Source organism: Stutzerimonas stutzeri (assembly GCF_009789555.1).
GTDB lineage: Bacteria > Pseudomonadota > Gammaproteobacteria > Pseudomonadales > Pseudomonadaceae > Stutzerimonas > Stutzerimonas stutzeri_R.
In genome coordinates, this window is record NZ_CP046902.1 from 909,996 (window position 1) to 964,674 (window position 54,679).

The window sequence follows — 54,679 nt, forward strand, 5'->3', positions numbered from 1 at the left end:
CGACAAGCAGGCTGGCCGCCTGACATTGCGACATCTCGGCATGAGCGATCACGATCGCCAGGTGATGGAACAGGCGGTGCAGAAGCCTCACGGCATCATCCTGGTCACCGGCCCGACCGGCTCGGGCAAGACCACCACGCTGTATGCCAGCCTGGTCACGCTCAACGACCGCTCGCGCAACATCCTCACCGTCGAGGACCCGATCGAATATAACCTCGAAGGCATCGGCCAGACCCAGGTCAACACCAAGGTCGACATGACCTTCGCCCGGGGGCTGCGCGCGATCCTGCGCCAGGATCCGGACGTGGTGATGGTCGGCGAAATCCGCGACCAGGAAACCGCCGACATGGCGGTGCAGGCCTCGCTCACCGGCCACCTGGTGCTGTCCACGCTGCACACCAACAGCGCCATCGGTGCGGTCACGCGTCTGGTGGACATGGGTGTCGAACCCTTCCTGATTTCATCCTCGCTGCTCGGCGTGCTGGCCCAGCGCCTCGTCCGGGTGCTGTGTAATGACTGCAAACGCGCCTATGTCGCCGACGAGGCCGAGTGCGCGTTGTTCGGGCTCGCCCCGAGCGAGGCGCCGACGCTGTATCACGCCGAGGGGTGCGATCTGTGCCGCCAGTTGGGCTATCGAGGGCGAACCGGTATCTACGAGCTGGTGATGTTCGACGACACCCTGCGCAGCATGATCCATACCCGCGCGCCGGAGCAGGAGATGCTCCGCCACGCGCGCCGGCTGGGCCCGAGCATCCGCGACGATGGCCTGCGCAAGGTGCGTGAAGGCGTGACCACCATCGAAGAAGTATTGCGCGTGACCCGCGAGGAATAGTTGATGAGTTGTACCGCTACATGGGCCCCGCAGGCACTGCGCAGGATCGAGCGCGGCGTCCGTCATCGGGCTGCGGAGCGGGGGAGGCCCGCACGCCCGGTTGAACGCCGTGGCGGTGGAGAATCGCGCTGATGGCGGCATTCGAATATATCGCCCTCGACCCGCGTGGGCGTGAGCAGAAAGGGTTGATCGAGGCCGATAGCGCGCGGCAGGCGCGTCAGTTGCTGCGCGAAAAGCAATGGTCGCCGCTGGAGGTGAAACAGGCCAAGGCCCGGGAAGACACCACTGGCGGCGGCTTCGCCTTTGGTCGCGGGTTGTCGGCGCGCGACCTGGCGCTGGTGACCCGTCAGCTCGCCACGCTGGTCCAGGCCGCGCTGCCCATCGAGGAAGCCTTGCGCGCCGCGGCGGCGCAATCGACCTCGCAAAAGATCAAGTCGATGCTGCTGGCCGTCCGCGCCCGGGTGATGGAGGGCCACAGCCTGGCGGGGTCGCTGCGCGAATACCCCTCCGCCTTTCCGGAGCTTTATCGAGCGACGGTGGCGGCAGGCGAGCATGCCGGGCACCTTGGACTGGTCCTCGACCAGTTGGCTGACTACACCGATCAGCGCCAGCAGTCACGGCAGAAGATCCAGTTGGCATTGCTGTACCCGGTGATCCTGTTGGTCGCTTCGCTGGCGATTGTGGTGTTGTTGCTGGGCTACGTGGTGCCGGATGTGGTGAAGGTCTTCGTCAACACCGGCCAGTCGCTGCCGGCGTTGACCACCGGGCTGATTGCCGTGAGCGAGGCGGTGCAGCGCTGGGGCTGGCTGATGTTCGTGGGCATCGTCGTGGCTGGCTTCGGCATGCGCCAGGCGCTGCGCGACGAAAACATCAAGCGTCGCTGGCACGCGCTGATCCTGCGTATCCCGCTGGTAGGGCGTCTGGCGCGCGCGACCAATACGGCGCGTTTCGCCTCGACCCTGGCGATCCTCACCCGCAGCGGTGTGCCGCTGGTGGATGCGCTCGGCATTGCCGCGGCGGTGATCGCCAACCTGCGCATTCGCGACAAAGTCATCGAGGCGGCGCAGCGGGTACGCGAGGGCGGCAGCCTGACCCGTGCCCTGGACGCCACCGGCGAGTTCCCGCCGATGATGCTGCACATGATCGCCAGCGGCGAGAAATCCGGCGAGCTGGACCAGATGCTCGCCCGGACCGCGCGTAACCAGGAAAACGACCTGGCCGCGCAGGTCTCGTTGCTGGTCGGTCTTTTCGAGCCCTTCATGCTGGTGTTCATGGGGGCCGTGGTATTGGTGATCGTCCTGGCGATCCTGCTGCCGATTCTTTCTCTCAATCAACTGGTGGGCTAGTGAGCATGACGTTGAACGAACGCACACAGAGGGGCTTCACCCTCATCGAAATCATGGTCGTGGTGGTCATCCTCGGCATCCTCGCCGCGCTGGTGGTGCCGCAGGTGATGAACCGTCCGGATCAGGCCAAGGTGACCGTGGCCAAGGGTGACATCAAGGCCATCAGCGCCGCCCTGGACATGTACAAACTGGATAACTACGCCTACCCCAGCACCCAACAGGGCCTGGACGCGCTGGTGGAAAAGCCCGGTGGCAACCCGCAGCCGAAGAACTGGAACCGCGACGGTTACCTCAAGCGCGTGCCCAAGGACCCATGGGGCAATGAATACCAATACCTGTCGCCAGGAACCCAGGGCCCGTTCGATCTGTACTCCTACGGTGCCGATGGCAAGCAGGGCGGCTCCGAGCTGAACGCGGATATCGGCAACTGGGACCTCTGATCGATGCATCGGGCGCGTCGGGACGGCGGCTTCACGCTGATCGAGCTGTTGGTCGTGATCGTTATTCTCGGCAGCCTGGTGGGGCTGGCGATGCTGTCGATGGGCAGTTCCAGTTCGTCCCGTGAAGTGCGAGACGAGGCGCAGCGACTGGCGACGCTGATTGGCCTGATGGCCGACGAAGCGGTGCTCGACAGCCGAGAGTACGGCCTGCTGATCAGCCGTGACGGTTATCGCGTGATGCACTACGACGAGACTGACGCGCGCTGGCGCGATGCCGGAGACGGCGAGGCGCACCAGGCGCCGGAGTGGATACGGCTGGAGCTGGAGCTCGATGGCGCGCCGCTGAAGCTGATCGCGCCGGTCAAGCGCGAGGATGATCCTATCGGACTGTCCGATGAGCGTGACCGCGAGCGTCGTCGTGCGCCCCGCGTGCAGCCACAGCTGCTGATCCTTTCGAGCGGCGAGCTTTCGCCGTTCACGCTGACCTTTTCCGATCAACGCCCAGGCGGCACCCGCTGGGTCGTGTCCAGCGATGGCTTTCGCATGCCGCGCGCCGAACCGCAGGATGCGCGCCGATGAGCGGCGAGCCGTCCCGTTCGCCTGGTTTCACCCTGCTGGAAGTGCTGGTGGCATTGGCGATCTTCGCCATCGTGGCCGCGGTGGTGCTGACCGCCGCCGGGCGCAGCGTGAACAACGCCGGGCGGCTGGAGGCGCTGACGCTGGCCGGCTGGATCGCCGACAACCGACTCACCGAGTTGCAACTCCAACAGCCCGCGCCCAGCGTCGGTCGAGAAGATCAGGACGTGGAGTTCGGCGGTCGCCGGTGGCAAACGCTCAGTGAGGTTCAGACCAGTGGCACGCCCGGCCTGCTGCGTATCCGCGTCTGGGTCGCGGCTGCCGAAGGGCGTGGCGGCAACCGCGGCTCGATCGACCAGCGCGCGGTGACCAGCCTGACCGGCTTCGTCGGGGTCGATCCATGAGCAGCCGGGCCGTGATACCTCGCGCCATGACGGGCTTCACCTTGCTGGAACTGCTGATCGCCATCGCCCTGTTCGCCCTGTTGGGGCTGGCGACCTACCGCATGCTCGAAGCTGTGTTGCGCAGCGATGAAGTGGTGCGCGCGCAGGAAGTCCAGTTGCGCGAGTTGGGACGAGCCGTATGGCGTCTCGAACAGGATCTGCTACAGGCCGTGCCGCGACCGGTGCGCGACGGCTACGGTGATGAGCAGAACGCCTTCATCGGCCAGCTGTCGAGCATGGAAGGCGGCGCCGCTCTGGAACTGACCCGCAGCGGCTGGCGCAATCCCACCGGGCTGCGTCGGGCGAACCTGCAGCGGGTCCGTTGGCACCTGGCCGGTGACAGCCTGGAGCGGCACTACTGGGTGGTGCTCGATCGGGACGTCGACAGTGAGCCGAGGGTACAACGGGTGCTCGACGAGGTCTCGGAATGGCGCTTGCGCTACCTCGATGCGCAGAACAGCTGGCATGAGGAGTGGCCGCCGTTCGACTTCGGCCGGGGTGACCCGGAAGACCAGGCGCGGCGTCTGCCGGTTGCGGTCGAGGTGTCGTTCGACCATCGGCGCTACGGCACCATCACCCGGCTGCTGCGCCTGCCCGACGGGCCGACGCCGGCGCCGCAGTTCGTCCAGCCGGATTCCCAGGGCGTGCCCGAGCCGGTGACCGAGGACGAATTGCAATGAAGGCCGAGCGTGGCGTCGCCCTGATCACCGTGCTGCTGGTGGTCGCCATCGTCACCGTGGTCTGCGCCGGCATGATCGCCCGCCAGCAACTGTCGATCCGCGGCACGGCCAACCAGGCACAGGCCCGCCAGGCCTGGCACTACGCCCTGGGCGGCGAAGCCCTGGCCCAGTCGATACTGCGCCGCGATCTGCGGGCGTCGGGCAACGGCACCGGACAACCCCCGGTCGATCATCTGCTCGAGCCCTGGGCGTTACCGCAGCCCGCGTACGATCTGGATGAAGGGCAGGGGCAGGTTCAGGTCCGTATCGAGGATCTGTCCGGGCGGTTCAACCTTAACAGCCTGGTGCAGCAGCAACAGCCCAACGCGGCGGCGCTGGCACAATTTCGTCGGCTGCTGCTGCGCCTGCAGATCAGCGAACCCTATGCCGAGCGGCTGGTCGACTGGCTGGACAGCGACCAGCAGCCCACTGGCGAGTACGGTGCCGAGGACAATGCCTACCTGCTGCTCGACCCGCCTTATCGCACCGCCGGACGGCGCCTCGAGGACCTTTCGGAGCTACGCTTGCTGCTCGACATGCGCGACGAAGATTTCCAGCGCCTGGCGCCGCATGTCGCCACGTTGCCGGCCGACACGCCGCTCAACGTCAATACGGCCGGTGCCATGGTGCTGTCGAGTCTGGCCGACAACCTCAGCCTGAGCGCCGCTGAAGCGCTGGTGCAGGCGCGGCGAGCCAGCGGGTTTCGCGATGTGGCGACCTTCATGGCGCAACCGGCGCTCGGCGGTGTCCAACTGGAGGGCACCCGCGTGGCGGTGACGAGTCAATTCTTTCAGGCCACCAGTGAAGTGCGCCTGGGCGATCGCCGACTGGCGTTGGTGAGTCGGCTGCGACGCGAGGACGACGGTGACGTTCGTGTCCTTCAGCGAAACCTGGGGCAGCCGCCACGGCTGCCCCGCCAAACCAACGATGGAGAGCGATAGCGGATGGACTGCCTGTTTCTGCCTGCCGAAAGCGGCGCCCGGCTCGACACCGACACCCCGGTCTATTGGCTGCCGGGTGAGGGCGACGGTCGCTGGGTCCCGCTGGGCCGGTGTGCCGAGCACGCGCCCGCAGCGGTGACGCTGGTGCTGCCGGCCGAGGCCTGCAGCGCGTTTGCAGTCAATCTACCGACGCGCAAGGCGCGCTGGGTCAATCAGGCGCTGGCCTATGCGGTCGAAGAATTGCTCGCCGAGAATGTCGACGATTTGCACCTGACCCATGGCGATGCGCTGGAAGATGGCCGTCGGCGGGTCATCGCCATTCGCAGGCAACTGCTGGCTGACTGGCTCGAGGATCTGCAGGCGCTCGGGCTGACCATCGTCGCCATTCACGTCGACGCCGACCTCCTGCCACGCGAAGGCACGCAGGTGCTGTTCATCGACGGACGCGCACTGTTGGGTGGCGCGCCAGAAGCGCGAGTGGCGTTCGACAGCAGCCAGTGGCCGCATCTGGCCGCGCAATGCCCGGCGCCTCGTCATGGTCATGGCATCCTGAGCGAGGCGCCCGAACCGCTCGATGATTACCAGCATCTGGACGACCCCTATCGCTTCCTCGCATCAGGACGCGCCGCGGCGCTGAATCTGGCGCAGGGCGATTTCGCCGTGCAGGTCGCCGGCAGCGGGTTGGGACGGTGGAAACCGGTAATGCTGGTGCTCGCGCTGGCGCTCGCGGTGCAGTTGATCTTCAACTTCGCCCAGGCCTGGTCGCTGGAACGTCAGGCCGAGCGCTACGCCGAAGCCAGCCGGGCGCTGTACGGCGAGCTGTTCCCGGATGACCGGCGCATCGTCAATCTGCGTGCGCAGTTCGACGAGCACATCGGCCAGCGTGCAGGCAGTTCGGCCGGATTCATGCGCCTGCTCGATGAGGTTGCACTGGCGATGGCCGAGGGCATTCCGGTGTCGATCAGTCAGCTGGACTACAACCAGGCCCGCGGCGACCTCGCCCTTCAGGTTCGCGCCAGCGATTTCGCGGCCCTGGAGCAGCTGCGCCAGCGCCTGGGCGAGACCGGCGCAAGCGTTCAGCTGGGCTCGGCCAGCCGTGACGGCGACGCGGTCAGTGCGCGCGTAGTGATTGGAGGCCAAGGATGAACCTGAGACAACAGATGCACGTGCGCCTGGCCGAATCCCCGCTGTGGTTGCGCTGGCAGCGCTTGCAGCCCCGCGAGCGGTTGTCGCTGAGCCTGCTCGGTGCGTTCCTGCTGGTGGTGCTGTTCTATCTGCTGCTCTGGCAACCGGCACAGCAGCGGGTGCGTGACGCGCAGGCGTACTTCCAGGAGCAGCGCGTGCTTCATGCCTACATGGAGCAGAACACCGACCTGGCACGGCAGATGTCGCGCAGCAATCCAGTCTCGTTGGCTCCCGAGCAGTTGCAGGGGCTGGTCACCCAGAGCGCGCAGCAGAGCGGTCTGACCATCGAGAGTTTCGACATTGGCAACGACGGCAGCGTGCAGGTGACCCTGCCCGGAGCGTCCTATGCCACGCTGTTACGTTGGTTCGACGAACTGCAGGCGGCCGGCGCGACGCTTGCGGAAGTCAGCATCAGCCAGGTCGGGGACGGGTTGGTGGACGCTCGGGTGAGCTTCCGCGCCGGCGGCTAGCGGCGCGTCGGGCAGCGCCACGCCGGCGCAGCCCTGGCCCCATTCAGTGCGGCGACTGGATCTGCGTCGCCAGCGCGCGCAGTGCGGCCTCGGCATCGAGGACCTTGTTCACCACATCGTTGGCTTTTTCGCGGCTGAGCCCGAGACGGTCGAACAGCCCTTGCGGGATTTCGCTGTAGGGCCCGGAGCCGATGCCGCGGTTACGCAGCAGGCGTACCGCCAGACAGACCAGATTGGCATGGCCGGCGTGCTCGCCCTGGTAGTCCGGGTCATGCTGAAAGCGCAACGCTGTCGACAGCTCGTCCGGCATCCCCCAGTAGCGCATCAGCCAGGCCCCGATCTGCTCGCGCGTGATGCCCAGCAAATGCTGCTCGATAGCGCTGTGGCTCAGGTGTGGATTGACTTCCAGGTGCCGACAGATCAACGAGAAGTGCGGCGGAAAGACGTGCGCGAGCACCAGATAGCCGAAGTTGTGTAACAGCCCGGCCAGGTAGCTGATCCCGGCCTCCGGGCGCTGGGCGCGTGGAATGGCCCGATTCAATCCTTCGATCACTGCCGCGGTATAGATCGACTGCTGCCAGTAGGGCGTCGCCTGTTGCGGGTGGTCGCTGGGCAGGCTGAGGGTCTTGCCCAGCGCCAGGCCCAGAGCCAGGTTGATCACCAGGTCGAAGCCGAGCACCCGAACGATGGCATCTTCCACCGAGCGAATCCTGCCCGGCGCGGCGTAGTACGGCGAGGCAGCCCAACTGACCACTTGCGCGGCGAGTGCCGGATCGGTCTCGACTACGCCGGTGATGTCATCCACCGTGGCGTCCGGGTCGACCCGCAACTTGATGATCTTCTGCGCCGTCTGGGCCAACGGCGGAATCTCGATGGTTTCTTCCAGACGCTTCTGGATGCGCCGCGCGGTAAAGCTCTGCACCGCCTGGCTGATCTCCGCGCTGTCGGCTTCGGGGCGGTCGAGGTTAGGCTTGATCTGGCTCAGGGGCGCGGCGAACTGGCCAGCGCTGGCCTTGCTGAGCAGGACCTTGAAGTCATTGCTCGACAGCGCCAGCAGCAGCCCCGGCTGGCCGGATTCGACCAGCAGTTCCGGCTGCTGCAACAGCCGTTCTTCATACAGGCACGGCGAACTGGTCAGAGGGGGCAGGCCGGGCAACACCTTGAGGTCGTGCTTGGCCAGCATGCGCATCAGTCGTTCCGGCTTGACCGCGACCAACTGGCGTCCGGTCAATTCCACCAGCCGCGGCAGATCGAGCAAATGATCACGGGGATAGAGCACCAACAGCGCGCCGATGGCGTCATCAACCAGAACGGCTTGTACACGCCGTGACGGGGTCAGATCCGTGCCGTCCTCGCAGGTGCGATAGGCCAGCCCCAGCTTGTCCAGAAGCTGAACGATCATGGGCGGGAGCGAGGGGTGTTGCGTGGTGTCGACAGCCGAATTCATGAGCAAGTGATCCGTCTTATTCCCATGCGGCGCAGTATAGCCTCAGCTTTAGTGCGGTTTGGATTTACCGACGAGCGTCAAACCTGGCCGTACTGCTGGCCGTGCCGCAGCCAGCGTTCGAGCAACGGGCTGACGTGCTGCGGCCAGCATGCCAGTAATGCCTGCGCGGCGTCACGCACCGATGGCAATAGGTCGGCATCACGCATCAGGTCAGCCACTTTGAATTGCAGCAGGCCGGTCTGGCGGGTGCCGAGCATTTCGCCGGGGCCGCGCAGTTCCAGGTCCTTTTCGGCAATGATGAAGCCATCGCAGGTTTCACGCATGATCCCCAGGCGTTCGCGTCCGATCTGCGACAGAGGCGGGTGATAGAGCAACACGCAGTGACTGGCGGCGCTGCCGCGTCCGACCCGCCCGCGCAGCTGATGCAACTGGGCCAGCCCGAGGCGTTCGGGATTTTCGATGATCATCAGGCTGGCGTTGGGCACGTCGACGCCCACTTCGATCACCGTCGTGGCCACCAGCAGTTGCAGTCGCCCTTGCTTGAAATCGGCCATCACCGCGGCCTTCTCGGCGGGTTTCATGCGGCCATGGATCAGCCCGACGTTGAGGCCCCCCAGCGCGGCGCAGAGGTCTTCGAAGGTGGTTTCGGCGGCCTGGCAGGTGAGTTCTTCGGATTCTTCGATCAGCGTGCAGACCCAATAGGCCTGGCGCCCCTCGTTACAGGCCGACCGCACACGCTCGATGACTTCCAGGCGACGGCTGTCGGCCACCAGCACGGTGTTGACCGGCGTGCGGCCGGGTGGTAACTCGTCGAGGATCGAGGTGTCCAGGTCGGCGTAGGCGCTCATCGCCAAGGTCCGAGGGATCGGCGTGGCGGTCATGATCAACTGGTGCGGGCAGAGACGCCCTTCGACGCCCTTGCGCCTCAAGGCCAGGCGCTGCTGGACGCCGAAGCGGTGCTGCTCATCGATGATCACCAGTGCCAGGCGTTTGAAACGCACCTCATCCTGGAACAGCGCATGGGTGCCGACCACCATCGGGCAGCCATCGGCGATGCGCTCCAGCGCGGCGCTACGCGCCTTGCCCTTGAGTTTGCCGGCGAGCCAGGCGACGTCGATACCGAGCGGCTCCAGCCATTTGCAGAAGGTGATGAAATGCTGCTCGGCGAGAATCTCGGTCGGCGCCATCAGCGCCACCTGATAGCCCGCTTCCAGGGCCTGCAACGCGGCGAGCGCGGCGACGACTGTCTTGCCGGCACCAACATCGCCTTGTATCAGGCGCAGCATCGGCTCGTCCTGCGACAGGTCGTAGGCAATCTCGGCGCCCACCCGCTGCTGCGCGCCAGTGGGCCGGAAGCCGAGATTGTGCAGATAACGTTGCGGCAGGTTGCGGGCCATCGGCAGCGGCGGGGCGTGTTGCGCGCGAACGCTCTCGCGCAGCCGTTGCAGCGACAGTTGATGGGTCAGCAGTTCCTCGAATGCCAGCCGGTGCTGGGCCCAGTGGCGGCCCTCGGCGAGTTCTTCGAGATCGGCGTCCGGTGGCGGCCGGTGCAGGTAGCGGATGGCCTCGTCCAGCGGCGCGAGCCGGTAATCGCGCGCCAGTTCGGCAGGCAACCAGTCGGGCAGGCTGTGGGGGCCGAGGCGGGCCAGCGCCTGTTGGGTGAGTTGTCGCAGGCGCTGCTGGGTCAGGCCCTCGGTGGTGGGGTAGATCGGTGTCAGCGTCTGCTCGACGGCGACCGCTTCGCTGTCGCTGAGGGCGCGGTACTCGGGGTGATAGATTTCCAGCCCCGAGGCACCGGGTCGGGCTTCGCCGTAGCAGCGCAACTGGGTGCCGCGCTTGAGGCCTTCCTTCTGCGCCTGGCTGAAATGATAGAAGCGCAGGCTGAGACTGCCGCTGCCGTCATGCAGGCGCACCAGCAGGCTGCGCCGTCGCCCCATGACCACATCGGCGCCGGTGACCGTGCCTTCGACCACCGCATCCTGACCCGGCCGCAGCGCGCCGATCGGGACGATGCGGGTGCGGTCCTGGTAGCGCAGCGGCAGGTGGAACAGCAGGTCCTGCAGGGTCTCCAGCCCGACCTTGGCGAGCTTTTCGGCCAGCGCCGCGCCGACGCCCTTGAGTGCGGTGACCGGGACGGCCGCAAGCTCGCTCATGGGCTCAGGCGTTCGCAGCCGGCGGTTTGGCGACCGAGCACAGACGGATCGAGTCGGCCAGCACCTCGATGGCCTTCGGCCGTGGGAAGCTGGCGCGCCAGGCGATCGCCACGGTACGGAACGGCACTGGCGGGGTCAGCGGGCGAATGTCCAGCACACCTGCGGAGTAGTGGTGGCTGTCCACCGCCGACAGCGGCAGGATCGATACACCCAGACCGGAGGCCACCATATGGCGGATGGTCTCCAGCGATGACGACTCGACCGTGGTATGGGTCGGGGCTTCGCCCTTGCGGGTGGTCGGGCAGGCTTCGAGCACCTGATCGCGGAAACAATGCCCTTCGCCGAGCAGCAGCAGGCTCTTGTCGTTGAGCATCTCAGCGTCGATGGTTTCTTTTTTCGCCCACGGATGATTGGCCGGCATCAGCACGTAGAACGGTTCGTCGTACAGCGGCAGCGTCAGTACGTCTGCCTCCTGGAAAGGCAGCGCGATGATGATCGCGTCCAGTTCGCCCGTGCGCAGCTTGTCACGCAGCACATGGGTGAAGTTCTCCTCGATGTACAGCGGCATATCCGGTGCCACGCGGTGCAGTTGCGGAATCAGGTGCGGGAACATGTAAGGGCCGACGGTATAGATGGCGCCGACCTTGAGGGGCGCGGCCAACTGATTCTTGCCGGCCTGGGCGAGCTCGCGAATGCTTTGCGCCTGCTCGAGCACCTTTTGCGCCTGGGTGACGATCCCCTCGCCGACCGGCGTCAGCCGAACCGCGCTCTTGGTCCGCTCGAAGATCAGTACGCCGAGCTCGTCCTCGAGTTTCTTCACCCCCACCGAGAGGGTCGGCTGGCTGACATGGCAACGCTCGGCGGCGCGGCCGAAATGCTGTTCCTGGGCGAGCGTGACGATGTAGCGCAGTTCGGTCAGTGTCATAGTGAGTTTCCATCAGGGTGCCGGGTAGCATAGCCTTTGCTCGACTTCGAACCAACCATGCTCGCCCCGTTCATCCTTGGCTGATCAGCGGCAAATTTCATTTGGCAGCGGTACACTCCTGCGAGGCGGGCCGATCGAGTGGCCCGCAACGGTTACGGAGCAACCGCCATGGCTATTCGTCCTTCTGTAATGATCGCCGGTTGCGGCGATGTCGGCATCCGTCTCGGGTTGCAATTGAGCCGGGCGGGGTGGACGGTTTATGGCCTGCGGCGCCAGGCGGCGGGCCTGCCAGTGCCCATCCTGCCGGTCAAGGGCGATCTGTTGTCGAGCGAGGTGCCGCGCAGCTGGCCCAACGGTTCGCTGGACTATCTGGTGTACGCCGCTTCGGCCAGCCAGCATGACGAAGCCGGCTACCGGGAGGCTTATGTCGACGGGTTGCGCAATGCGCTTGGCTGGTTGCAGCAGCGCGGCCAACGACCCAAACGGCTGTTCTTTCTTTCCAGCACGGGGGTCTATGCGCAGAACGATGGCCAATGGATCGACGAGACGTCACCCACCGAGCCTACCGGTTACACCGGCCAGCTGATGCTGGAGGCCGAGCGGCTGGCACTCGACAGCGGCATCCCAGCCACGCGGGTGCGCATGGCCGGGCTCTACGATCCCGCGCGTCCCTGGATGCAGAATCAGGTGCGTGCCGGTCTGCGGGTCGAGCGAGACCCGCCGCAATACAGCAACCGCGTGCATCGTGACGACGCCGCCGCGCTGCTGGCCTGCCTGCTGCAGACCGATCTGAACGGGGGCAACCTGGACGATTGCTACCTCGGCGTGGACGATGACCCGGCCCCCCTGCACGAAGTGATCGATTGGCTGCGTGAGCGACTCGGGGTGACACACTGGGCCGACCAGCCGATGACGCGTCGCGCTGGCAGCAAGCGTTGCAGCAACGCCCGCGCTCGCGCGCTGGGCTGGACGCCGCAGTATCCGAGCTATCGCAACGGCTACGCCTCCATCCGTCCCGGCAAGAACTGATCTGCGCAACGGTGCAGCCGCTCGACACAGCGGCGGCCTGCGCCCATGCCGACGGCCCCTCGAAACAGTCCATCGACCCCGCCTTCGGGGCGTTGCCGAACCCGCGGCACGACAGCCCGTCGGTGATTCGGCTGTCACGGCGACCTTTCAGGCAACTCTGCCGCAGCCGCGCTTACTAAAAATCTGATAGCACGCACGCCGTACCCTGCCGGATGGCAGCAGTCGGATCAGGAGCAACTGCCGCCCAGCGGCGATCAATCAGGAAGAACCACCACGGCGGCGTTTCCGAACACCGAACCAGGAGATTTTTCCATGAGAGCCCTTCGCTGGCACGGCAAGCACGATATTCGCTGCGACAATCACGTACCCGACCCCTCCATCGAGGACCCGCGCGACGCCATCATCAAGGTCAGTTCCTGTGCCATCTGCGGCTCCGACCTGCACTTGTATGACGGTTTCATGCCCGGCATGCAGCACGGCGACATCATGGGCCATGAATTCATGGGCGAGGTGATGGAGGTCGGCTCGGCCAACAAGAAGCTGAAAGTCGGCGACCGCGTGGTGGTGCCGTTCACCATTGTCTGCGGCGAGTGCGACCAGTGCCGGCGCGGCAATTTCTCCGTGTGCGAGCGCAGCAACCGCAACAAGGACATCGCCGACAAGGTGTTCGGCCACACCACCGCCGGGCTCTACGGCTACACCCACCTCACGGGCGGTTACCCGGGTGGTCAGGCCGAATACGTCCGCGTGCCCTACGCCGACGTAGGCCCGGTGGTGATTCCCGACGGCCTGACCGACGAGCAGGTGCTGTTTCTCGGCGACATCCTGCCGACGGGCTGGCAGGCCGCGGCGCAGTGCGACATCCAGCCCACCGACACTGTCGCGGTCTGGGGGGCGGGCCCCGTCGGCCAGTTCGCCGTCCGCAGCGCGATCATGATGGGCGCCGCGCAGGTGATCTGTATCGACAACGTGCCCGAGCGCTTGTCCATGGCGCGCGCTGGCGGTGCGATCACCATTAATTTCGACGAGGAAAGCGTGCTTGAGCGGCTCAAGGAGCTGACGCGCGGCAAGGGGCCGGAGAAGTGCATCGACTCGGTCGGGATGGAGGCCCACGCGGCGCGCTCCATCGACTCCATGTACGACCGCGCCAAGCAGGCACTGATGCTGGAAACCGATCGCCCGCACGTGCTGCGCGAGATGATCTACGTCTGCCGGCCGGCGGGCATCATCTCGATTCCGGGGGTCTATGGCGGGCTGATCGACAAGATCCCGTTCGGCGCGGCCATGAACAAGGGCCTGACCTTCCGCATGGGCCAGACCCACGTCAACCGCTGGACCGACGACCTGCTCAAGCGCATCCAGGAAGGCCAGATCGATCCGTCCTTCGTCATCACCCACAGCGTCAGCCTCGAGCAGGGCCCGGAGATGTACAAGACCTTCCGCGACAAGCACGACGGCTGCATCAAAGTCGTTCTCAAACCCTGAGGCAGACCCTGTGAAAATGACCGCGTCGGTAAGGCCGCTTTGCCGTCGGCGTTCTCACAGGGGCCTGCCAGTGCCGTTCCGCACGTTTGGAAGTGGCTAACGAGGAGGTTTCCATGAGTGTTCCACATCGAGTTACCCGTCCCAATCATTCGGCCCGCACGCTTGCCCGCAGCCTGGGCTGGTTCAGCATCGGGCTGGGCGTCGTGCAACTGGCGATGCCGGGCAAGCTGGCGCGTTTTCTCGGCGTGCCCGGAAACGAGGGCCTGATTCGCGCCTGCGGTGTGCGTGAGGTGGCGACCGGCATCGGCCTGCTGCTGAGCGACGACCCAAAACCCTGGATCTACGGCCGCATCGGCGGCGATGCGCTGGACCTGGCCGGGCTCGGCATGAGCATCGAAACCGGTACCGAGCAGGTCAATGCAGCAATTGCCGCCAGCGCCGTGGCGGGTATCACAGCGGTTGACCTGGCCTGCGCCAAGGGCCTTTCCAGCGAAAGCAGGCTGGTGACCGAATGGGATTACAGCGATCGCAGCGGCTTCCCCGAGCCTCCTGACGCCATGCGTGGGCGGGTCGAGGCCGAATTCGCCGCGGCGCGCGCCGAGCCCAACGGTTACAGTCCCTCGCCATTGCTGCACTGAGACACACCGCGAGCGCCCGAGCGCCTGCCCTCGGTTTTTTGCCGGGCGCCTCGCGTCCTGTTCGCCACGCCCAATACCCGGCCCGATGCCCGGCCTGCGTTCATGCCAGGCCGCGAACCTCATATCGGCACCCGTTCCCGCCTGGTTTTTTGCTAAGGTTTGCCGCCGGTCATCCGGCCGCTTCACCTTCCCGCGCCGCCAGTTCGCTGTCGGCGAGCCTGCCGATGAGAACTCATGTCCGCCGTCGTCAATGTCGTCCTGCCGGTTTTTGCGCTGATCTTTCTCGGTTATCTATGCCGTCGGACCGGCCGCATGGGGCCGAATGGCGCCTCCGAACTGAACCGTTTCGTGGTCTGGCTGGGGTTGCCCGCGCTGCTGTTCAGCGTGGTGGCCACCTCGACCTGGACGCAACTCTGGCAGCCGGGCTTCATCGCCGCGTTCGCCGCGGGCTGTCTCGGCGTGTTCGGCTTCACGCTGATCTATCGGCTGGCGCAGCAGCAACCTTTGGCCGATGCCAGTCTCGATGCGCTGGGAGCGTCCTACGCCAACACCGGCTATATCGGTATTCCGCTGTGCATGCTGGTGCTCGGTGACGAGGCGCTGCAGCCGGCCATGGTCGCCTCGATCATCGTCGTGTGCGTGCTGTTCGCCATCGCCCTGGCCTGCGTTGAAACCGGATTGCACGCCGGCCAGGGATTCGCCCGTACGCTGGGCAAGGTGAGCGGCGCGTTGCTGCGCAATCCGCTGGTGGTGGCCCCGCTGTTGGGGGGTGTCTGGGCCGCGAGCGGGATGGCGTTGCCGGTGCCGCTGGCAACCCTGTTGAAGTTGCTCGGCGCGGCTGCGGCGCCTTGCGCGCTGGTATCGCTGGGACTGTTTCTGGCCCAGCCTCAACCCGGCGGTAACGTCTCGGGCGTCTGGCCGCTGGTGGCGCTGAAACTGGTGGTACAGCCGCTGATCACCGGGTATCTGGCGTTCCAGGTCTTCGAGCTGCCGACCCTCTGGGCCTATTCGGCGTTGCTGCTGAGCGCGCTGCCTACCGGCACCGGGCCCTACATGCTCGCCGAATTCTACGGGCGCGAGGCCTCACGAGTCTCGCGCGTGGTGCTGTACTCCACGCTGGGCTCGCTGCTCACGTTGTCGGCCTGCCTGGTGCTGCTGCCGCTGTAACCGCCGATCCGGGGAGGCGGCGGTTGGGCCCTCCCTCGGTATCAGCCGGACCCATCGAAAGCGGTCACGCTTGCGGACGGGTCACTTCCAGCACAACCGCCGCGATCCGATCGCATTCGGTATAGGCACCGTCAAGCAGTTCCTCGCCGAACACATCCGGATCGACTTCCCGGTAGCGCCACTGCAACCCGCGCCCCTCCAGGCGTCGGCTGACTTCAGCGAGAAACGGGTCCCGATTGCCGATCATCGCCACGCCGGTATAGAGCAGCAGCGTGCCGCACGGGGCCAGGCGTTGCAGCGCACTGTCGAAGATCGCCAGCGACAGACCCGCGCCCAGCGGACCACCGCCATGGCGGTAGGCGCGTTCGCCAGGGTCGACCAGATAGGGCGGGTTGGCCAGGATCAGATCGAATTCCCCCTCGACATTGGTCAGCAGATCGCTATGGCGAACGGTCAGGTTGTCCGCGCCGGCCAGCGTCGCGTTGATGCGCGCGAGGCGCAACGCTTCGGGGTTGATATCCACCGCCAGCACGTCGGCGTGGGGCCGCGCCAGCGCGGTCAGGATGGCGCCAGCGCCGGAGCCGCAACCGATGTCCACTGCGCGCCCGATGCTGCCCTTGTGGTTGTTGAGGTGCGCCAGGATCGCATTGGCGAATCGGTAGGTGTCCGGGCCGAAAAACACGGCATCCGGCGCATCGGTGGGGTACGCCGAATGCACGAACAGCTGGCCGTCGAGACTCGACAGCCGCACCCGGCTGCGCCAACGCGTGCCGCAGGGTGCCAGGACGCCGGCCTGATCCATCAGGCTGAACAACGCCGGGGGCAGCAGCTCATGCTGGAACGGACGGCTCCAGCCAAACACGCCGGTCAGGTCCTGGGCGAGCTGGTTTTCGATGCGTTGATTGACCCGTTCGTGGGTCAGCGGTGTGGGTGTGATGAAGTGATAGCCGCGATCACGCAGCGCTTGAGCCAAGTGCAGCAATGCGCGGTCCTGGGCGTTTTCCAGCGTCATGAAGGTTCCCTGGCGAGTTCGCCTCAGTTGAACGGAATCAGTTGAACAGTCCGGTGAAAATACGGGTGGCCAGCAGCCCAGCGGCACTGTGGTGGCGCGCCGGCGACAGCAAGGGCAACAGGTGGCGCATGCGAGCGTCGCGGTTTGGCAGTTGAGCCAACTGCTGTTCGAGCAACTGCGCTTCCTGGTCGAAGTCGCTGGCTGCCTGGTCCTGCACAAGGGCGGGCCTGGTGGGCCGCTCGCTCGTTACGCGCCGGCGCCCGCTGAACTGGCCGTGACGCTGGGCCAGCGACGGGTGTGGCTTGCCACGGGTCGGTGCCTGCCCTGCCAGCCAGTCGCCGGCAATCCAGTCGTGGATCAGCTGCTGCTCATGGGCGCTGAAAACCCCGAACATTGGCGCCTGTTCGCCGACGATCATCTGCCAGAAGCGACTGTGCTGCGGGTCCTCGTGGCGTTTGATCCAGCCGCGTCGCTGCAAGGTTTCCAGAAATTCAGGAATCCGCTCCGGCTCGGCCAGCCACTGGTTAACCGTGTAACCATCGAAGCGGCAGTAGTCCGAGTGCACGAACTGCCCGACCCCGGCCTTCTTTTCCAGCACGCGCAGCACCTGCTGTTCGGGATCGAACCCGGCGATCACCGAGAGGGTGCTCGCACCCAGGTCGTTCAGCCGGTAGCCATTGATGACCCGGCGATAGAATTCCTCACTGTCACCGACCTGCGGCCAGGCGGACAACAGCCCCTGGATGGCCTTCTTCGCGTGGCCGTTGTCGGCGTTGTCGACCGTGACGTGCAAGGTGAAATAGTACGGGTCGATGCCCAGCTCGGTCAGTTCGTACGAGCTGATCAGCAAGTGCAGCGGCAACTGCTCATAGCCCAGATTGAAGCCGATCACTTCGGGCAGAAACTGTTCGGCATGCTCGGCCAGTGCGAGCTGGATCGCGCCCTGAACGAAGTGGTCGTCCTCCAGGTTCTGCCAGTCGTCGCAGCCCTGGCTGGCGAGCAGCTTGCGGTAAAGCACGACATGGTTTTTCGCCGGCTGGCCTTCGCCCAACTCTTCCAGGTAGGTCTGGATCAGCGCCGTGAAACGAGCATCGTCCCAACGCTGCAGCAGGCCGTACAGCCAGGCGCCGTCGACCAGCTTGGTAGGCGCGACACCTTGCAGGAAATGCAGTGCATGGGCCTTGCTGCTGAAATAACGGCGCGGCGCACCGGCTCGGCGCTCGTCGAGGTAAGCCTGATAGTGGCCACCGACCTTGGCGGTATGGGCGGTGAGCCATTCACCGAGGCCTGCCGGCTCTGGCGGTAGATCGCAGGGCAACTGCGCCGCGGCTTCCAGCTGAGCATTGAGATACTGCTCCGCGTTGGCGCGAACGCTGTCGCTGGCGGGCGTATCGAGCAGCGCGAAATACAGCGCCTTGGATGGTGCCGCTGCCTCGGTTGCGATGAGGGTGGCGTCTACGGGCAGGCTTCGAGTCAATTGCATAAGTTCACACGGCGGCAGTTGGGAAAGCCCCAGATGGCTTTTTTGGCCGTCGTGGTCGGCGATAAGTTCAGCATTTCTGCCGAATGGCCGGTCGTCCTGCTGGGATGATTGACATGCAACTTCCGCAGGGGACCGTCTTCCTAACTACAGGGCACCGACGAGTGCCCGGCAAATCCACAACCAGCAGACGGAGGTCCCATGAACCCATCCGAGCGTGGCAAGGACAATCAGGAAACGCGCGAGGAGCGCGAGGCTACTCGCAGTGATCCGGCGGGCGGCACCCAGGGCGAAGCCGCCGGCGGTGGTCGCGACGATGTGCCCGGCGGCGCCTATAACGTGCCGCCGGGCATGGCGGACGAGGTCAGCGAGCAAGAAGCCCTCAAGCGGCCCCGACCGCAGAACCCCGAGCGCTAGCGTCATGGCGCGGCCGTCCCGTCAATCGAGGGTCGCGCTCGCTTAAGTTTCGGCGCGCTCCGGTCGCCTGCTGCCTTTAAGCACTCCGCCCGCCGCTGTGGCCGGCAGGGGTTTTCTTCCGCACGTCGCGGTGGAACAAAGGACACCAGAGCCGCCATGCGCCAACACAGCCGTCTTGCCTTTCGCCATATCAGCCGTATCCAGGTGACCAATCGCCTCAGTGGCGATCCCATGGGTTACGTCGGTGACCTGTCCATTGGCGGCCTGCGGCTGGTGGCTAAGCAGCCGCTGGGCATCGGCGGTTGCTACGAGATGCGCCTGCACGTGCCGGATCACGGCGAGCGGCTGCGGGAAATCGATGTGGTGGTGATCTGCCAATGGGTGCGCAAGGACTCGCGTCGCGACTCGTTCGAGATGGGCTTCGCCCTCGACCGGCCCTGCCCGGCGTTCGTCGAGATGGTGGCTCAACTGCTGCCCAGGCGACGCTGAGCTAGCGGTTGACCACCTTCGCCGGCAGGGCGACCACCAGCAGCGAGCCGAGCACCAGGCAGGCGGCGAAGAACAACAAGGCGACGCTGCTCTTGCCGGTGACATCCAGTGCCAAGCCGATCAGCGTATTGCTCACCAGGCCGGCAATATTGGCCAGCGAGCAGGCCAGGGCAAAGCCGGTCGCTGCCGCGGTGCCGGTGAGGAACGTCGCGGGCAGGCTGAAGAACACCGGCACCGCGCCGATGATCGCGGCCTGGGCGATGGAGAACAGCAGCACCGTTGCCAGCACGCTGTCGGTGAACGCGGTACTGGCCGCCATGGCGGCGGCGCCGATCCAGAACGGCAGGATGATGTGCCAGCGGCGTTCCCGATAACGGTCCGAACTGGCGCCGAGCGCGAGCATGCCGAATACCGCCGCAACGCTCGGCAACGCCGTCAGCAGCCCGATATCGGACGCATCGAGGACCCCGGCGTTGCGAATGAAGGTCGGCATCCAGAAGCCCATGGCGTAGGCGCTGAGCAGGATGGCGAAGTCGATGCCGCCGAGCATCCATACCTTGAGATTGAAGAATCCCTCGCGAAAGCGCTCGCCACTGGCCGGGCTCTGCGCTTCGTCCACTGTCAGGTCGCGCAGCACCCGACCCTGCTCGCCGAGGTCCAGCCAATCGGCACGCTGCGGGCCCTCAGGCAGCAGGCGCAGGGCCAGCAGCCCGAGCAGCACACTTGGAATGCCCTCCAGCAGAAACAACCATTGCCAGCCACGCAGCCCCTGAACCTGATCGAAATGATCGAGAATCCAACCCGACAGCGGCGCGCCGATCACGCTGGACAGCGGCAGTCCGATCATGAACAGGGCGATCATCCGCCCGCGGCGGTAGGTCGGGAACCACAGCGTCAGGTAATACAGCACGCCCGGCAGAAAGCCAGCCTCGGCGATGCCCAGCAGCAGGCGCAGCAGATAGAACTGCGACGGCGTGGTGACCAGCAGGGTGCAGGCCGAGAGCACGCCCCAGGTGATCATGATCCGGGCGATCCAGACCCGTGCGCCGATGCGTTTGAGCACCAGATTGCTCGGCACCTCGAACAGGATGTAGCCCACGAAGAACAGGCCCGCGCCAAGACCGAAAGCCGCATCGCTGAGTTGCAACTGGTCAGCCATCTGCAACTTGGCGAAGCCGACGTTGATGCGGTCCAGATAGGCGGCCAGGTAGCACAGGCAGAGGAATGGAATCAGACGCCAGGCGATCTTGCGGTACAGGCGTCGACCCTCGGCGTCCTGGCTCGGCTGGAAGTCGGCGGGCCTGTTGAGCATCGGCTGATCTCCTCGGCAGCGGCTGGGCAGTCAGGGTTTCGACACGGCTGAGGAGGGTATTCGTTCCACCGGACCTGCGCGCACCGACGAGCCGGATGCCGGTACGCAGCGAACTCTGCCTGCCGGGCCCTGTCGCAACTCCTTGCGGCGGCCCTTCGGTTGCCGACCGCCCGTGACCTCAACCCATGCCAGAGGAGACGAACATGACTTCACAGTGGATCGATATTCCCGCGCAGGATGGCAAGACCTTCAAGGGGTACCTGTCCCTTCCGCCCACCGGCGCTGGCCCCGGATTGGTGTTGATCCAGGAGATATTCGGTGTCAACGATCACATCCAGGCCGTGGCCGACCAATACGCGCGCGACGGCTATGTGGTGCTGGCGCCGGACCTGTTCTGGCGCAGCCAGCCGGGCATCCGGCTGGGCTACGGCGAGCAGGACTGGAACCGTGCGTTCGAACTGATGAAGCAGCTCGATTTCGGCCTGGCCATCGATGACCTGCGGCGCACCGTCGAAACGCTGCGCCAGCGTGACGATTGCAGCGGCGAGGTGGCGTCGATCGGCTACTGCATGGGTGGCCTGCTGTCGTATCTGTGTGCCGCCAATGCCGGCGTGGACGCGGCAATCTGCTATTACCCCGGCGGCATCGAAAACCGGCTGGATCAGGCTGCCAGGATCGGTTGCCCGACGCTGTTTCACTTCGCTGAACAGGACCACTACATCACCACCGACGCGGTGGAAGCGTTGCGTCAGGCGATGGCTGGCAAACCGGCGCAGATCGAAACCTATGCCGGTGTCGATCACGGCTTCAATTGCTGGGAACGGCCGATGTACAACCAGACCGCCGCTGCGCTCGCGCACGGTCGTTCGCTGGTCTTCCTGGCGGAGAACCTATAAGGCCGCAGTGGCGGCCGGGTTCGATACGAGCGCGTTATGGCTGGAGCGCCCGTCTCGGGCCCAGGCGGCGCGCGGCCTAGCCAAGCGTGCCGAGAATGTTCACGCCGACGCGATCAGGAATCTCGTTCTGCGACAGCACATGCAGGCCCGGGCTGAATACCCGCGCGTAGCGCGACAGCAGCGGGCGTAACTGTGGCATCACGGTGAGGATCGGCGGATGGCCATCCTTGCGCAGCTTTTCCTTCACTACCGGCATGCTGTTCTGCAACTGGTTGAGCAGGCTCGGCTCCACCGGAATGTTATCCAGACTCACCTGGCCGGCCTGCTGGGCGATGGCCAGCGCGTTGAGCAGGGTGTTTTCCAGGGCATTCTCCAGCACGAACACCGCCAGTTCGCGGCGATCGCCGGCGATCATCGATACGATGCTGCGGCGCAACGCGTAGCGCACGTCGGCAGCCAGCAGCACCGGGTCCTTGGTGGTTTCGCTGCATTCGAGCAGGGTGCTGGCGATGGTTTCGATGTCGCGCAGCGGTACCTCTTCGAGCAGCAACTGTCGGTAGACGCGCATTTGCTGGGTATAGGTCAGCGCGGCCTTGAGGCTTTCGGCCAGCTTGGGTGCCTGCACGGTCAGGCGCTGCATCAGGTGCTCGACGTCGTCGTGCTTGAACAGGTCCGGCAGGTGCTCGCGCACCACCTTGTTCAGATGCGTGGCGACGACGCTGGCGCAATCGATGACCTGATAACCGAGGTTCAGCGCGCGCGATTTATCCGATGGCAGGATCCACACCACTTGCATGCGATACGCCGGGTCGGTGCCAAGGATGCCGTCGATCTCGCCATACAGCTCTGGCGAGGGAATCGCCATCAGGCGGTCGGCGTGCAGCTCGGCCCCGTCGATCTTTTCGCCGTTGATATAGATATCGTACTGCGAGGCCTTCAGTCGCAGACTGTCGCGAATCTGGACTTCCGGCAGCAGGAATCCCAGGTGTTCGGAAAGCGTCTGGCGCACCCCGCGCACCCGTGCCGGCAGTGGCGCGCCGGAGGCCTCGTTGACCAGTCCGACCAGCTTGTAGCCGAGCGAGATCGACAGCCGCTCGACCAACGGAATGTCTTCCCAGGCCAGCGATTGCGCCTTTTCCTTGTCCATCGCCTGGCCGATCGCCTGGATTTCCTTGAGGTCGGCGCCAGCAGCAGGCGGCTCGTGCAGCGACACGCGCCAGCCAATGAAGCCGATCAGTGCGGCGAAGCCGATGAAGGCCATGTGGGGCATGCCCGGGACCATGCCGAGCACGAAGAGAATGCCGGCAACCGTGTACAGCGAGGCCGGGTTGGCCAGCAATTGGCGCTGGACCTGGCTGGTGATGTCGCTCGACTCATTGATGCGGGTGACGATGATCGCCGCCGCGGTGGACAGCAGCAGGGCGGGAATCTGCGCCACCAGGCCGTCGCCGATGGTCAGCAGGGCGTATTGCCTGAACGCCTCGCCCGCGGCCAGATCGTGGACGAACACACCGATGGCGAAGCCACCGAACAGGTTGATCAGCAGGATCAGAATGCCGGCGATGGCATCGCCGCGAACGAACTTCGAGGCACCGTCCATCGCGCCGTAGAAATCCGCCTCCTTGGCCACGTCCTGGCGTCGCGCCTTGGCTTCCTCCTGGGTGACCAGGCCGGCGTTGAGGTCGGCGTCGATGGCCATCTGCTTGCCGGGCAGGGCATCCAGGGTGAATCGCGCGGTGACCTCGGAGATCCGCTCGCCGCCCTTGGTGATGACGATGAAGTTGATGATCATCAGAATCACGAACACCACCAGGCCGACAATGAAGTTGCCCCCGATCACCACTTCGCCGAACGCCTCGATCACCTTGCCCGCCGCGCCCGTGCCGCTGTGACCTTCGAGCAGCACCACGCGCGTCGACGCGACGTTGAGCGTCAGGCGCATCAACGTGGTGATCAGGATCACGGTGGGGAACAGCGAGAAGTCCAGCGGGCTTTTCGACGACACGCTGACCAGCAGCACCAGGATCGACATGGCGATGTTGAAGGTGAACAGCACGTCCAGCAGCTGGGGAGGCAGCGGCAGGATGATCATCGCCAGGATCGACAGGATGATCAGCGGAATCCCTATCCGCCCGCTGCTGAAAGTCGGCGTCAGTTTCTGGATCAGGCTCATGCTCGGGCTCGGTTGAACAGTTCTTCGGGAATGTGGATGTCGCTCGCCAGCGTCGGCTTGGCCCGCCGACCCTGCTTCCAGGCTTTGAGCTGGAGGATGTAGGTCAGCACGTGGGCGACCGCGGTATAGAGCGGTGCGGGAATCTGCTGGTTGACCTGCGTGCTGAAGTAGATCGCCCGTGCCAGCGGCGGCAGTTCGACCACCTCCAGGTGGTTGGCCTGGGCCAGCTTGCGGATATACAGCGCGGTTTCATCGACGCCGCGGGCGATGACGAACGGCGTTTCGGCCTTCTTCGGGTCGTACTTCAATGCCACGGCGTAGTGCGTCGGGTTGACGATCACCACGTCGGCGTCCTTGATCACCCGGCTGATCTGGCGCTGCGCCAGTTGGCGCTGGAGCTGCTTGATGCGCGCCTTCACTTCGGGGCGGCCTTCCTGGTTCTTGTGCTCTTCCTTGCGCTCCTGCTTGGTCATGCGCATTTTCTTCAGGAAGAAGAAGCGCTGCAGCGGGACGTCGATGAACGAGAACAGCACGAACACCAGCAGCAAGGAAATCGCCAGGTCGAAAGTCAGCGAAAAGGCGCTGCCGATGGCGTTGCTGATGTCGCCGCGTTGCAAGGCAATCAGTTTGGGTGCCGCGTAGTACAGCTGGACGACGGCGATGCCGAGCAGCGCGCCGATCTTGAGCAGCGACTTGAGCAGCTCGGTCCAGTTCTGCGCGCCGACCATGCGCCCGAGCCCGGTAATGGGGTTGAGCTTGCTGAACTTGGGGGCGAAGTTCTTCGAGGCGAACACCCAGCCGCCCGGCACCAGTGCAAAGGCGACCACCAGGATCGGCGTGATCAGCAAGGGCAACAGCACGCTGATGAACACCAGCAGGTTATGGGTGAGGATCAGCTGAAGGTCGTCGAGGCTCATCTCGCTCTGATGGAAATTGATATACGAATAGCTGAACGCCTGCTGCATGCCATCGAAGAAAAAACCGATGCTGAATTTCAATACCAGCAGAGTGGCCAGCAGCGAGACGGTAGTGGCGACGTCTTTCGAGCGAGTGACCTGACCATCCGTGCGACTCTTCTTGAGCTTCTGTTCGGAGGCCTCTTCGGTTTTTTCCTGGCTGCTGTTCTGCTCAGACATCGCGTCCGCTCCGTAACAGCTCGCCGATATTGCCCAGCAGTTCGCGGGTCAGATGCAGATAGGCTTCCGAGAGGTTCGGCAGCGTCAGGTAGATCAGCGTCAGGCCGGCGATGATGGCCATGGGGAAGCCCAGCGAAAACAGGTTCATCGCCGGCGAAATGCGGTTGAGCAGGCCGAAGCAGAACTGCACCAGGGTCATGCAGAACACGATCGGAAGGGCGATCAGCAGGGCGGCGGAGATGACCCAGCTCAACGACCAGGCGATGGTTTGCAGCCCGTCGAAATGGATCCCGCTGCCAATCGGCCAGTAGACGAAGCTCTGGTAGATGATGGTGACGGTGACCAGGTGCCCGTCGATGGCGAAGAACAACAACGCCAGCAGGATGAAGTACACCTGGTAGATGATCGACGCCGAGGACACGCCGTTCATGGGATCGTTGAACACCGCCATGGACAGGCCGAGCTGGGTCGAGACGATATCGCCGATCAGGGTGAACACGGTGAAGACCAGTAGCAGCGCCAGGCCCAGCAGCAAACCCATGGCGATCTGCTCGACAGCGGTGAGGATGCCTTTGAGCGACAGCGGGTCCATGGCCGGCGTGGCGGGCAGCGCAGCCGTGAGCACCACCGTCAGCGCCATCGCCAGCAGCACGCGCACCCGCACGCTGACCGCCTTGTGGTTGAACAGGGGGGCCAGGCTGAACACGGCCATGATCCGGCAGAACGGCCACCAATAGCCCAGTAGCGATTGCAGGTACTGCCCGGCCTGCATGATGGGTTCGTTGCCCATGGCTCAGCCGACCAGCCGCCCGGCCTGGCGAAACGTCTCGATGAACAGGTCGCTCAGGGTGTTCAGAATCCAGTGACCGGCGAACATCAGCATGCCGAGCGTGATCAGCAAGCGTGGCAGGAAACTCAGCATCTGCTCGTTGATCTGCGTGGCTGCCTGGAAAATGCTGATCAGCAGCCCGCCGAGCAGGCTCGGCACCACCAGCACACAGACCACCAGCACGATGATGTGGATGGCGTTGGAGACGAAGTGGACGGCGGTGTCGGGGGTCAGCATGGGAGCGCCTGGGAGGTGGGACTAAAACGGCTGGATACTGGTAGTCAGCGTGCCCATCAACAGCGCCCAGCCGTCGACCAGCACAAAGATCATCAGCTTGAACGGCAGCGAGATCATCATCGGCGAGAGCATCATCATGCCCATCGCCATCAGTACGCTGGCCACCACCAGATCGATCACCAGGAAGGGTACGAAGATCATGAACCCCAGCTGGAACGCGGTCTTGAGTTCGCTCAGCACGAACGCCGGCAACAGCAGCGAGAAATCCAGGTCTTCGAGGTTTTCGGGTATTTCCTCACCGGCCAGCGAAACCATGGTTTCCAGCGACGTCTTGTTGGTCTGCGCGAGCATGAAGCCGGACAGGCTGCCCTTGGACAGGTCCAGGGCCTGTTCCAGTGTGATTTCGTCGTTCTGGAACGGCTCGAACGCCTGGCTGTGGATTTCCTGCCAGACCGGGCGCATCACCAGCAGCGTGACGATCAGCGCAATGCCGATCAGCACCTGGTTCGGCGGGCTTTGCTGCAGGCCGATGGCCTGGCGCAGGATCGCCAGCACGATGATGAAGCGAGTGAAGCAGGTCATCATCATCAGCATGGCCGGCAGGAAGCCAAGCAGCGTCATGATGATCAGGATCTGCAGCTTGACGCTGAATTCCTGACCATTTTCGGTATCGTTCAGGTTGAACAGTGTGATCTCGCCGCCAGCCGCCTGGGCCGCGAACGGGAACAGGCTGACCAGCAGCAGGCACAGCAGCAACAGGCCGCGGTGCAGTTTCATTGGGTCAGTGCGTCCAGGCTGGTGCCGGACAGTTCGACGATGCGCAGGCCGTAGCTGCCGTTCATCACCACCACTTCCGCCTTGGCGAACAGGGTACCGTTGACTTTGACGTCCAGCGGCTCGCCGGCCACCTTGTCGAGCACGATGACGCTGCTGGTGTCGCACTCCATCAGTTCTTTCAACGAGATTTCCGCCGAAGCCACCTCAAGGGTGACATTCACCGGAATCTTGCCGAAGAAACTCAGGTCCTGGCGCGGCGCCTGCGGCGGCGTAGCGGGGGCGGCGGTCGGTTCCTCGACCGCGTCGAGGTTGAGGTCGCCCTCGTTGATGAGGTTCTCGAATTCGTTGTCGGACAGTTGGCCGGTCATTGGGATTTCACGCTTTCAAGTGAAGTGAGGAACAGGGCGCCGTCTTCTTCGAAGACGGTCCCCCGGAAAAGCTTCTGCTGATTGATACGCACCTCATAGCGGTCCAGCGGGCGCACCATGAGGATGTCGTTGAGCTGCAGGCCGAGCACTTGCGACAGCGGCATCTGCACCGAGGCGACCACGCAGTCCAGCCGTACCGGCAGATGCTTGATGTGGTCGACCGGGCTGCCGGCCAGCCGAGCGGGCAACGGGCCGGCCAGGCGACTGGTCAGTTCATCGACCAGATCGGCGTCCAGATGAATGAAAATGGATGAGCGGCTGTGGGTCAGATGGCTGACGTATTCGAACTCGGCCACGTACTCCCAACGGGTTTCTTCATAATCGTTTTCATACCGCTCGAGTTCGCCAAAGGTGGCGCCGGACAATATCGAGCGCGCGAATATATAAGTCAGGTCGAGGCCCAGGCGATTGCGCATCCGTTGTTCGGACGTGCTGATTGGCGGTGTCTCCTGGCTGGGCACCATGGTCCCGCCGTAATAACACTCCAGGGCTTCGGTGAGCAGGGCGCGGTCAATGGAAAAACCGACTTTGCCGATAGGCGAGCGATAAATGCAGTCGGGGACCTTCTCATTCGGCTCTTGTACGTCAACCTTGCTCAGTTCGAGGCTGATCCGATAATTGCGAAGGAAATAATCACCCATCAAGCGCGGGTTCTTGTTGGTGGTTTCCTTGATGTATTGCGGGATCTTGTGGTGATGCCGGCCAAGCTTCTGCGGTTTCAATACAGTCAGGCTTTGGGCGGGCACGCCATGATGGACTTTTGAATTGCCAGACATGTTGTGAACGGTGTGTCCTGGTTCTTGCACGGTCGGGCGAAGCCGGTTGCGCGGTATAAGCAGAAGGTCGTTTGGCCAGGGCGGGATGTTGCATTGCCTGAAATCGCAGGCACGGCTCTAGCGTGCCGCCAGTCTAGGCATAGGCGCGAGGAGGGATTAAATCAATAGGTATCAAATGACCCCTTTTGAGATCGTTTGATAACAGCTGATTTAATTTTAGCGGAACTGATTGGAGGGTTCCGGGCGGGCGTTGTTAACGTGCGCGCAATTGTTTCGGAGCGGTCGGTTGTCGGTGTTCATCTTGTTCGTTGAGTTGGACAGCCAAGGCGACGGAAGTTCCGCAAAGGTTAAATATTTTTTCAGCGAAACCCTGCGTTGTGCTTGAGCGATAGGCGTACCCGCGCCAAGGTGGTCACATTGAAAAGTGTCAGTCATGCAATGAACTACTCGTGCGAAGAGCTCTATGCTCGCGTGTCGGTACGCAAGAAAGTCGTTGTCGTCGGTAATACCACCGAGGCGGGCGGAGAGTTCCTCGATTCAAGCCTGCGCAAAGAAGGATGTGCGGTCGAATGTCATGCGGACCTGAATGATCTCGATCATGTCGCGTTGAAGGATGCGTCGCTGATATTCGTCATTATCAATGGTGTCGCCGAGCATGCTTTATATGCGCAAGTCGATTCACTGATCCGGCGGAGTCGCGCGGCCAGTGTCATTCCGGTCGTGCAGTACGCCGATCAGGAGAAGGCCGCGGCCCTGCTCGAACTGGGTTGTGTCGATTATCTGCTGTCACCCTTCAGCGAAAGCCAGCTCAGCGCGTTGTTGCGTCGCCAGGAATACGCCGATGCCGCGCAGGAAAGCTTCGTATCCCGTTCCCAGGCCGGTCGCCGCCTGCTGGCCATGGCTCAGCGTGTATCGCTGACCCGCGCGCCGATTCTGATCACCGGTGAAACCGGTACCGGCAAGGAGCTGATGGCACGCTATATCCATCGCTTCTCCGCCGGCGCCGACACGCCGTTCGTCGCGGTGAACTGCGCCGCCATCCCCGAGCAGATGCTCGAATCGATCCTGTTCGGCCACGAGAAGGGCGCCTTTACCGGTGCGGTGACGGCCCAGCCCGGCAAGTTCGAGCTGGCCAACGGCGGCACCCTGCTGCTCGACGAAATCGGCGAGCTGCCCCTGGGCCTGCAAGCCAAGCTGCTGCGCGTGCTGCAGGAGCAGCGCGTGGAGCGTCTGGGCGGTCGGCGCGAAATCGAACTCGACGTGCGCATCATCGCGGCGACGAACCGCGACCTGCAGGTGGAAGTGGCCGAAGGGCGTTTTCGCTCCGACCTGATGTTCCGTCTCGACGTGTTGCCGTTGCACATCAGCCCGCTGCGCGAGCGCAAGGAAGACGTGCTCCCGCTGGCCCGTCGCTTCGTTGCCAAGTATGCACCGCAAGAGGCCGATGAAGACCTGTTCACCGCCGAGGCCTGCCGCGCCCTGCTGCAGCACGACTGGCCCGGTAACGCCCGCGAACTGGAGAACACCGTGCAACGCGCCCTGGTGCTGCGCAACGGCTTGTTTATCCAGCCGCAGGACCTCGGGCTGGTCGCACCGGCACCGGTCGAGGTCCGTGCCGAACGGGCGCCGCTGTCCTCCACCGAGACTGGCAAGGCCGCGCTGCGCGCCAGCGGCAAATGGGCCGAGTACCAGCATGTGATCGACACCATCCGCCGATTCGACGGGCACAAGTCCAAGGCTGCCGCCAGCCTCGGCATGACCTCGCGCGCCTTGCGCTATCGCCTCAATGCCATGCGCGAGCAGGGCATCGAGATGAATTTCTGATTCCAACGTATCAAGGGAGAGCCAGCGATGAGTTCAATCATGCAGGTGCAGCAGGATCTGCTGGGCCGGATGCAGCAGCTCGCGGAGGTGGCCGGCGAACCGGCGATCAAGCCTGCGAGCCAGACGGCTCCGGATGCGGGTGGTCTGTTCATGGCGGCGATGCGTTCGGTCGATGCCCAGCAGCACCACGCCAGCGCGGCGGTGGCGGCAGTCGATAGCGGCAAGAGTGACGATCTGGTTGGCGCCATGATCGACAGCCAGAAGGCCAGCGTGTCGTTTTCCGCGTTGCTGCAAGTGCGCAACAAACTGACCACGGCGTTCGATGACGTCATGAGAATGCCGCTTTGACCGGGCGTGAGAGCTAAGACGTGCTGCAGAAAATCAAAAGCAAGCTGCCCGCCGGCGGGCTCCAGCTCGATCCGCGGGTAACCCTCGCCGGCATGGCGGTGATCGCCGCGGCGCTGGCCGTGGCCGTGGCCTTCTATCTCTGGCGCGACAATGGCTCGTTCCGACCGTTGCACGGTGCGGGTGAGTCCTTTCCGGCCGCGGAAGTGATGCAGGTACTCGACGGTGAAGCGGTGCAGTATCGCATCCATCCGCAGAGTGGCCAGATCCTGGTGCGCGAGGACCAGCTGTCCCGCGCGCGCATGCTGCTTGCCGCCAAGGGCGTGAAGGTGGCGCTGCCGGCCGGCTACGAGCTGTTCGACAAGGAAGAGCCGCTGGGGACCAGCCAGTTCGTGCAGGATGTGCGCCTCAAGCGCAGCCTTGAGGGCGAGCTGGCGCGCACGGTGATGTCGCTCAAGGGCGTGCAGCATGCGCGCGTGCACCTGGCGCAGGAAGAAAACAGCTCCTTCGTGATCAGCAAACGGGCGCCGACCAAGGCCTCGGTGATGCTACAGCTCGAACCCGGCTACAAGCTGGGCGCCGATCAGGTCGGCGCAATCGTCAATCTGGTGGCCGGCAGCGTGCCTAACCTCAAGCCCGAGGACGTCGGCGTGGTCGACCAGTATGGCGCGCTTCTGTCGCGCGGGTTGAACGTCGGCGGTGGCCCGGCGCAGAACTGGCAGGCCGTCGAGGACTATCAGCAAAAGGCGGTCGCCAACATCGAGCAGGTGCTGGCGCCTGTGCTCGGCAACGGCAATTATCGGATCAGCGTTGCGGCCGATATCGACTTCAGCCAGAAGGAGGAGACTTTCCAGTCCTTCGGTGACACCCCCCGCCTGCGTCGAGAGGTGCTGAGCAACGAGAGTGCGCTGGACCAGCTCGCGCTGGGCATTCCCGGCTCGCTCGCCAACCGCCCCGTCGCGCCGCCCAAGGAAGGCGAGGAACCGGCAGCGGACACCACCGAGACCAAGGGGGCGACTTCCCTGCGCGAAGAGTCCACCCGTCAGTTGGACTATGACCAGAGCGTCGTGCATGTGAAGCACGCCGGCTTTTCCCTGCGCCAGCAGAGCGTAGCGGTGGTGCTCAACGCCGATGCGGCCCCGGAAGGTGGCTGGAGTGAGGAAGCCCGCGCGGAACTGGAAGCGATGGTGCGCAGCGCGGTCGGCTTCAAGCACGCGCGTGGTGACCTGCTGACACTCAGCGTCCTGCCTTTCGCCAGCGTCGAAGCCGTCGCCCAGGACGTGCCCTGGTGGGAAAACACCCAAGTGCATGCGCTGGCCAAGCTCGGCCTCGCCGGTCTGATCGCGCTGCTGCTGTTGCTGATCGTGGTCCGCCCGGCTGTGCGCAGCCTGACGCAGCGCAACGCACCGGCCGAGCCCGACGGCGCCACGCTGGACGACGCCGTCGCGGCGATGCCAGGGCCGACGGCGCTGGAAATGGAGACGCGAGCGGCGCTGGCCAGTCCGCGCACCGGCGGCGATGGCGTTCACGTATTCGGCGAACTCAACCCGCTTTCGGAGATTCGCCTGCCAGCGCCCGGTTCGGGGCTGGAGCTGCAGATCGAGCACTTGCAGATGCTCGCCAAGAACGACCCGGAGCGCGTTTCGGAAGTCATCAAGCATTGGATAGGCCGCAATGAAAGAGAACTCAACCCAGCCAGCTGAGTCGCCCACCGGCTCGAGCAAGGAGATCAAGGCGCGCCCGGTACAGTTGCGCTCGGTGAGCTCGCTGGACCAGGCGGCGATCCTCATGCTGAGCATGGGCGATGACATTTCCGCCGGCATCCTGCGTAACTTTTCCCGTGAAGAGATCATCAGCATCAGCCAGGCCATGGCGCGACTGTCGAACGTCAAGCAGCCGATGGTTTCGGACGTGATCAGCCGCTTCTTCGATGACTACAAGGAGCAGAGCAGCATCAAGGGTGCATCGCGTACCTACCTTTCGGGGATGCTGGGCAAGGCACTCGGCGGCGACATCACCCGGTCGCTGCTCGATTCGATCTATGGCGAGGAAATTCGCGCCAAGATGGCCAAGATGGAATGGCTCGATCCGAAGCAGTTCGCGGCGCTGATCGCCAAGGAGCACGCGCAGATGCAAGCGGTCTTCCTTGCCTTCCTGCCGCCGGGGATGGCCACCGATGTGCTCGAGTGCATGCCGGCCGAGCGCCAGGATGAGCTGCTCTACCGCATCGCCAACCTCAATGAGGTCAACAGCGACGTGATCGCCGAGCTTGAGCAACTGATCGACCGCAGCCTCCAGGTGCTCTCGAACCAGGGCTCGCAGGTGCGCGGTGTGAAGCAGGCGGCGGACATCATGAACCGCTTCAAGGGTAATCGTGACCAGATGTTCGAGCTGCTGCGCGCCCATAACGAGGAGCTGGTGAGCAAGATCGAGGACGAGATGTATGACTTCTTCATCCTCTCGCGTCAGAACCAGGACGTGTTGCAGACCCTGCTGGAAGTGATCCCGCTGGAAGAGTGGGTGGTTGCGCTGAAGGGCGCCGAGCCCGCGCTGGTGAAGGCCATCCAGGGGGCGATGCCCAAACGTCAGGCGCAGCAGATGGAGTCCATCAACCGCCGTCAGGGCCCGGTACCGCTGTCGCGCGTCGAACAGGTGCGCAAGGACATCATGGCGGTGGTCCGCGAAATGTCCGCCGAGGGCGAGTTGCAGGTTCAGCTGTTCCGCGAACAGACGGTCGAGTAAGCGCCGATGAGCATCAAGGTAATCAAGGGTGAAGGCCGCGCCTGGCGCCCGTTTCGCTTTCCGCCGCGGGTCAGGACAGCCGCAGAGCTGGCCGACAGCGCAGCCGGTGATCCGGCGGCGCTGCAGCGTGCAGTGGCCGACGGATTTCAGGAAGGCATCGACAAGGGCTACGAGCAGGGGCTGGAGCAGGGCCGCGAAGCGGGCCACCGGGAAGGCTTCGAGCGCGGGCTCGAGGACGGCAAGGCCATCGGCCGTGAAGAGGGCCGTGCCCAGGGCCGCCAGGGTTTCGAAGCCGCGGCCCGGCCCATGGACGCGCTGATCGAGCGCTTCGACCACTTCCGCCAGGAATTCGAACAAGCCCGCCGTGAGCAACTGCTCGAGCTGGTGCAGAAAGTGTCCAGGCAGGTGATCCGCTGCGAGCTGACCCTGCACCCCACCCAGCTGTTGACGCTGGCCGAGGAAGCGCTGGCCGCCATGCCGGGCGATCAGGAAGAGGTGCGCATCCTGCTCAGCCCCGAGGAGTGCACCCGGATCAAGGAACTCGCGCCCGAACGTGCCGCGGCCTGGCGCCTCGTCGCCGACGAGAAGCTGGCGCTCGGTGAGTGCCGCGTGGTGACCGCCCAGGCCGAAGCCGACATCGGCTGCCAGCAGCGTCTGGATTCGTGCATGGACACCCTGGCCGAACATATCAAGGCAGAGGCCTGAGATGTCACTGCGCGAGAGCTTTCGGCTCGATGAGGCCCTGCGCTCGCTGGACACCGTGCAACTGGCCCGGGTCAGTGGACGCCTCGTACGGGTATCCGGCATGTTGCTGGAGAGCCTCGGCTGCCAGCGCATGACCGGCCAGCGCTGTTTCGTCGAGCAGGGCGACGGCAGCATGCTCGAAGCGCAGGTGGTGGGCTTCAACCGCGACATCACCTACCTGATGCCATTCAAGAAACCCGTGGGCCTGACATCCGGCTCCCGTGTGTTTCCGGCACCGGACGATGCCAAGCTGTACATCGACGCGTCCTGGCTCGGCCGGGTGGTCAACGGCCTCGGTGAACCACTGGACGAACTCGGCAAGCTCAGTGGGCGCGATCCGCTGCCCACCGAGCTGCCATCGGTCAACCCGCTCAAGCGCAAGCCGGTCAGCGAACCGCTGGACGTCGGGGTGCGTGCCATCAATGCGACCCTGACGCTGGGCAAAGGCCAGCGGGTCGGCCTGTTCGCCGGTTCCGGTGTCGGCAAGAGCGTGCTGCTGGGCATGATCACGCGTCAGACCAAGGCCGATGTGGTGGTGGTCGGGCTGATCGGCGAGCGCGGCCGCGAGGTGCAGGAGTTCCTGCTGCATTCGCTGGGTGAAGAAGGCCTGAAGAAAGCCGTGGTGGTCGTCGCGCCGGCCAACGAATCGCCGCTGATGCGGCTCAAGGCCACCGAGTTGTGCCACAGCATCGCTGCCTACTTTCGCGATCAGGGCAACGATGTGTTGCTGCTGGTGGATTCGCTTACCCGCTACGCCATGGCCCAGCGCGAAATCGCCCTGGCGCTGGGCGAGCCGCCTGCGACCAAGGGTTATCCGCCGTCGGTGTTCGGCATGTTGCCGGAACTCGTGGAAAGCGCCGGGAACGGCGCCAACGACAGTGGCAGCCTCAGCGCGCTCTATACGGTACTGGCCGAGGGCGACGACCAGCAGGACCCGATCGTCGACTGCGCGCGGGCGATTCTCGACGGCCATATCGTGCTGTCGCGCCGCCTGGCCGATGCCGGTCACTACCCGGCCATCGACATCTGCGCCTCGGTCAGTCGCTGCATGAGCCAGGTCGGCCAGCCGGCGCACCTGGGCGCGGCGCGGCAACTCAAGGAGTTCTACAGCACCTACGAGAAAATCAAGGAACTGATACCCCTCGGCGGCTACAGCCCTGGTGCGGACACCAAGACCGACCGCGCCGTGCAGCTGGCGCCCACCATCGAGCGCTTTCTACGCCAGGACGTGGGCGAGGCGGCGGAGCTGGAAGCCAGCCTCGGCATCCTGCAAAGCATCATCAGGAAACCATGAAACAGCAGATCGAAACGCTCACGCGCCTGGCCAGCTTGCGCGGCAACCGGGTCAAGCAGATGCTCGGGCAGGTCCAGTACCAACAGAACCTCTGCCAGCGCTATCGCAACAACATCACCGGCCTGAGCCGCCTGTGTGGCTTCTCCGTACCGATGAGCACCCCGTTGCAGCGCGACAACCAGCAGCGCTACAAGGCCACGCTGTACAAGATGATCGAACTGCAGCGCCGTGAACTGGTGGTGGCCGAGCAGGCACTGGCGCGCGTGCAACAGGAAATGCTGCAGGCCATGCGCAGCGAAAAGGTCGTCGCGCATGTGATCGATGCCAAGATGCAGCAATGGCAACAACTGCTGGTCGCGCAGGAGCAGAAAATTCAGGACGGCCTTGCCGCGCAGAGCTGGTGGCGCAACCAGATCGCCTAGGAGCGGTTGCCGGTCAGCCGTCGGCCTTTCCCCGCCCCTCGCGTGCGGGGAAAAGGCTAGCCCGTCATCGCTGATGGACATTGACCGCTCGGCATCGCCGGCAAGCCCACCGGTCAGCCTTGGCGAAAAAATATTTAAGGTTTCCGGCCAAGCGGTCGCTTGTTTGGCAGTAACCACATAGTTGGAACGAGATCATGGAAATCAGCCGGCATTTCAAGCCCGCCGTTATGACACCCACCGAGACCGCTGCGGCTCGTCCGGTCAGTGCTCGCCCCGCCCCGCAGTCCTCCGCCCGCCAGGCCGAAAGCCTGCCGCTGGAGCAGATGCACGACGCCTTGCGCGCCATGCCCGAGGTTGACCTGGATCGCGTAGCGGCGATCAAGCAGGCCCTGCAGCGTGGCGAGATATCCACTGATGTGGGCGAGCTGGCGTCCAGCATGCTCAGTTACCACCGCGGGAACGATGCGTGAGCCAGCGCGACAAGTTGCTGGAGATCGTCGATGACGATTTGCAGCAGGATTGCGGCGACTACCTCGCCCTGCGTGAGCTGATGCAGGAGTTGTATGCGCGGCTGCTGGAACGCGACGTGCCCGAGATCGACCGCATCAACCAGCAGGTTACCGTCCGCGTGGAAGCCATTGCCGCGCGCGCTCAACGGCGCAGCAAGGTGCTGACCGCCTTCCGTCTGGAAACGACCGGCGTCGGCATGCGGCGCCTGTTGTCCAGTTGCTCGGGCGCGCGGGGCGAGTCGTTGCAGCAGCACTGGCAGCAGGTCGGCGATCTCGCCGTGCAGTGCCAGCAACTCAACGAACACAACGGCCGACTGCTCGCGATGCACCATGACATTCTTCAGCAACTGCTCGCGGGCGGGCAGGATGCTCGACTCTACTCGCCCCAGGCTTACTAGGCGCGCGGGCCAGAGCCAGAAGCGGCGGTCCTGACGGGTTGCGCAGCAGCGACGCCCTGCGCAGGGGCCAGCGCCCGCGCGCCGCTTCTTTCAGTGGAAGGCGCGCCCCGCGGCGAAGGGGGCTTGAGGGCTGCCCAAGAGCAAAAGCTTCGCCCCGGGGCGGGCCTCCCACAAGGGCAAAATCCAGAAAAAGCCAAAAGCCAAAAGCCAAAAGCCAAGCCAGAGCCAGAGCCAGAGCCAGAGCCAGAAGCCCATCCCAGCCCATCCGGATTAATCCTTTAACAAACCCCGCCGTGCCGTCGCCTTTATACAGGGATGTTCCGCCATCGCCGCAGGCGGAAACGGTGTTTCCCCGTTTCCTCGTCACGTCGCGTTGCGGAAGCCTTTTTTCTGCATGGCTGCCCCGGCGAAGCCCGTAATACGGGCTTTTGAGACCTGGCACCCAATTTGCTCTACAAGCATCAAGAGGGGATGGTGATGGCTATAGATTCCGATTACGTGCAGCAGATGTCGACGCAGTTGGCGACCTACGAAGTTCAGTCTTCGCTGGATCGGCTTAACCGCAACGAAACGCGCTACAAGTCCCAGCGCGATGCGCTGAGTTCGTTGCGTACATCGCTGACGACCTTCAAGTCGGCGATGACCAAGCTCAACAGCCGCACGTCGAGCATGCTGACCAACAGCGCGACCTTCAGTCAGGAGGGTTACGCCTCGGCGACCGTCGGCACCACGGCGGCGGCAGGCACCTATGACTTTTACGTCGAGCGTCTGGCCAGCAAGCAGCAGGTGGCGGTGCAGGGCCTCGTCGATGGCAGCCTCAGCGGCACCTTGACGCTCAATGACCAGGCATTCGACCTCGGCAGTTACGGCACGCTCGACGAGGCGGCCAAGGCGATCAATGGCGCCGGACTCGGTGCGCAGGCCACGCTGGTACGCAGCAATGGCGCGGTCAGCCTGGTCGTGACCAGCGAGCAGACCGGTGCCGCCAACGGTTTCAGCCTTGCCGTTTCGGGTAACGCGGCAGCCACCACCACGCAGCTGTCGACCGCCCAGGATGCGCGGGTGCGCATGGGCGGCAGTTATGGCGCCGGTGGCATCGAGCTCACCAGTTCCAGCAATACCTTCGCCGACGTCATCGACGGCGTCAGCATGACGGTCAGCAAGACTCATGCGGCAGGCGACACGCCGCTGACGGTCACCGTTGGCCAGGACAAGGCGGGCACCAAGGCCAAGGCGCAGAGCTTCATCGATGCCTTCAACAGCCTGATGACCAGCTTCGATTCGCTGACCGCAAGCGGCAGCGACAGCACGGCGCGCGGTGCCCTGGCCGGCGATTCCAGCGTGCGCTCCATCGAGAGCCGCCTGAACGGCCTGCTGCGTACCGATTTCGGTGGCAAGAGCCTGATCGAATTCGGCATCAGTGCCGACCGCAGCGGCAAGTTGACCCTCGACGCTACGCGTTTCGAAGCCGCTGTCGCCAACGATCCGGAAGGCTTCGAGGCGCTGTTCACCGGCAAGGACAACCTGCTCGACAGCATCGACAAGACGGTCGGCAGCTACACCAGCAGCACCAACGGCATGTTGAAAAACCGCATGGACACGCTGGACATGAGCCTGCGGCGCATCGACGACCAGTTCGAAAACCTTCAACAGCAGTACGACACCCATTACAGCCGCTACCTCAGGCAATTCACCACCATGATGCAGACCATGCAGAGCATGGAGCAGACCTTCGGATTGTTCGGATGAGTACTTATCTCCAAAACGACAGCTACGACAGCTACCGATCGGTAGACCTCGAGGCCCGCGCGGCCTCCGCCTCGCCTTACGAACTGGTGCTGGTGCTGATGGATGGCCTGCTCGATGAACTGGCGCGCGCCCGCGGCCATATCGAGCACAAGCGCTACCAACAGAAGGGCGCTTCCCTGGAGAAGTGCATGAATATCCTCAACGGCCTCAACGGCGCGCTCGACGAAGAGGGCGGTGGGGAAGTCGTGCAGGGGCTGGCGCGCCTCTATGAATACTGCATCTACCGCCTCTCCGACGTCAGTGTGTCGCTGTCGCTGGAGGGCCTGGACGAAGTGATCAACCTGCTCGGCATCCTGCGTGAAGGTTGGGAGGGCGTCAGTGCCGCTCGTAAGTGACAGCGCGCGCCTGACCGAGCTGCATGCGCAGCTGCGCCAGGCCTTGCAGGCCAACGACTGGAACGCCGTGGCGCGCGTCGATCAGGCCGTCCGTGAATGCCTCGAGGCGCTGGCCGGGCGGACGCTCGACGAGCCCGCCCGTGCAGCCAAGAGCCGTCTCAAGAAGCTGCATGGGGAAGGCGTGCAAGCCTGCGCCGACGAATGCGAGCGCCTGCGTCTGCTGCTGCTGAACCACCTGGAGTACGCCGAAGGGCGTGCCGCCTACCAGCGAATTGACATGTTCCAAGTCGGAGACAGGGGATGATCCAGTCGATTTCAGCCGGCCGCGCCGCTGCCGTGAGCGCCGAGTCCGCGCCGCCCGCGCAGGCTCGTGCCGCCCATGGCGGCCAACCCGGCAAAAGCCGGCAGCAGACCGACAGCGCGGCCCACGGCTTCGGCGAGCGCATGAGGGTGGCGGCCAGCGAGACCGGACATCCGGCCGAACGGCCTGCGGGCTTTGCCCAGGACATGCGCTTGCCGCCGTCGCCCGAGCGGGGTGAAGTGGCGCAACCGGGCGGTCGTTCTGCATCGGCTGATGACACCTCGCAAGCGCTGACCCCTGAACAGTGGCTGTTGGGCATGATCGACCAGCAACTGGCGGAGATTCAGGCGCGCGATGCCACGGAACCGGACGTCGTGTCCGGGCCGGTTGCGCAGCCGTTGCCGGAAGCCGTCGCGCCGCTGGGCGATGAGTGGCTCGCCTGGCTGCCGGCACAATTGCCGGCAGGCGAGCCGCCATTGGATGGCGCGCCCGCCGATCCGCTGGACGGGCTGATGGCCGGCGGCTATCCAGGCTGGGCTGCGGATGCCAATCCCGCCGCTGCCGCCATGCCCAGGTCGGCCGGGATGAGCCCTGGACAGCCGGCGGCGGCACCCGCTTTGGCCGACGCGCTGCCGATGGCCACGCTCGAACCGCTGCAGAGCGCCCCTGAGGTGTTGGAGGCTGGCGAACCCGTGACCACCGGCGCCGAGCGCGGGCAGCTAACACCGCTGCAGCCGGCTGATCGTGCCCTGAAGTTGCAGGCGCCGGACGCCAAGTGGGGCGAACAGATGCTGCACGCCCTGCGTGAGAACGTCGATCTGCAGATCCAGCAGAAAATCCAGAGCGCCACCATCCGCCTCGATCCGCCGGAGCTGGGTAGCCTCGAGATTCTGCTGAGCCACGAATCGGGACGGCTGAACGTACAGCTGTCCGCCGCCAATGCCGACGTGGCGCGGCTGCTTCAGCAGACCAGCGACCGTTTGCGCCAGGAACTGGTCGGTCAGCATTTCGTTCAGGTCAACGTGCAGGTGGGTGCCGACGGCGGTGGACAACAGGGTCAGCAGCGCCAGCGCGCGGCGCCGACCGACGAGCCGTCGCCGCTGGCGGCTCGGCCGCAGGAGCCGGCACCGGAGCAGGACCGCAAAAGCGGTCGCGCCCGGGATGTGCTGATCACGGTTTGACCCGATTCAACCCAATCAACCCAATGTGAGTGTGTTATGTCGACGCCCCGTCTCGTCCTTTTGATGCTGCTGCTCAACGTCCTGACCGTTGCCGGTGGTGTTGGTGTCAGTTACTGGCTGCTCAAGCCCGGCATGCAGGGGGCAGCCGAACAGGCCGAAGCGGCCGACGCGGCCGAACCGGTCGAACCTTCGGAATACGAGTTCTACCCGGTGGAAAAGGTCATCGTCAGCGTGCGCGGCGACGGTCGAGAGCGCTATTTCGTGCTGGACCTTGCCTTGCAGGCCGATGCCTCCGACGAGCCGAAGCACTTCGAACAGGCCGAACCGATCGTGCGTAACTCGGTGGTGGGCTACCTGTCGTCACTGCCATTCGAAGAACTGCGCGGGTTGAAACTCAGCGAGTTGCAGAAGCGTCTGGAAACGGTCCTGTTCGCCGATTTTGCCAGCAAGAATGCAGCGGTGCCGTTCAAGCACGTGCTGATCAACAAGCTGATCGTGCAGTAAAGGCCCGCCATGAGTGCCACTTGCCCCGTCGACTACTACGGCGCCACACCGGCCGGTTCGTCGGTCTTCGCCCCGGCCATCGAGCAGCGCTGGCTGATGCAGTATCTGCCGTTGGTCAAGCGCATCGTCCGGCAGCTCTCGCTGCAGGCCAACCAGGTGCTCGATCGCGAGGACATGGAGCAGATCGGCATGATGGGCCTGCTCGAAGGGTTGCGGCGCTACGGTGAGCCGGACGAGCAGTTCGGCAAGTTTGCCTCGCTGCGCATTCGCGGCGCGATTCTCGATGAGTTGCGTCGCCAGGACTGGCGCCCGCGCCAGGTCCGCCAGCAGGCGCACAGGGTGCGCGATGCGATTCGCGACCTGTCTCGCCAACTGGGCCACGAGCCCAGCGACGAGGAGATCAAGGCGTACACCGGCCTTGGGGAAAAGGATTATCAGGACTTTCTCTGGGCCGATTCGTCCGAGGCGATCGAAAGCCTGGACGAGTTGCTGCAGAGCGGTCACGAGCAGTTCCCGGATGCCACCGAGCTGTTCGAGGAGCGCTTGATCAAGGAGCGTGTGCTCGAGCAGGCGCTGGCGCGACTGGACGAGCGTGAACGGCTGGTACTGACACTGTATTACCAGCATGAGTTGAGTCTGAAGGAAATTGCCCTGGTGCTGGAGGTCAGCGATGCCCGGGTCTGTCAGCTGAGCAAACAGGCGATCGGCAAGGCTTGTCGCTTCCTAACCGAGAAGAGCCAGTAACGTCATGCAGAAAGTATTAGGTGCATTCATCATCATCGGCTGCGTCCTGGGCGGCTACGCCATGGCGAATGGCGACATGCGCATGCTCTGGCAGCCCGCCGAGGTGGTCATCATCCTGGGCGCGGCACTCGGTAGCCTGGTGGTGGGTAACCCCAAGGAAGTGCTGGTCGAGATGCTGCACCAGATCAAGGGTGTCTTCGCCTATCAGCGGCGCGGTGAGGAATTCCAGCGCCAGTTGCTCATGTTGCTCTACGAACTGCTGGAAATGGTCGACGTCGGTGGCCTCAAGGTGCTCGACTCGCATATCGAGGAGCCGGACCAGAGCGACCTGTTCGTGCGCTACCCGCTGATCCTTCAGGAAAAGAACCTGATGGCCTTCATCGCCGACAACTTCCGCCTGATGGCGATGGGCAAGATCACCGCCCACGAACTGGAGGGCTTTCTCGAGCAGGAGCTCGAAGCCATGGAGCATGCGCTGCTGCAACCGGCGCGTTCGCTGCACAAGATCGGCGAGGCCATGCCGGGCTTCGGCATTCTCGCGGCGATCATGGGCATCATCATCACCATGGGCAGCATCGGCGGCAGCGTCGCGGAAATCGGCGCCCACGTCGCCGCGGCCCTGGTGGGTACGTTCCTCGGGATCTTCTTCTGCTATTGCCTGATGGACCCGCTGTCCAACGCCATGTCGCAGCGGATCAAGACCGAACTGTCCGCGCTCGAATGCGTGCGCACCACACTGGTCGCCCATGTCGCCGGCAAGCCCACGTTGCTCGCGGTGGATGCGGGCCGCAAGCTGATCGAACAGGACGTCAAGCCCGCCTTCCGTCAGCTGGAGAACTGGGTGACCCAGTATGAGGAAGAAAGGGACGCCGCATGAGAAACCGGGGCAAGGGTGGCGCCGGCGGCGAGCACGAGATCATCATCAAGCGCCGCAGCAAGAAGGGGCATGGCGACGAGCATGGTGGTGCCTGGAAGGTGGCCTTTGCCGACTTTACGTTGGCCATGATGGCGCTGTTCATGGTGTTGTGGATCATCCAGCCACAGATGGAACTGTCCAACCCGTCTTACGGCGAGATGGAAAGCAATCCGCTCGTCGATGGCGGCGCCGGCATTTTCGACGGCACCAGCACGTCGCCGCTCGAACTCGACGGGGTACCGGTACGCCCGCCGCAAGCCAGCGAGACGGACAGCGTCGAATCGAAACGCGAACAGGACGGCATCCGCCACTTCGGCTCGACCGAAGAGCTGAAGGCGCTCGCCGAGCTGATGCGTGCGGTGGCCAGCGAGGTCGATGCGCTGGCCAACCTGGAAGTGGATGTGGTCCCGCAGGGACTGCGAATCCTGATCAAGGACGACCAGCAGCGCTTCATGTTCCAGCGCGGCAGTGCCACGTTGAACCCGCATTTCCAGACGCTGCTGGGCGTGCTCGCCGGTGTGTTGGCCAAGGTCGACAACAAGCTGATCATCAGTGGTCACACCGACGCCACGCCGTATCGGCAGAAGAACGGCTACAACAACTGGAACCTGTCGGGTGATCGCGCCCTGCGCGCGCGCAACGCCCTGGTCGACGCGGGCCTGGCCGAGCGTTCGGTGCTGCAGGTGACCGCGCAGGCCGACGTCATGCCGCTGCACCCCGATGACCCGCAAAACGGCGCCAACCGCCGCGTGGAAATCCTGCTGCTGACCGCTTCGGCGCAGGCGTTGTACGAGGAGCTGTTCGGCGACAGCTACGGCCAGGTGCGGTTTACCGAAAGCGGGGCGAGCTATCGCGGCGACGGTCGCTGAAACGCAATGCCGGCGGGCTTGGCGGGACCGCTAGGTGCGGCAGGCGACCGCTCAGTCCGTGCCTTCAGCCGCGGTGCGGATGGTCGTCGGGGCAGTAGACCTGCTGGGTTTCGACGCCGTACAGGCAGGCTCCAATCTGCTCGAGGGTGATCCGAGCCCCTTTGTGGGCGCCATAGAACAGGTTGAACAACAGTTCGTCGTCGAGCGGGTTCTGCGGCTTGAGACCGTGGACCTGGCCCTGTTCGACCACCAGCGAAGCCCGCCCGAGCAGATCCCTTTCCAGCCGTCCGGAGGTTTCGACGATGGCCGGCGCGTTGTGGGTCATTGAGTAAAAGCGCCCATTGGTGAAGACCAGGCTCTGGCTCACCTTCATCGCCGCGCCGTCCTTGAGCACCACCTGGCCGCTGGAGCTGTAGCGACCATCGAGGCTGGAGGACAGGTTGCCGGTGGTGCCCATCGCCACGAAGGCCCAGAGCAACAAGGCGGATGGCACCATGATGCGCAGCATGTGCCTGCCTACCGCGCCGGTTTCGTTCTGGTTGATCATTGCAGGCACCCTAGTAGATGGTCGCTGGGGATCGTCTGGATCCGGCTCTTGTGCACCTTCAGCCAATTGACGCGGCCGTCGCTCTGCAGGCAACGGATTTCATAGAAGCCCGGGGACATGTTGACGATCAGCCTGGCTGGCTCGGCATTCATGGCACTCATGGTATCGATCAGCAGGCGCGTTTCCTTGACCAGCGAATCGAGCAGGCGCTGGCTTTTTTCCACGTAGAGGACCTGAAAACCGTTGATGTCCAGGGTCTGCGTGAAGGACGGCGCTGGCGTACTGGCCAGGCGAAAGCCCAGAGTGGCCAGCGCCGCCAGAACCATCAACCCCGTCCCGGCGAGCGCAGCGGCCTGCCATGAACGGGCGCGTCGGCTCGGCTGCGCGGCAACCGGGATCGTCATGGCGCTGGGCGCGGGCAGCTCTACCACGCAGGCAGGCTCAGGTGTCGACGCAACGGCGGCAGGCGCCAGCTCGTCCGGCAACGCCCCCGGTTCGAGCGCCAGATATTGCGGATTGAACAGGTAACCCCGGCGCGGCAGCGTCTGGATGATCTGGCTGCGGCTATCGAACAGCGCCTGGCGCAGCGTATAGATTTGTTGATTGAGACTGCCCTGGCCGACGACCCGCCCTTCCCAGGCGTAACGCATCAGTTCCTCGCGGGACACGACTTCGCCGGGCGCCTGCAGCAGGCGCTCCAGTACCCGGCTGCCGGAGAAGCCGAGGTCGAGCGTGTCTTCATCTTGTTCATGGCACAGCACGAGTTGGTACAGCGCGCGATCGAAGCGAGCCGAGCAACCGGCTCGGCCGGTTTTCAACAGGGGGCAGACGAAGGCATCGGTGGCCGAGGGGGTCAGAGATGAGGTCATGAGCGCCTGGAAAAAACGGGAGAAAAGGAAGTTTTCGGTGTGACGGGGTTGGCAAACCGAATGGCGGCATATTGGCGCCGTTTTTTTGATACTACAAGCCGGTTGTTACAGCCAATGGCCGGACGGATATCGGATCGTAGAGGCGGGCGATTCGCACCCATCAGCAGATATAGGATTTAAAACCCATATTTTGAGCGTATTGCGGCATATATAGTGTCGCCGCGCTGTGCCCGCTGTTTTCGCCGCTGGTCGGATGAGAACGGTTCAACAGGCGTTGAACGCAAAAAGCCCCGAACCAGTCGGGGCTTTTTGTGGCCGGTCGTTGCGACCGGCCGTGCTAGATGACGCTTAGCCCAGCAGGCCCATGACCATGCCTGGCATCTGGCCGGCTTGCTTGAGCATGGAAATGCCCGACTGCATGAGCATGGAGTTCTTGCTCATGTTGGCGCTTTCGACGGCGAAGTCGGCGTCCATGATCCGGCCTTTGGCCATTTCGGTGTTGTCCTTCATGTTCGCCAGGTTGTTGCTGGTGTGGTTCAGGCGGTTGATGTTGGCGCCGAAATCCGCACGCAGCGAGCCGATCGAATCCAAAGCGCTAGCTAGGGTATCGATGGCACCGTTTGCGCCCGCTTGAGTAGTAATATCGAGCGTAGTGATATCCGTGCCCAGCAGGCTATCGAGGGCGTCGGTCTTGTCTGCCACGTCCAGTTCAAGCGTTTCGGCGGTCGAGGCGCCAATCTGGAACGTGACCGCGCCGGCGCCGAACTTGCCTGCACCGAACAGCGCTTCGCCAGCGTAGGCAGTGTTGTCAAAAATGTTCGCCATTTCTGTGGACAGCGCGGTGAATTCAGCCTGGATGGCGGTGCGGTCTTCTGCGGAGTTGGTGTCGTTCGCAGCCTGGGTGGACAGATCTTTCATGCGCTGCATGATATCGGTCATCTCGTTGAGCGCGCCTTCAGCGGTTTGCAGCAGGGAGATGGAGTCGCCGACGTTACGCATGGCAACGCCCATGCCACGGCTCTGAGCGTTCAGGCGGGTGGCGATCTGCAGGCCGGCGGCGTCGTCGGCAGCGGAGTTGATGCGCAGGCCGGTGCCCAGACGCTGCTGGTTGGTGGCCAGGGCGTTGTTGGACTTGTTCAGCGCGGTGTTGGTGGTCAGGGCGGAATAGTTGGTGTGAATGGACAGAGCCATGATGATCATCCTTCGTGCGATTGGGCTGTTAGGAGCTGGCTTGACTGCCTGCTGAAAAGGTAAGGCGACAGCCCCTGTCGCAGGATTAAATCCTGACGCCAAAATTTTTGATGGTCGCTCGTGACCTACCCATCCTGCGGCTGGAATGCAGGCCCCCTGGCGGCCGGGAACCCGCGTGTCCTGTGCGTGGAGCGCTGCCTGACTGCCTCTTCCCCTTTTACCGGCGTGTCAGAACGTGCTCGTCACCACGCCCGGCTCGATCACTTTCGCATCGATCTCCTTGCCGCTGCGTGTGTTGCGCACGCGGATCACGTCTCCGGGCTGCCCGTCGCCCAGGGCTTCGCCAGAGGTCGACGCCTCGATGCCCTCATTGCTGGCGACGACCTTCACCGGTTCTCCGCGCTTGACCGCCATGGCAGGCTCCAGCAGCGCTGGCGTGATGGTCTGGCCTGCGCGAATACGGCGTTTGGCGGCCATGCCGACCACCTCGTCCAGACGGTTGTAGTAGCCACGTCGGGCCTTGGCGATGTTGATGCGCTCGAGCCTGAGGTCGCTGCCGACGATGGTCTGGCCGCGGTCGATGATGCCCTCGGCGTGCACGGCGGGCAGGAACACGTGGGCCTGGGCGGTCGCGCCCACCGACCAGCCGGGCGCATCCGCGCAGCTGATCTGCAACTGTTGTCGCTCCATGGCCGAAGGCGCATCGCCCGTGGCGCGGATTTGCAAGGCGCTGCCGCAGGGTGGGTAGCTGGCGACACTGGCGGGCAGGTTGGTTTCGTATCGCAGCTGCATGCCCTGCCAGCCCTGGCGCTCGGCCTGCCGCTCGAGCATGGCGCGCACATGGTTTTCCACGGCCTGTCGTACCTGCACGGTGGCGTCCGCCTGCGCCGGGGTGCTCGTGGCCAGCATGACCAGCGCAAGCGCCCACCAGGCGGAAGGCGTTTTTCCGCTTTCCTTCCGTGGCGCCGTTCGATGCGGAAGCGCAGGCTCTGAAAGGTGATCGCGTCTGCAGGGATTTCTCATGTAAATCAAATGCTTACCTGTCGAATTCGGTTCGGCACGGTTTCTGCACACAAAGCCGAAAAGCGGTGGGCTGTCGTTCGGCCTGCTTGAGCTGCAAAAGGGTATGGCTAATGAGTATACGGATTGATGAGGCGCTCGGCGTCCACGAGCGCGCCCTGAGCCTGCGCATGCAGCGCAGCGAAATTCTCGCGGCGAACCTGGCCAACGAAGACACGCCGGGCTTCCAGGCGCGCGATATCGATTTCGGCAAGGAAATGCAGCGGCTGGAGAGCAGCACCTCGCCGCGCGCGTCCACTGCCGGCACCGATCCTCGGCTGCTGTTCCGCGTACCGGGGCAGGCCTCGCAGGACGGCAACACGGTCGAGCTGTCGACCGAGCAGGCGCAGTTCTCACGCAACTCCATGGATTTCCAGACCAGCCTGACCTTCATCACGATGAAATTTCGTGGTTTGAAGCAGGCCATCGAGGGACGTTGAAGTCATGTCATTCGATTCCATCTACCGTATCGCCGGCTCGGCGATGAATGCCCAGACCGTTCGCCTCAACACCGTGGCCAGCAACCTGGCCAACACCGATTCGGCGGCCAACAACGCCGCGGACGTTTACCAGGCGCGCAAGCCGATGTTCGCCGCGGTGTACGAGAACAACTCGCTGACGCGTGGCGTCGGCCTTGGCGGAGCACATGTGCAAGTGCTCGACGTCGTCACGTCCGGCGCCGAACCCAAGCGTCGCTACGAGCCGGGCAATCCGCTGGCCGACGGCGAAGGCTATGTCTACTACCCCGACATCAACGAGATCGAAGAGATGACCGACATGATGTCGGCGACGCGCAGCTTCGAGACCGGGGTAGAGGTGCTCAACCGTGTGAAAAGCATGCAGCAAAGCCTGTTGCGGCTGGGAGAAGCCTGATGGCCGTGACCAATGACACCCACACCAGCGGCGCGCTCAACGCCGCGGGCAATGCGCTGCCCAAGCAGGCGGTGAACGTCAGCGATGCCACGCAGATGGAGAACAACTTCATCAGCCTGATGGTCGCGCAGATCAAGTACCAGGACCCGACCAAGCCGGTCGACAGCACCGAATTCCTCAACCAGTTCTCGGCGATGTCGCAGGTCAAGAGCATGGAAAACCTGGCAACGCTGGCACAGAACAACCTGGTGCTGACCGACAATCTGCAGACGCTCACCGCCGCCGGCCTGGTGGGCCAGCAGGTGAGTGTGGCGGTGGAGTCGCTGGAACTCAGCGGGCACGCCGTCGAGGGCCAGTTCGACCTGGCTCACGCTTCGCCGCGCACGACATTGCTGCTGACCGACTCCAACGGCAGCCAGACCCGTATCGAACTGGGCGCACAGTCGGCCGGCAAGGTGCCCTTCGTGATCGATCCGGCCAAGTACGGCCTGCGCGATGGCCAATACGGCATCGCCATCGAATCGGAAAACGGTGAATTCCCGACGGTGGAAGTCGCCGGCCATGTCTCCAACGTGCGGGTCAGCGCCGAGGGTCCGGTGCTTCAGGTCCAGGGCGTCGGCTCGGTGCCCTTCTACAACATTGTTGAATTCGCCCAGGCCGACGCCGGGCTGCTCGGCGGCTGAGCCCGAACGGGGCTCGCCAGCTTTCTACCTACTTATCGCATCGAGATCAGCCCATGAGTTTCAATATCGCACTGACCGGCCTGTCGGCGGTCAACGAACAACTCAACACCATCGGCAACAACATCGCCAACTCCGGCACCGTTGGCTTCAAATCGTCGCGTACCGATTTCGGCAGCCTCTATGCCGAAAGCCAGGCCATGGGGGTCGAGGTGATCGGTACGACCCAGAGCATCAGCCAGGGCGGCGCCTTGACCACCACCAACCGTGACCTGGACCTGGCGATCTCCGGCGGCGGCTTCTTCGTCACCCGCGCCAGCAATGGCGACGTGGCCTATACCCGCGCCGGTATGTTCGGCACCGACAAGGATAGCTACCTGACCAACAGTCTGGGCCAGCGCCTGCAGGGTTACCCGACCGATGCCACCGGCAACCTTCAGACTGGCGTGGTGGGCGACTTGCAGATGAAGACCGGTGGACTGCCAGCCAAGGCCACCGACGAGCTGAGTTTCGTCGCCAACCTCGACGCGAACCAGGACGTACCGGCGGTGGCCTTCGATCCGCAGGTGGCCGACAGCTACAACTCCACGTACACCACCAAGGTGTTCGATTCCCAGGGCAAGGAACACACCCTGACCCAGTACTTCGCCAAGACCGCTGACAACAGCTGGCAAGCGCATTACTACGTCGACGGCGCTGCACTGGCGGCCCCACAACCGCTGACGTTCGATGCGAACGGCTCGCTGGCCACCCCGATCGGTACCGTTCCCCTGACCGTCACGCTGGGCGGCGGCGTTGCGCCATTGAACATTGCGCTCGACTACACCGGAACCAGCCAGTACGGCTCCGAGTTCAACGTCACCGGCAACCGCGCCACCGGGTACGCCGCGGGCGAGCAGACCGGCATGAGCGTCGAGAAGGACGGCAAGGTCTACGCCACCTATTCCAACGGTGAGCGCCTGCTGCAGGGTCAGGTGGTGCTGGCCACCTTCGCCAACGCCGAAGGCCTGAAGAACATCAGCGGCACCGCCTGGACCGAAACCGCCGCCTCCGGTGCGGCGATGCTCGGGGCGCCAGGGATCGGCCAGTTCGGCACCCTGGCCTCCGGCGCGCTGGAAAGCTCCAACGTCGACCTCACCCAGCAGTTGGTGGGCCTGATGGAAGGCCAGCGTAACTACCAGGCCAACACCCAGGTGATTTCCACCAACAAGGAACTGACCCAGGTTCTGTTCAACGCGCTCTGAGGCTGATCCATGGACCGTTTGGGATACACGGCGATGACCGCCGCCAGCCGCACGATGATGTCGCTGCAGGTGCGTTCGAACAACCTCGCCAATGTGAATACGCCCGGCTTTCGCGCCGACCTCGAGCGCGCCCAGGCGGTTGCCGTCGAGGGCTACGGCTACGACAGCCGGCACATGGCGGTGGTAGAAAACAACGGCGTCAACCTGGCCGCCGGACCGCTGATGGCCACTGGCCGCGCGCTGGATTTCGCCGTCAAGGGCACGGGCCTGATCGTCCTGCAGGATGGCGAGGGCGAGGCCTACACGCGCCAGGGCAGCATGCAGATCGATGCCGAAGGCCGACTGACCCTCAACGGCCGCGCCGTGATGGGCGAGGGCGGGCCAATCCAACTGCCCGAGCATGACCGGGTTGAAATCGGTAACGACGGCACCGTCTCGATCATGGCGCCGGGCGACTGGATGATGGCGGAGGTCGACCGCATCCGCCTGGTCGACGTGCAGGCCGCCGATCTGACGAAGAACGCGGCTGGCCTGCTGGTGACGCGTAACGGCGAGCCCGCTGCGCCCAGCGAAGACGTACGCCTGGCCAGCGGCTTCCTCGAATCGAGCAACGTCTCGGCCATCGACGAGCTGGCCTCGACCATGAGCCTCAACCGCCTGTTCGAAACCCAGGTAAAGATGATGAAAGCCGCCGAGGACCTTTCCGACGCCGGCAACCGAATGATCCGCGGCAGCTGATCGGGAGATAACGCATGAATTCCGCACTTTGGGTCAGCAAGACCGGACTGGCCGCCCAGGACACGGCGATGGCGACCGTCGCCAACAATCTGGCCAACGTCAACACCAACGGCTTCAAGAGCGACCGCGCGGTCTTCGAAGACCTGTTCTACAGCATCGAGAAGCAGCCCGGCGCCCAGGCCGACGAGATCAACACCGTCCCGTCCGGCATCCAGCTGGGCAGCGGCGTGCGCGTCGCCGGCACGCAGAAAGTCTTCACCGAAGGCAGCATCCAGACCACCGGCCAGCCGATGGATCTGGCCATCGTCGGGCGTGGTTTCTTTCAGGTCGAGTCACCGAACGGCGACCTCCTCTACACCGAAAACGGGCAGTTCCAGCTCAATGCCGAGGGCGTGATGGTCAACGCCCAGGGGCTGCCCCTGGCGCCCGCCATCGAAGTGCCGCAGGGCAGCACCGGCTTTACCGTGGGCGCCGATGGCATCGTCACCGCGGTGCTGGCCGGCGACACCCTTCCGTCCGAGCTGGGCCAGATCACGCTGGTCAATTTCACCAATCCGGGTGGCCTCGAGGCGCTGGGCGGCAACCTCTACCGCGAAACCGTGGCCAGTGGCGAACCGGTCGAAGGCGTGCCGGGCGAGGAAGGTCTTGGCCAGCTCAAGCAGGGCGTGCTGGAAGGCTCCAACGTGCAGGTGGTCGAGGCCATGGTGGCGATGATCGCCATTCAGCGGGCCTACGAGGCCAACGCCAAGGTGCTCGACGCGGCCAGCGGCATGCAGCAATTCCTCAACCAGACCGTCTGAGATCGATGATGCGCACCCCGATTCTGCTTGTCGCGCTTGCCCTGCTGCCAGGCTGTGCCAGCTTCAACGAGATGCTGCCGGACGAGCCGTCGAGCGAGTACGAGCCGCTGGAGCTGGATTACAGCCTGCCGCCCACGACCGGCGGCGGTCTGTTCCGCTCCGGCTACAGCGGTTCGCTGATCAGCGACAAGCGCGCGGTGCGGGTCGGCGACATCCTCACCGTGGTACTGGACGAATCCACCCAGTCGAGCAAGAGCGCCGGCACCAGTTTCGGCAAGGAATCGAGTGTCGGCATCGGTATCCCGACGGTGCTTGGCAAGACCTACCCGGACGTCGAGACATCCGCCGGTGCCGAGCGCGAATTCAACGGCTCGGCCAAAAGTTCGCAGCAGAACACCCTGCGCGGCTCCATTGCGGTCAGCGTGCACCGCGTGCTGCCCAACGGCACCTTGCAGATCAAGGGCGAGAAGGCGCTGCGTCTGAATCAGGGTGACGAATACATCCGGCTCACCGGCCTGGTGCGCATCGACGACATCAACCGCTACAACCAGGTGTCGTCGCAGAGCGTGGCCAACGCCAAGATTTCCTACGCCGGACGCGGCGTGCTCAACGACAGCAACTCGGCGGGCTGGTTGACCCGCTTCTTCGCCTCGCCGTTGTTCCCTCTTTAAGTGATAGCCCCTGATATGACGAGCCCGAAGCGATCCCTGAAGCTGTTCCTTGCCGCCGTCGCGCTGTGCTGGCAATCCGCGCACGCCGTGCCGCTGATGGATCTGGTAGATGTCGAGGGCATTCGCGGCAACCAGCTGATCGGCTACGGCCTGGTCGTGGGCCTCGATGGCACTGGCGACAAGAACCAGGTCAGGTTCACCAGCCAGTCGGTGGCCAACATGATCAAGCAGTTCGGCGTGAACCTGCCGCCGAACGTCGACCCGAAGCTGAAGAACGTCGCCGCGGTGACCATTACCGCGACGGTGCCGCCGTCCTATAGCGCCGGCCAGACGGTGGACGTCACCGTTTCATCGCTGGGCGACGCCAAGAGCCTGCGCGGTGGCCAGTTGCTGATGACGCCGCTGCAGGGGGTCGATGGCGAGACCTACGCACTTGCCCAGGGCGCGGTGATCGTCGGTGGCGTCAACGCCGAGGGCGCCAGCGGTTCCAGGGTCGCGATCAACACCTCCAACAGCGGATTGATTCCCAACGGCGCGACGGTCGAGCGGATGATTCCCAGCGATTTCACCGAGCGTCCGGACGTGATGCTCAACGTACGGCAGCCGAGCTTCCAGACCGTGACCCGCGTGGTCGACGCGGTTGACGCCTACTTCGGCAAGGGCACCGCCACGGCCCTCAATGCCACCAAGATTTCGATCCGCGCCCCGGTCACCAGCACCCAGCGCATGAGCTTCATGGCCATGCTCGAGCGGCTGGAAGTGGAAGAGGGACGGACCCGGCCGAAGGTGGTATTCAACAGCCGCACCGGGACCGTAGTGGTCGGCCAGGGCGTGCGGGTGAAAGCCGCGGCGGTCGCCCATGGCAGCCTGACGGTGACCATCAGCGAACGTCCTCAGGTCAGCCAGCCCAATCCCCTGGCGCGCGGCGAGACGGTGGTCACGCCGCAGTCCGATGTCGCAATCGAGCAGGACCGCAAGGCCATGTTCAAGTGGCCTGAGGGTGCCAGCCTGGAAAGCATCATCAACACCATCAACAGTCTTGGCGCCACGCCGGACGACGTGATGAGCATTCTGCAGTCGCTGGAACGCGCCGGCGCACTGAACGCGGAACTGATCGTGATGTAAGCGCTTGTCCCTGACCGGACAGGCCCGACGCGCAGCAGATTTGAACAGGTTCCAAGGCGACCATGAGCATCGTTTCCCTCCCACAGCACCTCAACACCCTGCGCCAGCGCGCCGACGGGCCGAATGCGGCCCGGCGCCAGCAACTGGAAGTCGTCGCCGAGCAGTTCGAAGCGATGTTCCTGCAGCAGATTCTCAAGCAGATGCGCAAGGCTGGCGACGTGCTCGGCGCCGGCAACCCCATGCGCAGCCGCGAGCTGGACACCATGCGCGACTTCTACGACGAAGTGCTGGCCGACACCCTGGCCGGCAAGCGGCAGACCGGCATCGCCGACATGCTGGTGCAACAGTTGAGCGGCGATGCACCCGGCACCGCGCCCGTGCCCGCTGCCCTGGCTGGCCACGCCGCCAGCGGCGTGCAGGCGGGCGGCCTGCACGCATTGCGTGGTACCTGGCAGCGCGGCGTCGAAGCCCTCGACAGCGCCTGGGAAAGTGGCAAGGCGGGCTTCAAGTCACTGGTCGACAGCGTCATCAAGCATGAATCGAGTGGCAACATCGCGGCGGTTTCGCCCAAAGGCGCCCGCGGGCTGATGCAATTGATGCCCGGCACCGCGCGCGACATGGCCGCCGAACTCGGCCTGCCGTTCAGCGAAGCGCGACTGACCACCGACGCCGAGTACAACAAACGCCTGGGCAGCGCCTACCTGAACAAGATGCTCGACCGTTACGAGGGTCATCAGGCGCTGGCGCTGGCTGCCTACAATGCTGGCCCGGGCAAGGTCGACGAGTGGCTCAAGGACCACGGCGACCCGCGCAAGGGCGAAATCGGAATGGCGGCCTGGGTGCAGAAGATTCCCTACGCGGAAACCCGAAATTACACCCGCAACATCCTCGAAGACCTGCGAGCCGCGGCCCCGCGACCGGTCGAGCCGCGTGCGCAGGTCCAGGCCGTCGCGCGCCCGCTGCAAGCGGCGCTTAATTGCGACACCGATGCGGTCGCTCTTTCCACTCAGCAGCGCAGTGTCATCGGCGGCGGCCACCTTTCCGTGGCGTTTGCCCAACCGATCCGGATCGAGTCGAAGGAAATCGTGTCGTGAGCATTCTTGGTCAAATCGGCTACAGCGGCGTTCGCGCCTCGCAGATCGCCCTGACGGCGACCGGGCAGAACATCGCCAACGTCAACACGCCGGGCTTCAGCCGCCTGGCGCCGAATCTGCATTCGCTCGGTGGTCAGAGTTCGGTCAGTGTCGGCGGGGGCGTGCAGGTCAGCAGCATCCGTCGCCTGTCCAATGACTTCCAGAATCAGCAGCTCTGGCGCGCCACCACGGACAAGCACTACTTCAACACCAATCAGCAGTACCTGACCGCGCTGGAGGGCCTGATCGACAGCGAAGGCTCCAGTGTCAGCGTCGGTCTGGACAACTTCTTCGCCGCGCTCAGCGAAGCCAGTTCGACTCCCGAATCCATTGCGCTGCGCCAGCAGATCATTGGCGAGTCGAAGCAACTGGCACAGCGCTTCAACGGCCTGAGCAGCAACATCGGCATCCAGCTCAACGCCCTGCAGGGCCAGCGTGTGGCGATGGTCAGCGAGATCAACGGGCTGTCCGGCAACATCGCCGAGCTCAACGCGCAGATTCGCGAGATGGACGCTTCCGGGCGCGACACCGCGACCCTGCGTGACTACCGGGACAATCTGGTCAAGGACCTCAGCCAGTACGCCGGCATTCGCGTCCAGGAGGCGGCGGACGGAACGCTCAGCGTGTCGTTGGCGAACGGCCAGCCGCTGGTGGCCGGCACCACCGCCGGGCAACTGAACGTCAGTGAGAATGTGGCCGGCGAGCAGGACATGACGCTGGTCTTCGCCAAGACCACCTTCCCGGTGAACCAGAAGGGCATCGGCGGTTCGCTCGGCAGCCTCTACGACATGGAGTACGGTGCGTTGCGTCCCGCCCAGCAGGACCTGCACGAAATGGCCTCGGCGCTGGCGGCGATGGTCAACGATACGCTTGCCGGCGGCTTTGACCTCGACGGCAATCCAGGCCAGCCGCTGTTCGTGCACAACCCGGGCAGTACCAGCAGCATGCTCGAGGTCAATCCACTGGCGGCCACGGAACTGGCGTTCTCCTCGACGCCGGGCGAAGTGGGCAACAACCGCAACCTGCTCGCGCTGCTGGACCTGAAATCACAAGG

General features: G+C 64.3%; 60 protein-coding genes (2 of these 60 only partly in view). 43 read left to right on the forward strand and 17 right to left on the reverse strand.

The annotated features are described in order from the left end of the window. The 9 genes from gspE to GQA94_RS04190 all read left to right on the forward strand — a co-directional run. Positions 1-832, forward strand: partial view of a type II secretion system ATPase GspE gene (gspE, locus tag GQA94_RS04150; protein ID WP_158186883.1) — the 3' portion only. It extends 683 nt beyond the left edge of the window; only the last 832 of its 1,515 coding nucleotides appear in the window; its start codon lies off the left edge, out of view; its stop codon occupies positions 830-832. 131 nt (positions 833-963) lie between these two features. Next, entirely contained in the window at positions 964-2,178 is a 1,215-nt protein-coding gene (xcpS, locus tag GQA94_RS04155) for a GspF family T2SS innner membrane protein variant XcpS (RefSeq protein ID WP_158186884.1), read from the forward strand. A gap of 5 nt (positions 2,179-2,183) precedes the next feature. Continuing rightward, positions 2,184-2,618 carry a type II secretion system major pseudopilin GspG gene (gene gspG / locus GQA94_RS04160; RefSeq protein ID WP_158186885.1) on the forward strand — a complete coding sequence of 145 codons (435 nt, stop codon included), beginning with the start codon at positions 2,184-2,186 and terminating at the stop codon, positions 2,616-2,618. A gap of 3 nt (positions 2,619-2,621) precedes the next feature. Continuing rightward, positions 2,622-3,197 (forward strand): type II secretion system minor pseudopilin GspH, encoded by a 576-nt coding sequence (gene gspH, locus GQA94_RS04165; protein ID WP_158186886.1) that lies wholly within the window; start codon positions 2,622-2,624, stop codon positions 3,195-3,197. Then, on the forward strand, positions 3,194-3,598 hold the full coding sequence (gspI, locus tag GQA94_RS04170) for a type II secretion system minor pseudopilin GspI (protein WP_158186887.1): 405 nt from the start codon (positions 3,194-3,196) through the stop codon (positions 3,596-3,598). Before gspH ends, gspI begins: the two co-directional genes overlap by 4 nt. Then, positions 3,595-4,317, forward strand: a complete 723-nt coding sequence (gspJ, locus tag GQA94_RS04175) for a type II secretion system minor pseudopilin GspJ (protein ID WP_158186888.1) — start codon at positions 3,595-3,597, stop codon at positions 4,315-4,317. Before gspI ends, gspJ begins: the two co-directional genes overlap by 4 nt. Beyond that, positions 4,314-5,297 (forward strand): type II secretion system minor pseudopilin GspK, encoded by a 984-nt coding sequence (gspK, locus tag GQA94_RS04180; protein WP_158186889.1) that lies wholly within the window; start codon positions 4,314-4,316, stop codon positions 5,295-5,297. Before gspJ ends, gspK begins: the two co-directional genes overlap by 4 nt. Before the next feature lie 3 nt (positions 5,298-5,300). Next, a complete protein-coding gene (gene gspL / locus GQA94_RS04185; RefSeq protein ID WP_158186890.1) occupies positions 5,301-6,443 on the forward strand; it encodes a type II secretion system protein GspL in 1,143 nt (380 codons plus the stop codon). Then, a complete protein-coding gene (locus tag GQA94_RS04190; RefSeq protein WP_158186891.1) occupies positions 6,440-6,952 on the forward strand; it encodes a type II secretion system protein M in 513 nt (170 codons plus the stop codon). The genes gspL and GQA94_RS04190 overlap by 4 nt, the downstream gene beginning before the upstream one ends. A gap of 43 nt (positions 6,953-6,995) precedes the next feature. Here the strand turns inward: GQA94_RS04190 and GQA94_RS04195 are convergent, their stop codons facing one another. The 3 genes from GQA94_RS04195 to GQA94_RS04205 form a co-directional block, all read right to left on the reverse strand. Continuing rightward, positions 6,996-8,399, reverse strand: a complete 1,404-nt coding sequence (locus GQA94_RS04195) for an aminoacyl-tRNA deacylase and HDOD domain-containing protein (protein ID WP_158186892.1) — start codon at positions 8,397-8,399, stop codon at positions 6,996-6,998. Positions 8,400-8,476: 77 nt separating this feature from the next. Beyond that, positions 8,477-10,552, reverse strand: a complete 2,076-nt coding sequence (gene recG / locus GQA94_RS04200; RefSeq protein WP_158186893.1) for an ATP-dependent DNA helicase RecG — start codon at positions 10,550-10,552, stop codon at positions 8,477-8,479. 4 nt (positions 10,553-10,556) lie between these two features. Next, complete coding sequence (locus GQA94_RS04205) at positions 10,557-11,477, reverse strand: hydrogen peroxide-inducible genes activator (RefSeq protein ID WP_158186894.1); 921 nt, start codon at positions 11,475-11,477, stop codon at positions 10,557-10,559. Positions 11,478-11,645: 168 nt separating this feature from the next. Here GQA94_RS04205 and GQA94_RS04210 point away from each other — a divergent pair, with 168 nt between their 5' ends. The 4 genes from GQA94_RS04210 (at position 11,646) to GQA94_RS04225 (ending at position 15,796) form a co-directional block, all read left to right on the forward strand. Then, on the forward strand, positions 11,646-12,506 hold the full coding sequence (locus tag GQA94_RS04210; protein WP_158186895.1) for an NAD-dependent epimerase/dehydratase family protein: 861 nt from the start codon (positions 11,646-11,648) through the stop codon (positions 12,504-12,506). A gap of 312 nt (positions 12,507-12,818) precedes the next feature. Beyond that, the gene (locus GQA94_RS04215; protein WP_158186896.1) at positions 12,819-13,991 is read left to right on the forward strand and encodes a zinc-dependent alcohol dehydrogenase; all 1,173 of its coding nucleotides are present in this window, start codon (positions 12,819-12,821) and stop codon (positions 13,989-13,991) included. 113 nt (positions 13,992-14,104) lie between these two features. Beyond that, complete coding sequence (locus GQA94_RS04220; protein WP_158186897.1) at positions 14,105-14,629, forward strand: transcriptional regulator; 525 nt, start codon at positions 14,105-14,107, stop codon at positions 14,627-14,629. Positions 14,630-14,863: 234 nt separating this feature from the next. Continuing rightward, positions 14,864-15,796, forward strand: coding sequence for an AEC family transporter (locus GQA94_RS04225; RefSeq protein WP_158186898.1), 933 nt, complete (start codon positions 14,864-14,866; stop codon positions 15,794-15,796). A gap of 64 nt (positions 15,797-15,860) precedes the next feature. On the opposite strand, the gene GQA94_RS04230 is transcribed toward GQA94_RS04225, so the two are convergent. Together GQA94_RS04230 and GQA94_RS04235 are read right to left on the reverse strand one after the other, a co-directional pair. Further along, positions 15,861-16,808 (reverse strand): methyltransferase, encoded by a 948-nt coding sequence (locus tag GQA94_RS04230; RefSeq protein WP_158186899.1) that lies wholly within the window; start codon positions 16,806-16,808, stop codon positions 15,861-15,863. Positions 16,809-16,845: 37 nt separating this feature from the next. Continuing rightward, positions 16,846-18,291 carry an iron-containing redox enzyme family protein gene (locus tag GQA94_RS04235; protein WP_158186900.1) on the reverse strand — a complete coding sequence of 482 codons (1,446 nt, stop codon included), beginning with the start codon at positions 18,289-18,291 and terminating at the stop codon, positions 16,846-16,848. 198 nt (positions 18,292-18,489) lie between these two features. On the opposite strand from GQA94_RS04235, the gene GQA94_RS04240 reads away from it, so the two are divergent. Together GQA94_RS04240 and GQA94_RS04245 are read left to right on the forward strand one after the other, a co-directional pair. Beyond that, positions 18,490-18,705 carry a hypothetical protein gene (locus GQA94_RS04240; protein ID WP_158186901.1) on the forward strand — a complete coding sequence of 72 codons (216 nt, stop codon included), beginning with the start codon at positions 18,490-18,492 and terminating at the stop codon, positions 18,703-18,705. A 156-nt stretch (positions 18,706-18,861) separates the two neighbouring features. Next, positions 18,862-19,194 (forward strand): PilZ domain-containing protein, encoded by a 333-nt coding sequence (locus GQA94_RS04245; RefSeq protein ID WP_158186902.1) that lies wholly within the window; start codon positions 18,862-18,864, stop codon positions 19,192-19,194. 1 nt (position 19,195) lies between these two features. Here GQA94_RS04245 and GQA94_RS04250 read toward each other — a convergent pair whose 3' ends face one another. Further along, the gene (locus GQA94_RS04250; RefSeq protein WP_158186903.1) at positions 19,196-20,506 is read right to left on the reverse strand and encodes an MFS transporter; all 1,311 of its coding nucleotides are present in this window, start codon (positions 20,504-20,506) and stop codon (positions 19,196-19,198) included. 203 nt (positions 20,507-20,709) lie between these two features. Here GQA94_RS04250 and GQA94_RS04255 point away from each other — a divergent pair, with 203 nt between their 5' ends. After that, positions 20,710-21,402, forward strand: coding sequence for a dienelactone hydrolase family protein (locus GQA94_RS04255; RefSeq protein ID WP_158186904.1), 693 nt, complete (start codon positions 20,710-20,712; stop codon positions 21,400-21,402). 76 nt (positions 21,403-21,478) lie between these two features. Here the strand turns inward: GQA94_RS04255 and GQA94_RS04260 are convergent, their stop codons facing one another. Genes GQA94_RS04260 through GQA94_RS04290 form a run of 7 tightly spaced genes read right to left on the reverse strand, consistent with a single transcriptional unit; the run spans position 21,479 to position 27,758 of the window. Beyond that, positions 21,479-23,575: a flagellar biosynthesis protein FlhA gene (locus tag GQA94_RS04260; protein ID WP_158186905.1), complete on the reverse strand. Its 2,097-nt coding sequence runs from the start codon at positions 23,573-23,575 to the stop codon at positions 21,479-21,481. After that, the gene (flhB, locus tag GQA94_RS04265; protein WP_158186906.1) at positions 23,572-24,711 is read right to left on the reverse strand and encodes a flagellar biosynthesis protein FlhB; all 1,140 of its coding nucleotides are present in this window, start codon (positions 24,709-24,711) and stop codon (positions 23,572-23,574) included. The genes GQA94_RS04260 and flhB overlap by 4 nt, the downstream gene beginning before the upstream one ends. Beyond that, positions 24,704-25,483, reverse strand: a complete 780-nt coding sequence (gene fliR / locus GQA94_RS04270; RefSeq protein ID WP_158190022.1) for a flagellar biosynthetic protein FliR — start codon at positions 25,481-25,483, stop codon at positions 24,704-24,706. Before fliR ends, flhB begins: the two co-directional genes overlap by 8 nt. A gap of 21 nt (positions 25,484-25,504) precedes the next feature. Next, complete coding sequence (locus tag GQA94_RS04275) at positions 25,505-25,777, reverse strand: flagellar biosynthetic protein FliQ (protein WP_158186907.1); 273 nt, start codon at positions 25,775-25,777, stop codon at positions 25,505-25,507. Positions 25,778-25,798: 21 nt separating this feature from the next. Continuing rightward, positions 25,799-26,554, reverse strand: coding sequence for a flagellar type III secretion system pore protein FliP (gene fliP, locus GQA94_RS04280; RefSeq protein WP_158186908.1), 756 nt, complete (start codon positions 26,552-26,554; stop codon positions 25,799-25,801). Beyond that, entirely contained in the window at positions 26,551-26,922 is a 372-nt protein-coding gene (fliN, locus tag GQA94_RS04285; protein ID WP_158186909.1) for a flagellar motor switch protein FliN, read from the reverse strand. Before fliN ends, fliP begins: the two co-directional genes overlap by 4 nt. Beyond that, positions 26,919-27,758 carry a FliM/FliN family flagellar motor C-terminal domain-containing protein gene (locus tag GQA94_RS04290; protein WP_158186910.1) on the reverse strand — a complete coding sequence of 280 codons (840 nt, stop codon included), beginning with the start codon at positions 27,756-27,758 and terminating at the stop codon, positions 26,919-26,921. The genes fliN and GQA94_RS04290 overlap by 4 nt, the downstream gene beginning before the upstream one ends. 438 nt (positions 27,759-28,196) lie before the next feature. Between GQA94_RS04290 and GQA94_RS04295 the strand changes: the two genes are divergently transcribed. From GQA94_RS04295 to GQA94_RS04375, 17 genes are all read left to right on the forward strand, one after another. Beyond that, the gene (locus GQA94_RS04295) at positions 28,197-29,582 is read left to right on the forward strand and encodes a sigma-54-dependent transcriptional regulator (RefSeq protein WP_158190023.1); all 1,386 of its coding nucleotides are present in this window, start codon (positions 28,197-28,199) and stop codon (positions 29,580-29,582) included. 27 nt (positions 29,583-29,609) lie between these two features. Next, on the forward strand, positions 29,610-29,930 hold the full coding sequence (locus GQA94_RS04300) for a flagellar hook-basal body complex protein FliE (protein ID WP_158186911.1): 321 nt from the start codon (positions 29,610-29,612) through the stop codon (positions 29,928-29,930). 20 nt (positions 29,931-29,950) lie between these two features. Then, positions 29,951-31,630: a flagellar basal-body MS-ring/collar protein FliF gene (fliF, locus tag GQA94_RS04305; protein ID WP_158186912.1), complete on the forward strand. Its 1,680-nt coding sequence runs from the start codon at positions 29,951-29,953 to the stop codon at positions 31,628-31,630. After that, positions 31,602-32,669, forward strand: coding sequence for a FliG C-terminal domain-containing protein (locus GQA94_RS04310; RefSeq protein ID WP_158186913.1), 1,068 nt, complete (start codon positions 31,602-31,604; stop codon positions 32,667-32,669). Before fliF ends, GQA94_RS04310 begins: the two co-directional genes overlap by 29 nt. A gap of 6 nt (positions 32,670-32,675) precedes the next feature. Next, the gene (fliH, locus tag GQA94_RS04315) at positions 32,676-33,374 is read left to right on the forward strand and encodes a flagellar assembly protein FliH (RefSeq protein WP_158186914.1); all 699 of its coding nucleotides are present in this window, start codon (positions 32,676-32,678) and stop codon (positions 33,372-33,374) included. A 1-nt stretch (position 33,375) separates the two neighbouring features. Next, positions 33,376-34,707, forward strand: a complete 1,332-nt coding sequence (gene fliI / locus GQA94_RS04320) for a flagellar protein export ATPase FliI (RefSeq protein WP_158186915.1) — start codon at positions 33,376-33,378, stop codon at positions 34,705-34,707. Next, complete coding sequence (locus GQA94_RS04325) at positions 34,704-35,129, forward strand: flagellar export protein FliJ (RefSeq protein WP_158186916.1); 426 nt, start codon at positions 34,704-34,706, stop codon at positions 35,127-35,129. The genes fliI and GQA94_RS04325 overlap by 4 nt, the downstream gene beginning before the upstream one ends. Before the next feature lie 194 nt (positions 35,130-35,323). Beyond that, a complete protein-coding gene (gene flgM / locus GQA94_RS04330) occupies positions 35,324-35,599 on the forward strand; it encodes a flagellar biosynthesis anti-sigma factor FlgM (protein ID WP_158186917.1) in 276 nt (91 codons plus the stop codon). Further along, positions 35,596-36,036, forward strand: a complete 441-nt coding sequence (flgN, locus tag GQA94_RS04335) for a flagellar protein FlgN (protein WP_158186918.1) — start codon at positions 35,596-35,598, stop codon at positions 36,034-36,036. The genes flgM and flgN overlap by 4 nt, the downstream gene beginning before the upstream one ends. Positions 36,037-36,513: 477 nt before the next feature. Next, a complete protein-coding gene (fliD, locus tag GQA94_RS04340; protein ID WP_158186919.1) occupies positions 36,514-37,785 on the forward strand; it encodes a flagellar filament capping protein FliD in 1,272 nt (423 codons plus the stop codon). Further along, positions 37,782-38,180 (forward strand): flagellar export chaperone FliS, encoded by a 399-nt coding sequence (gene fliS, locus GQA94_RS04345; RefSeq protein WP_158186920.1) that lies wholly within the window; start codon positions 37,782-37,784, stop codon positions 38,178-38,180. Before fliD ends, fliS begins: the two co-directional genes overlap by 4 nt. Next, complete coding sequence (locus tag GQA94_RS04350) at positions 38,164-38,484, forward strand: hypothetical protein (RefSeq protein ID WP_158186921.1); 321 nt, start codon at positions 38,164-38,166, stop codon at positions 38,482-38,484. Before fliS ends, GQA94_RS04350 begins: the two co-directional genes overlap by 17 nt. Further along, positions 38,481-39,662, forward strand: coding sequence for a flagellar hook-length control protein FliK (locus GQA94_RS04355; protein ID WP_158186922.1), 1,182 nt, complete (start codon positions 38,481-38,483; stop codon positions 39,660-39,662). The genes GQA94_RS04350 and GQA94_RS04355 overlap by 4 nt, the downstream gene beginning before the upstream one ends. A 36-nt stretch (positions 39,663-39,698) precedes the next feature. After that, positions 39,699-40,166, forward strand: coding sequence for a flagellar basal body-associated FliL family protein (locus tag GQA94_RS04360; RefSeq protein ID WP_158186923.1), 468 nt, complete (start codon positions 39,699-39,701; stop codon positions 40,164-40,166). Between the two features lie 9 nt (positions 40,167-40,175). Then, the gene (locus GQA94_RS04365) at positions 40,176-40,910 is read left to right on the forward strand and encodes a FliA/WhiG family RNA polymerase sigma factor (RefSeq protein WP_158186924.1); all 735 of its coding nucleotides are present in this window, start codon (positions 40,176-40,178) and stop codon (positions 40,908-40,910) included. Between the two features lie 4 nt (positions 40,911-40,914). Then, the gene (gene motA / locus GQA94_RS04370) at positions 40,915-41,787 is read left to right on the forward strand and encodes a flagellar motor stator protein MotA (RefSeq protein ID WP_158186925.1); all 873 of its coding nucleotides are present in this window, start codon (positions 40,915-40,917) and stop codon (positions 41,785-41,787) included. Beyond that, complete coding sequence (locus GQA94_RS04375) at positions 41,784-42,695, forward strand: OmpA family protein (protein WP_158186926.1); 912 nt, start codon at positions 41,784-41,786, stop codon at positions 42,693-42,695. The genes motA and GQA94_RS04375 overlap by 4 nt, the downstream gene beginning before the upstream one ends. Before the next feature lie 64 nt (positions 42,696-42,759). Here the strand turns inward: GQA94_RS04375 and GQA94_RS04380 are convergent, their stop codons facing one another. The 4 genes from GQA94_RS04380 to flgA all read right to left on the reverse strand — a co-directional run bounded on the left by GQA94_RS04380 (position 42,760) and on the right by flgA (position 46,211). Further along, positions 42,760-43,242, reverse strand: a complete 483-nt coding sequence (locus tag GQA94_RS04380; RefSeq protein WP_158186927.1) for a hypothetical protein — start codon at positions 43,240-43,242, stop codon at positions 42,760-42,762. Beyond that, the gene (locus GQA94_RS04385) at positions 43,239-44,111 is read right to left on the reverse strand and encodes a transcriptional regulator (protein ID WP_158186928.1); all 873 of its coding nucleotides are present in this window, start codon (positions 44,109-44,111) and stop codon (positions 43,239-43,241) included. Before GQA94_RS04385 ends, GQA94_RS04380 begins: the two co-directional genes overlap by 4 nt. Before the next feature lie 348 nt (positions 44,112-44,459). Beyond that, positions 44,460-45,302 carry a lateral flagellin LafA gene (lafA, locus tag GQA94_RS04390; RefSeq protein ID WP_158186929.1) on the reverse strand — a complete coding sequence of 281 codons (843 nt, stop codon included), beginning with the start codon at positions 45,300-45,302 and terminating at the stop codon, positions 44,460-44,462. A gap of 228 nt (positions 45,303-45,530) precedes the next feature. Continuing rightward, entirely contained in the window at positions 45,531-46,211 is a 681-nt protein-coding gene (gene flgA / locus GQA94_RS04395; RefSeq protein ID WP_336508009.1) for a flagellar basal body P-ring formation chaperone FlgA, read from the reverse strand. 224 nt (positions 46,212-46,435) lie between these two features. Here flgA and flgB point away from each other — a divergent pair, with 224 nt between their 5' ends. The 10 genes from flgB to flgK form a co-directional block, all read left to right on the forward strand. Next, complete coding sequence (gene flgB / locus GQA94_RS04400) at positions 46,436-46,801, forward strand: flagellar basal body rod protein FlgB (RefSeq protein WP_158186931.1); 366 nt, start codon at positions 46,436-46,438, stop codon at positions 46,799-46,801. 4 nt (positions 46,802-46,805) lie between these two features. After that, on the forward strand, positions 46,806-47,234 hold the full coding sequence (gene flgC / locus GQA94_RS04405) for a flagellar basal body rod protein FlgC (RefSeq protein ID WP_158186932.1): 429 nt from the start codon (positions 46,806-46,808) through the stop codon (positions 47,232-47,234). After that, positions 47,234-47,917: a flagellar hook capping FlgD N-terminal domain-containing protein gene (locus GQA94_RS04410; RefSeq protein ID WP_158186933.1), complete on the forward strand. Its 684-nt coding sequence runs from the start codon at positions 47,234-47,236 to the stop codon at positions 47,915-47,917. Before flgC ends, GQA94_RS04410 begins: the two co-directional genes overlap by 1 nt. A gap of 53 nt (positions 47,918-47,970) precedes the next feature. Further along, positions 47,971-49,158 carry a flagellar hook protein FlgE gene (flgE, locus tag GQA94_RS04415; protein ID WP_158186934.1) on the forward strand — a complete coding sequence of 396 codons (1,188 nt, stop codon included), beginning with the start codon at positions 47,971-47,973 and terminating at the stop codon, positions 49,156-49,158. A gap of 9 nt (positions 49,159-49,167) precedes the next feature. Next, complete coding sequence (gene flgF, locus GQA94_RS04420) at positions 49,168-49,896, forward strand: flagellar basal-body rod protein FlgF (protein ID WP_158186935.1); 729 nt, start codon at positions 49,168-49,170, stop codon at positions 49,894-49,896. A gap of 14 nt (positions 49,897-49,910) precedes the next feature. After that, complete coding sequence (flgG, locus tag GQA94_RS04425; RefSeq protein ID WP_158186936.1) at positions 49,911-50,696, forward strand: flagellar basal-body rod protein FlgG; 786 nt, start codon at positions 49,911-49,913, stop codon at positions 50,694-50,696. 5 nt (positions 50,697-50,701) lie between these two features. Next, complete coding sequence (gene flgH, locus GQA94_RS04430; protein WP_158186937.1) at positions 50,702-51,367, forward strand: flagellar basal body L-ring protein FlgH; 666 nt, start codon at positions 50,702-50,704, stop codon at positions 51,365-51,367. Positions 51,368-51,382: 15 nt separating this feature from the next. Next, positions 51,383-52,492 carry a flagellar basal body P-ring protein FlgI gene (locus GQA94_RS04435; protein ID WP_158186938.1) on the forward strand — a complete coding sequence of 370 codons (1,110 nt, stop codon included), beginning with the start codon at positions 51,383-51,385 and terminating at the stop codon, positions 52,490-52,492. Positions 52,493-52,554: 62 nt separating this feature from the next. Further along, positions 52,555-53,586 carry a transglycosylase SLT domain-containing protein gene (locus tag GQA94_RS04440; protein ID WP_158186939.1) on the forward strand — a complete coding sequence of 344 codons (1,032 nt, stop codon included), beginning with the start codon at positions 52,555-52,557 and terminating at the stop codon, positions 53,584-53,586. Beyond that, positions 53,583-54,679, forward strand: partial view of a flagellar hook-associated protein FlgK gene (gene flgK / locus GQA94_RS04445; protein WP_158186940.1) — the 5' portion only. The gene runs 271 nt beyond the window's last position; the window shows 1,097 of its 1,368 coding nt (coding positions 1-1,097); its start codon is at positions 53,583-53,585; its stop codon lies beyond the right edge, outside the window. Before GQA94_RS04440 ends, flgK begins: the two co-directional genes overlap by 4 nt.

Excerpts from the sequence above, each read along its gene's own strand:
- GQA94_RS04300 (WP_158186911.1), top strand. The coding sequence starts at position 29,610 with ATGAGTTCAATCATGCAGGTGCAGCAGGATCTGCTGGGCCGGATGCAG.
- GQA94_RS04290 (WP_158186910.1), bottom strand. The coding sequence starts at position 27,758 with ATGTCTGGCAATTCAAAAGTCCATCATGGCGTGCCCGCCCAAAGCCTG.
- gspI (WP_158186887.1), top strand. The coding sequence starts at position 3,194 with ATGAGCGGCGAGCCGTCCCGTTCGCCTGGTTTCACCCTGCTGGAAGTG.
- flgG (WP_158186936.1), top strand. The coding sequence starts at position 49,911 with ATGAATTCCGCACTTTGGGTCAGCAAGACCGGACTGGCCGCCCAGGAC.
- fliR (WP_158190022.1), bottom strand. The coding sequence starts at position 25,483 with ATGCAGGCCGGGCAGTACCTGCAATCGCTACTGGGCTATTGGTGGCCG.
- flgB (WP_158186931.1), top strand. The coding sequence starts at position 46,436 with ATGAGTATACGGATTGATGAGGCGCTCGGCGTCCACGAGCGCGCCCTG.
- xcpS (WP_158186884.1), top strand. The coding sequence starts at position 964 with ATGGCGGCATTCGAATATATCGCCCTCGACCCGCGTGGGCGTGAGCAG.
- GQA94_RS04360 (WP_158186923.1), top strand. The coding sequence starts at position 39,699 with ATGTCGACGCCCCGTCTCGTCCTTTTGATGCTGCTGCTCAACGTCCTG.
- motA (WP_158186925.1), top strand. The coding sequence starts at position 40,915 with ATGCAGAAAGTATTAGGTGCATTCATCATCATCGGCTGCGTCCTGGGC.
- GQA94_RS04190 (WP_158186891.1), top strand. The coding sequence starts at position 6,440 with ATGAACCTGAGACAACAGATGCACGTGCGCCTGGCCGAATCCCCGCTG.
- GQA94_RS04210 (WP_158186895.1), top strand. The coding sequence starts at position 11,646 with ATGGCTATTCGTCCTTCTGTAATGATCGCCGGTTGCGGCGATGTCGGC.
- flgC (WP_158186932.1), top strand. The coding sequence starts at position 46,806 with ATGTCATTCGATTCCATCTACCGTATCGCCGGCTCGGCGATGAATGCC.
- GQA94_RS04325 (WP_158186916.1), top strand. The coding sequence starts at position 34,704 with ATGAAACAGCAGATCGAAACGCTCACGCGCCTGGCCAGCTTGCGCGGC.
- GQA94_RS04250 (WP_158186903.1), bottom strand. The coding sequence starts at position 20,506 with ATGCTCAACAGGCCCGCCGACTTCCAGCCGAGCCAGGACGCCGAGGGT.
- GQA94_RS04195 (WP_158186892.1), bottom strand. The coding sequence starts at position 8,399 with ATGAATTCGGCTGTCGACACCACGCAACACCCCTCGCTCCCGCCCATG.
- GQA94_RS04230 (WP_158186899.1), bottom strand. The coding sequence starts at position 16,808 with ATGACGCTGGAAAACGCCCAGGACCGCGCATTGCTGCACTTGGCTCAA.
- GQA94_RS04435 (WP_158186938.1), top strand. The coding sequence starts at position 51,383 with ATGACGAGCCCGAAGCGATCCCTGAAGCTGTTCCTTGCCGCCGTCGCG.
- recG (WP_158186893.1), bottom strand. The coding sequence starts at position 10,552 with ATGAGCGAGCTTGCGGCCGTCCCGGTCACCGCACTCAAGGGCGTCGGC.
- GQA94_RS04255 (WP_158186904.1), top strand. The coding sequence starts at position 20,710 with ATGACTTCACAGTGGATCGATATTCCCGCGCAGGATGGCAAGACCTTC.
- GQA94_RS04215 (WP_158186896.1), top strand. The coding sequence starts at position 12,819 with ATGAGAGCCCTTCGCTGGCACGGCAAGCACGATATTCGCTGCGACAAT.
- gspJ (WP_158186888.1), top strand. The coding sequence starts at position 3,595 with ATGAGCAGCCGGGCCGTGATACCTCGCGCCATGACGGGCTTCACCTTG.
- fliH (WP_158186914.1), top strand. The coding sequence starts at position 32,676 with ATGAGCATCAAGGTAATCAAGGGTGAAGGCCGCGCCTGGCGCCCGTTT.
- GQA94_RS04260 (WP_158186905.1), bottom strand. The coding sequence starts at position 23,575 with ATGAGCCTGATCCAGAAACTGACGCCGACTTTCAGCAGCGGGCGGATA.
- GQA94_RS04295 (WP_158190023.1), top strand. The coding sequence starts at position 28,197 with ATGAACTACTCGTGCGAAGAGCTCTATGCTCGCGTGTCGGTACGCAAG.
- GQA94_RS04220 (WP_158186897.1), top strand. The coding sequence starts at position 14,105 with ATGAGTGTTCCACATCGAGTTACCCGTCCCAATCATTCGGCCCGCACG.
- GQA94_RS04440 (WP_158186939.1), top strand. The coding sequence starts at position 52,555 with ATGAGCATCGTTTCCCTCCCACAGCACCTCAACACCCTGCGCCAGCGC.
- GQA94_RS04240 (WP_158186901.1), top strand. The coding sequence starts at position 18,490 with ATGAACCCATCCGAGCGTGGCAAGGACAATCAGGAAACGCGCGAGGAG.
- flhB (WP_158186906.1), bottom strand. The coding sequence starts at position 24,711 with ATGTCTGAGCAGAACAGCAGCCAGGAAAAAACCGAAGAGGCCTCCGAA.
- GQA94_RS04410 (WP_158186933.1), top strand. The coding sequence starts at position 47,234 with ATGGCCGTGACCAATGACACCCACACCAGCGGCGCGCTCAACGCCGCG.
- GQA94_RS04235 (WP_158186900.1), bottom strand. The coding sequence starts at position 18,291 with ATGCAATTGACTCGAAGCCTGCCCGTAGACGCCACCCTCATCGCAACC.
- gspG (WP_158186885.1), top strand. The coding sequence starts at position 2,184 with ATGACGTTGAACGAACGCACACAGAGGGGCTTCACCCTCATCGAAATC.
- GQA94_RS04225 (WP_158186898.1), top strand. The coding sequence starts at position 14,864 with ATGTCCGCCGTCGTCAATGTCGTCCTGCCGGTTTTTGCGCTGATCTTT.
- gspK (WP_158186889.1), top strand. The coding sequence starts at position 4,314 with ATGAAGGCCGAGCGTGGCGTCGCCCTGATCACCGTGCTGCTGGTGGTC.
- GQA94_RS04385 (WP_158186928.1), bottom strand. The coding sequence starts at position 44,111 with ATGACCTCATCTCTGACCCCCTCGGCCACCGATGCCTTCGTCTGCCCC.
- flgA (WP_336508009.1), bottom strand. The coding sequence starts at position 46,211 with ATGCTGGCCACGAGCACCCCGGCGCAGGCGGACGCCACCGTGCAGGTA.
- flgE (WP_158186934.1), top strand. The coding sequence starts at position 47,971 with ATGAGTTTCAATATCGCACTGACCGGCCTGTCGGCGGTCAACGAACAA.
- gspH (WP_158186886.1), top strand. The coding sequence starts at position 2,622 with ATGCATCGGGCGCGTCGGGACGGCGGCTTCACGCTGATCGAGCTGTTG.
- fliS (WP_158186920.1), top strand. The coding sequence starts at position 37,782 with ATGAGTACTTATCTCCAAAACGACAGCTACGACAGCTACCGATCGGTA.
- flgM (WP_158186917.1), top strand. The coding sequence starts at position 35,324 with ATGGAAATCAGCCGGCATTTCAAGCCCGCCGTTATGACACCCACCGAG.
- GQA94_RS04380 (WP_158186927.1), bottom strand. The coding sequence starts at position 43,242 with ATGATCAACCAGAACGAAACCGGCGCGGTAGGCAGGCACATGCTGCGC.
- GQA94_RS04355 (WP_158186922.1), top strand. The coding sequence starts at position 38,481 with ATGATCCAGTCGATTTCAGCCGGCCGCGCCGCTGCCGTGAGCGCCGAG.
- flgF (WP_158186935.1), top strand. The coding sequence starts at position 49,168 with ATGGACCGTTTGGGATACACGGCGATGACCGCCGCCAGCCGCACGATG.
- GQA94_RS04275 (WP_158186907.1), bottom strand. The coding sequence starts at position 25,777 with ATGCTGACCCCCGACACCGCCGTCCACTTCGTCTCCAACGCCATCCAC.
- fliP (WP_158186908.1), bottom strand. The coding sequence starts at position 26,554 with ATGAAACTGCACCGCGGCCTGTTGCTGCTGTGCCTGCTGCTGGTCAGC.
- lafA (WP_158186929.1), bottom strand. The coding sequence starts at position 45,302 with ATGGCTCTGTCCATTCACACCAACTATTCCGCCCTGACCACCAACACC.
- GQA94_RS04310 (WP_158186913.1), top strand. The coding sequence starts at position 31,602 with ATGAAAGAGAACTCAACCCAGCCAGCTGAGTCGCCCACCGGCTCGAGC.
- GQA94_RS04365 (WP_158186924.1), top strand. The coding sequence starts at position 40,176 with ATGAGTGCCACTTGCCCCGTCGACTACTACGGCGCCACACCGGCCGGT.
- fliD (WP_158186919.1), top strand. The coding sequence starts at position 36,514 with ATGGCTATAGATTCCGATTACGTGCAGCAGATGTCGACGCAGTTGGCG.
- GQA94_RS04205 (WP_158186894.1), bottom strand. The coding sequence starts at position 11,477 with ATGACACTGACCGAACTGCGCTACATCGTCACGCTCGCCCAGGAACAG.
- fliI (WP_158186915.1), top strand. The coding sequence starts at position 33,376 with ATGTCACTGCGCGAGAGCTTTCGGCTCGATGAGGCCCTGCGCTCGCTG.
- GQA94_RS04245 (WP_158186902.1), top strand. The coding sequence starts at position 18,862 with ATGCGCCAACACAGCCGTCTTGCCTTTCGCCATATCAGCCGTATCCAG.
- GQA94_RS04375 (WP_158186926.1), top strand. The coding sequence starts at position 41,784 with ATGAGAAACCGGGGCAAGGGTGGCGCCGGCGGCGAGCACGAGATCATC.
- flgH (WP_158186937.1), top strand. The coding sequence starts at position 50,702 with ATGATGCGCACCCCGATTCTGCTTGTCGCGCTTGCCCTGCTGCCAGGC.
- gspL (WP_158186890.1), top strand. The coding sequence starts at position 5,301 with ATGGACTGCCTGTTTCTGCCTGCCGAAAGCGGCGCCCGGCTCGACACC.
- fliN (WP_158186909.1), bottom strand. The coding sequence starts at position 26,922 with ATGACCGGCCAACTGTCCGACAACGAATTCGAGAACCTCATCAACGAG.